Origin of the sequence: Streptomyces sp. NPDC005574, from assembly GCF_040605435.1 — a bacterium.
GTDB lineage: Bacteria > Actinomycetota > Actinomycetes > Streptomycetales > Streptomycetaceae > Streptomyces.
In genome coordinates this window covers 1-50,947 of the sequence record NZ_JBEXCW010000062.1, presented here as the reverse complement: position 1 = coordinate 50,947, position 50,947 = coordinate 1, and the positions used below count along the sequence as shown (strand labels likewise).

The following is a 50,947-nucleotide window of genomic DNA, read 5'->3' as shown; positions in this document are numbered from 1 at the left end:
AGCAACTCCCGCGACGCCGACGCGCTCACGTACTCACGCAGCGGATACCGCGCCAGCACCGCGTCCACCTCCGGCGTCAACGCCGCCGCCAGCCGGGAGGCGGTGGGACGGTCCTCGTCCCGCAGGGCGTCGGCGGCGGTGCGGAGCACCGACCGCTCGGTCCCCTTCTCGGGGACGCCGGAGGCCGCCCGCTCGTACAGTCGCGCGCCCTCCTCCAGGACCAGGTCCGTGTCCTGGCCCGCCGGGATCTTGATCTGCGCGTGGTGGCGCCAGGTGGCCACCGGGTCGCCCCAGGCCTCCACGTGGTAGGTCCAGCGGCCCGGACCGTCGACGGTGACGGTGGCACCCCAGCGGTCGCTGCCGGGGGCCAGTTCGCGCATGGGGGTCCAGGGGCCGGTCCGCCCCCTGGGGTCGGTCAGGACGACGTTGGCGGCGACGGCGTCGTGTCCCTCGCGGAACACGGTCGCCGAGACCTCGAACGTCTCGCCGGCCACGGCCTTGGCCGGCCGGTGGCCGTGCTGGACGACGGGGTGGACGTCCAGGACGGGAATGCGCCCGATGCCGGCGGTGTCGCCCGCGGAGGGTTTCTCCGGGGCCGGCTCTCCGGCGGCGACCGGGCGGGTGGGGGTTTCTTCGGTGCTCGGTGTCGTGGGTGGTGACGAGTGGTGCGTGGCGGGCATGACCGCTCCTGTCCGCGTCAACGTGGGTGGGCGGATGGCTGTGGGGAGGTGGGTCCTGCGGAGTGTTCCCTGTGGTGCGTCCGGGGGGACACACCGGGGGGAGCCTTCCCACCCTATTCGGGTGAGCAATCCGGCACGTAACTAACTACTCACGTGCATGTGTACACCCGTGACCGGCCCCGTTCCGGACGAAAGGGCCGGTTCCCGTCCTCTGTCCCTAGAAGCCCGACACCTGGAGGAGTTTGTCCGGTGAACCGGGTCCCCGGCCGGATATCCTCCTGGATTCGGCCGCTCCGACAAGCGCTCTGGACACCTGTGCGGGCGTTGCCGCGGGATGGCCGGACAGGTAGAGCGCGGCCGCGCCCGCGGCGTGCGGCGCCGCCATCGACGTGCCGGAATAGGTCGCCCGGCCGGTGTCGCTCGCGGCGGACGCCGAGGTGATCGACACGCCCGGGGCGAACAGGTCGAGGGCGGAGCCCTGGTTGGAGAAGGGTGCTCTGGCGTCCCTCCGGTCGGTCGCGCCGACGGTGACCGCCTCCCGCACGTCCGCGGGCGAGTGGAGCGCGGCGGCGGTCCCGTCGTTGCCCGCCGCCACCGTGTAGGTCACGCCGGACGCGATGGAGGCGCGGACCGCGGCGTCCAGCTGGGTGTTGTGCGGGCCGCCGAGGCTGAGGTTGGCGACCGCCGGCTTGCGGGCGTGCGCGGTGACCCAGTCGACACCCGCGATGACCTGCGCGGTCGTCCCCGCGCCCGCGTCGTCCAGGACGCGCACGGCGACCACCTTCGCCTTCTTCGCGACGCCGTAGCGGGTGCCCGCGACGGTGCCGGCGACATGCGTGCCGTGGCCGTTGCCGTCCCCGGCCGCCCTGTCCCCGTCGACGAAGTCCCAGCCGTAGGACGCGCGCCCCCCTAAGTCCCGGTGGGTGGTCCGGATGCCGGTGTCGATCACGTACACCGTCACCCCCGCGCCCGCCGCCCCCGGCGGGCCGTAGCTCCTGTCCAGCGGCAGGCGCGGCTGGTCGATGCGGTCCAGGCCCCACGACGGCGGGTCGCGCTGGATGCGGTCGAGGGCGACGCGGGTGTCCTGGGCGACCGAGGCGACCCGGGGGTCCGCCGCGAGCCGGCGCGCCTGACGGGCGCTCGCCCGCACCGCGTAGCCGTTGAGCACACTGTCGTAGGTATGGCTGATTCTCGCCCCGTACTTTTCGGCGAGGCGTTTTCCGGCCGCCGACCGGGCCTGTGTTCCCCCCTGGAGTGTCACCAGGTAACTTCCGCCGACGGAACCGGGCTGTCCGGCGCCGGATATGCGCCCCTCCGGCGCGCCGTGCGCGGGCAGGGTGATGGCCGAAAGCGCCGCGGCACAGGCCAGCGCGATCAGGCCCCCCGCCCGGCGCAGACGCCGTGTTCGCGTCCGTGCCATGGTGTGTCTTCCCCTCCTCGACTCGGCGTACGACGGCCGCGGGCCGCCGAGTCCCCCCGGCCCGGCCGGTACGCCACCCGGAAGCCTCTCGCGGGGGTGTGAAGCGCCACAAGACGGCCTGAGGGGAAGGAACCGGCCAAATCGGCTCAGGAGCCCTCGGTGCGTCCTTGGTCGCCGCCGGACGCCGCCCGGGGCCTCGCCCGTCGCCCCGCCGGCGCCGCGGTAATGGGCCGGCGCGGACGTCCGCGGACCGCTCGATCGGAGGCCGCCGGGCGATGCGCCGTAGTTGCGAAGCCCTCCGCACCTATACCGTCGAGGTTGACGACGAGACGCACAGTGCCGTGCGTCCTCTTCCGCACGTCTGGAGAGGTGGCAAGTGAAGGCGATCCGTCGATTCACCGTCCGACCCGTGCTCCCCGAACCCCTCCGGCCACTCAGCGACCTGGCCCGCAATCTGCGCTGGTCCTGGCACGCGGAGACCCGCGACCTCTTCCAGTCCGTGGACCCGGAACGCTGGGCCGCCTCCGAGGCCGACCCGGTACGGCTGCTGGGCAGCGTGCCCACCCGGCGGCTCGCCGAGCTGGCCGAGGACCGCCGCTTCCTGCGCCGTCTGCACGCCGTCGTGGACGACCTCAACGACTACGTCGGCGGCGACCGCTGGTACCAGTCGCAGACCGCCGGGCTGCCCGCGGCCATCGCCTACTTCTCGCCCGAGTTCGGTGTCACCGCCGCCCTGCCCCAGTACTCCGGCGGCCTCGGCATCCTCGCCGGCGACCATCTGAAGGCGGCCAGCGACCTGGGCGTACCGCTGATCGGCGTCGGCCTGCTGTACCGGCACGGCTACTTCCGCCAGACCCTGTCCCGGGAGGGCTGGCAGCAGGAGCACTATCCGGTCCTCGACCCCAACGAACTGCCCGTCGCCCTGCTCAAGGAGGCCGACGGCAGCCCCGCCCAGGTCTCCCTGGCACTGCCCGGCGGCCGGCAGCTGCGGGCCAGGATCTGGCTGGCCCAGGTCGGCCGGGTCCCGCTGCTCATGCTGGACTCCGACGTCGAGGAGAACGACCTCGGCGAGCGCGGCGTGACCGACCGGCTCTACGGCGGCGGCAGCGAGCACCGGCTGCTCCAGGAGATGCTCCTCGGCATAGGAGGAGTGCGGGCGGTACGCACCTACTGCCGGCTGACCGGCCACCCCGCGCCCGAGGTCTTCCACACCAACGAGGGACACGCCGGATTCCTCGGCCTGGAGCGCATCGCCGAGCTCTGCGACCAGGGCCTCGACTTCGACTCCGGACTGGAGGCGGTACGCGCCGGCACCGTCTTCACCACCCACACCCCCGTGCCGGCCGGCATCGACCGCTTCGACCGCGAGCTCGTCGCCCGCCACTTCGGCGCCGACGCGGAACTCCCGCGCATGGACGTCGGCCGCATCCTGAACCTGGGCATGGAGACCTACCCGGGCGGCGAGCCCAACCTCTTCAACATGGCCGTGATGGGCCTCCGGCTGGCCCAGCGCGCCAACGGCGTGTCCCTGCTGCACGGCCAGGTCAGCCGGGAGATGTTCGCCGGGCTCTGGCCGGGCTTCGACGCCGCCGAGGTGCCGATCACCTCCGTCACCAACGGAGTGCACGCGCCGACCTGGGTCGCGCCGGAGGTCCTGCGGCTGGGCGCCCGGCAGATCGGCGCCCAGCGCACCGAGGACGCCCTGACCGTGGGCGGCTCGGACCGCTGGGACGCGGTCGCGGACATCCCCGACCAGGACGTCTGGGAACTGCGGCGCAACCTGCGGGAGCAGCTGGTCACCGAGGTGCGGGAGCGGCTGCGGGCCTCCTGGCGGCAGCGCGGCGCCGGCACGGCCGAGCTGGGCTGGGTCGACGGCGTGCTCGACCCCGACGTCCTCACCATCGGCTTCGCGCGCCGCGTCCCGTCGTACAAGCGGCTGACACTGATGCTGCGCGACCGCGACCGGCTGATGGACCTGCTGCTGCACCCCGAGCGGCCGGTCCAGATCGTCGTGGCGGGCAAGGCGCACCCGGCCGACGACGGCGGCAAGCGGCTCGTGCAGGAACTGGTCCGGTTCGCCGACGACCCGCGGGTGCGCCACCGGATCGTCTTCCTGCCCGACTACGGCATGGCCATGGCGCAGAAGCTGTACCCGGGCTGCGACATCTGGCTCAACAACCCGCTGCGCCCGCTGGAGGCGTGCGGCACCTCCGGCATGAAGGCGGCCCTCAACGGCTGCCTCAACCTCTCCGTCATGGACGGCTGGTGGGACGAGTGGTTCCAGCCCGACTTCGGCTGGGCGATCCCCACCGCGGACGGCGCCGGCACCGACCCCGACCACCGTGACGACGTCGAGGCCGCCGCGCTCTACGACCTCCTCGAACAGCGGGTGACCCCCCGCTTCTACGAGCGCGGCCAGGGCGGCCTGCCCGACCGCTGGATCGAGATGGTCCGCCAGACCATCACCCTGCTCGGGCCCAAGGTGCTGGCCGGGCGCATGGTCCGCGAGTACGTGGAGCGGCTGTACGCGCCGGCGGCCCTCGCCCACCGCTCGATGGACCCCGACACGGCCGGCGAACTCGCCGTCTGGAAGGCCCGGGTGCGGGCGGCCTGGCCGGCGGTGACCGTCGACCACGTCGAGACGTCCGCCGCCACGGCCACCGCGGAACTCGGCACCACGCTCGGGCTGCGGGTGCGCGTGGGGCTCGGCGACCTCGGTCCCGACGACGTCGAGGTCCAGGCGGTCTCCGGCCGCGTCGACCCCGAGGACCGGATCGCCGACGCGGCGACGGTCCCGCTGAAACCGGCGGGCGGCCCGGACGCGGAGGGCCGCTGGGTGTACGAGGGACCGCTCTCCCTCGACCGCACGGGTCCCTACGGCTACACCGTCCGCATCCTCCCCGCCCACCGCCTCCTCGCCTCGGGCGCGGAACTGGGCCTGCTGGCGGTCCCGTCGGAGGAACCGGGAGAGGCCCCGGGGGTGCTGCTGCGCTGAGAAGGAGCACGCCGCGCGGATCCCCGGTGGTCTTTGCCCGCCCTTGATGCCCGCCATGCCTCTCCCATAAGCGGCTTCACTACGGTCGTCCAGGATGACGTGCACAGGTGAAGTACGGGGGCAGGGCGGCATCTCGGGCGAGAAGCGATGAGTGAACTGAAGGCGGACACCAAACGCATACGGGAGTGTTCGCGCGCACTCCAGCGGATCTACGACGCTTTCACCAGCCGCGCGAATCCCGCTGACGACCATGCGCACACCGAGCTGGGGAACCAGCTCGTGGTCGACGCCTTCAAGGATTTCGCCGACAACGGGAAACTCCACCGCAAGGACCTTGCCGAACAGCTCAGAACGCTCGGCACGATCACCTGGGAGGCCGCCAAGAACTACGATGCCGTCGACGCGGCACTCGCGGCCGCCCTGCGCCGCTGCTTCGCCGCAACGGCGAGCTGAGCCTCAACGAGAAGGACGACCTGTGGCGGCCGCAGCGTCTGGCGCTGGTCAGGCAGCCCTATCGGCGGGAGACCCACACCATGGACTTTGACTGAGTCGGCAGTGCATTTCAGGTTTCACTCCAGCGATTTGCCCGGCCGGGACATCTGGTGCCCCCCTGCCGAGGCCGCCCACGCCTTCGTCGGGACCGCCGAGGTCTTCGCCGGCGTCTTCGGCGTCGACTCGGGCGTCGCCCTGCCCGTCGACGGCGTATGCGTCATCGGCTTCCGGGACTTCGAGGCGCTCTGCGCCGCGGCCGTCGACCGGTTCAGCACGTCGGATCAGGGCATACTACGGTCCCTGTCCCTCGGCTTCATCTCCACTTCCCTGGTGCTCATCGACCGGGCGGGCCGGCCCGCTCCCTCGATGCCGGGACCGGACCAGGAGCGGGCCTGGGCCGTGCTGCGGGACCAGCACGCGCGGGCCATGCCCGTCTGACCGCAGGACCGGGGAGCGGAGAGACGGGCCCGGGACGGTCAGGCGTCGTCCAGTCCGGCGCACAGCTTTCGCAGGACCAGGCCGCAGCGGCGGGCGTACGCCTGTTGCAGGCCGCGGGTCGCCGGGCCGCCCGCCCGGGCGTACCACTTCGCCGCGCGGCTGAAGGCGGAGATCGTCAGCCACACCGTGCCGTCGCCGGTGCGGTCGACGACGAAGGACTCCTCGCCGCTCTCGGGATGGCCGGAAAGCGTCCCGTAGGCCCAGCCCGCGCGGCGGTGTTCCTCCACCGTCCACACCACGCGGCACGGTGCCTTGATCATGCCGGCGAGGGTGACGGTGACGTCGACGTCCCGGGCGGCCCGGTCCGCGCTCGTGTCGATGCCGACGCCCATGGCGCGGTGCATCTCCCAGGTGAGGACGGCCTCGGAGGCGCGGTGGAACACCTCCTGGCCCTCGCCGATGCGGGTGCGCACGTGCAGGCGGTGGAAGCCGGGCGGGCAGAAGCCGGCCTCCCGGGTCGCGCCGACGTCGGCGTACGTGAAGGACATGGGACCCAAGAGTAGGGCGGCCCCCGGAGCAACTGTCGCTCCGGGGGCCGCCCTTGCCAACTGCTCCAGGACTAGCTGACGTTGACCGCCGTCCAGGCGGCGGCGACCGCCTTGTACTCGGCGCTGGTGGACCCGTACAGGGCGGACGCCGCGCTCAGCGTGCCGGTGCGGGCCGACTTGTAGTTGGTCGTCGACGTGAAGTACGTCGTCAGCGCCTTGTACCAGATCTGCAGCGCCTTGGCGCGGCCGATGCCGGTGACCGCGGTGCCGCTGTAGGTCGGGGAGTTGTAGCTCACCCCGTTGATCGTCTTCGCGCCGCTGCCCTCGGACAGCAGGTAGAAGAAGTGGTTCGCGACGCCCGAGGAGTAGTGGACGTCCTTGTTGCCGACGCTGGAGGACCAGTAGTCCGACGAGCCGCCGTCCTTGCTGGGCTTGTCCATGTAGCGCAGCGGGGTGCCGTCCCCGTTGATGTTGATCTTCTCGCCGATGAGGTAGTCACCGACGTCGTTGGAGTTGGCCGCGTAGAACTCCACACCCGTGCCGAAGATGTCCGAGGTGGCCTCGTTGAGGCCGCCGGACTCGCCGGAGTAGTTCAGGCCCGCGGTGTTGGAGGTGACGCCGTGGCTCATCTCGTGGCCCGCGACGTCCAGCGAGGTCAGCGGGTGCGTGTTGCCCGAGCCGTCGCCGTAGGTCATGCAGAAGCAGCTGTCGTCCCAGAACGCGTTGACGTACGCGTTGCCGTAGTGGACGCGGGAGTACGCGGCCGCGCCGTTGTTCTTGATGCCGCTGCGGCCGAAGGTGTTCTTGTAGAAGTCCCACGTCACCTGGGCGCCGTAGGCGGCGTCGACGGCGGCGGTCTGGTCGGTGGTCGAGCTGGAGGCGGCGCCGGTGCCCCACGCGTCGTCCGCGTCGGTGAACAGGGTGCCCGCGGAGGAGGTCGTGGTGTGCGACTTGTTGTACGTCTTGTGGCCGCCGCGGGTGCCGTCGGTCAGCTGGTACGTCGAGCCCGACAGGGTCGTGTTGAGGGTGACCGAGCCCGAGTAGAGGCTCTTGCCGGTGCCGGTCTCGATGCCCTGGTACTCGTAGAGCTTCTTGCCGGTGGCGGCGTCGGTGATGACGTGCAGCTCGTTGGGGGTGCCGTCGTCCTGGAGGCCGCCGACGACCGTCTCGTATGCCAGGGTCGGCTTGCCGTCGCCGGCCCAGATCACCTTGCGCGGGGCCGCGTCGGCGCTGGTCTTCGCGGAACCGGCGGCCTTCGCCGCGGTCAGCGCCTGCTTCTCCGCCTTGGCGGCGGTGACCTGCGGCTTGACCGAGGCGACCTTGACACTGGCCTTGACCGCCTTGGTGACCCCGCGGGTCGCGCCGGACGCCGACTGGTGGACGACCAGGTCGCCGCCGAGCACCGGGAGGCCCGCGTAGGTGCGCTCGTAGCGGGTGTGGACCGCGCCGTCGGCGTCCTTGACGACGTCCTTGACGACCAGCTTCTCCTTGGCGCCGAGACCTATCTCCTGGGCCGTCTCGACGGCGGCGGCCTGCTGCTTCTTGACGAGGGAGGTGCGCGCGGCCGCCGACAGCTGCACCGGGGCGCCGGCGAGCGTGGCGGTCTTGCCGGTGGAGTCCGCGGGGGTCTGGGCGGCTGCGGTGCCGGAGGTCAGTCCGGTGGTGAGCAGTGCTCCGGCCGCGACGGCGGTGGCGATGGCCAGAGTGGTGCGCTTGTGACGCGCGTAGAGGGGGCTCACGCAAGCTCCTTTGTGGGGGAGTCCGGCGGGCGTGGGGTTGCCCGCCGAAGCGGTGTGAAGTTGCTGTGCAGCGGCTGGGGGAAGACTGACATCGAGGGCGCGTACATGTCATGACCCCGAAGTGATGTTGGCGGAAAATCGACTATCGGGTGAACATTGCGGGAATGTAAACCGGCTCGGCCCTGGTAAAGGCGGCGCCAACCGTCAACCACATGTCGGCATGGTCATGGCAAAGGAAAGGGCGCCGCCCCGGGGAGTCGAACCACCGGGACGGCGCCCTGTTCGGGGCCTGTCGGACCGCAGGGCCTACGGGAAGGTGAGCTTCCAGCTGTTGATGTAGCCGGTGTCCTGGGCCGCCTGGTCCTGGACCTTCAACTTCCATACACCGTTGGCTACTTCGGAGGACGCGTTGACCGTGTAGGTCTCGTTCACGTTGTCCGCCGAGTCGGAGGAGCTGAAGTTCTTCAGGCGGTACGTCGACCCGTCGGGTGCCACCAGATCGACGACGAGGTCACCGCGCCAGGTGTGCACGATGTCCACCGCGACCGCGAGGTTCGACGGCGCGTTGCCCGTCCGCCCGGACACCGTGATCGAGGACGTCACGGCCGCCCCGTTGTCCGGAATTGATACGTCGGCGGTGTTCTCGAATGAGGTGCCGCCGCCTCCGCCTCCACCGGGGCGTGACCCGACGGCCACACCCGCCCACGCGTTCTGCACCGCCGTGTACTCGGCGCTCGTCGTGCCGTACAGCTCACCGGCCGCCGCGAGGGTGCCGGTGCGGGCGCCCGCGTAGTTGGTGGTGGACGTGAACTTCGTGGTGAGCGCCCGGAACCAGATCTTCTCCGCCTTCGCCCGGCCGATGCCGGTCACCGGCAGGCCGTCCGAGGTGGGCGAGTTGTAGGTGACACCGTTGATCGTCTTGGTGCCGCTGCCCTCGCTCAGGAGGTAGAAGAAGTGGTTCGCCGGCCCCGACGAGTAGTGCACGTCGACCGAACCGATACCGGAGTACCAGCTGTCCTTGGACGCGCCGTCCTTGCTGGGCTTGTCCATGTAGCGCAGCGGCGTGCCGTCGCCGTTGATGTTGATCTCCTCGCCGATGAGGTAGTCACCGACGTCGGAGGAGTTCGCCGCGTAGAACTCGACCGCCGTGCCGAAGATGTCGGAGGTGGCCTCGTTGAGGCCGCCGGACTCGCCGGAATAGTTCAGGCCCGCGGTGTTGGAGGTGACGCCGTGCGTCATCTCGTGGCCGGCCACGTCGATGGCGGTGAGCGGGTGCGTGTTGCCCGAGCCGTCGCCGTAGGTCATGCAGAAGCAGCTGTCGTCCCAGAACGCGTTGACGTAGTTGTTGCCGTAGTGGACCCGGGAGTAGGCGCCGACGCCGTCCCCGCGGATACCGCTGCGCCCCTGCACGTTCTTGTAGTAGTCCCAGGTCAGCGCGGCACCGTAGTGCGCGTCCGCGCCGGCCGTCTCCAGGTTGGAGGCGCTGCCGTTGCCCCACACGTCGTCGGGGCCGGAGAAGAGGGTGCCGGTGCCCGACGTGCCGTGGTTGAGGTTGTACGTCTTGTGGTTGCCGCGCGTGGTGTCGGTCAGGTTGTACGTCGACCCCGACTGCGCGGTGCCCAGCGTGACCGTGCCGCTGTACATGGTGTTGCCGGTACCGGTCTCGATGCCCTGGTACTCGTAGAGCTTCTTGCCGGTGGCGGCGTCGGTGACGACGTGCAGCGCGTTGGGCGTGCCGTCCTCCTGGAACCCGCCGACGACCGTCTCGTAGGCCAGGGTCGGTGTGCCGCTGCCGGCCCAGATCACCTTGCGCGGTGCGCGGTCGGCGTTCGGTGAGGTGGCGCCCGCCGACCGCGCGGCGGACAGGGCCTGCTGCTCCGCCTTGGCGGCGGGCAGCGCGGCTGAGGTGGTGGCCGGCCTGATCGCGGCCCGGGTGGCCCTGCGGACGGCGCCGGTCGCGCCCGACTTCGCGGTGTCGACGACCAGGTCGCCGCCGAGCACCGGGAGGCCGGCGTAGGTGCGCTCGTAGCGGGTGTGCAGGGTGCCGTCCGCGTCCTTGACGACGTCGCGGACGACGAGCTTCTCCTTGGCGCCGAGGCCGAGGTCCTTGGCGGTGTCCGCCCTGGAGGCGTCGGCCTCGCGTATCAGCGCGGCGCGCTGGGCGGGGGTGAGCCGGACCGACTCGGCGCCCGGCCGGGCCTTGGCGGCCGCCGACGGGGCCCGTTCCGGTGCCGCGGAGGCGGCGCCGGACTGGACGGCCGCCGCGATCAGGGCGGAGACACCGACGAGCGCGACGGCCGCGGCGCGGCGGTGCGTGGTGTGACGGCGGGGGGTGTGGGAGGTGCGTCTGTGAGAGGAACTGCTACTCAACACTGACTCCTTCTGCGTGGCCGCGGGTCTCGCGACCAGGGGAGACCGGCCGGCGGATGGGCCGTCCGGGCAGAACGGGGCGTTGCGCGGAACCAGTTGTGCGTGAGCTGTGGCCACCCGGCGCAGCGGCGAAGCTGTGGGGTTGCTGTGAGGCGGCCGTGGGAAGAGTCGCAGGAGATTGCGCTTCCTGTCAGGAGCGCGTCAGGAGATTGGCCGGAAATACTCCGTTGTCCGGTAGTTCATGTTCGATATGCGGATCCGTCGGGTGCGGGCGGCCCGCCAGGTGAGGGACCGGAAGGTCTCGGCGGGCCGGCAGGCCGGGCGGATCGGCGGCCGGGTGACTCGGGCCCACCGGCTCAGGCCGGGTCCGGCCGGTCTCCGTGCCAGGAGTGCCACAGTGCCGCGTACGCCCCGCCCGCCGCCACCAGTTCGTCGTGCGTGCCGAGCTCCGTCAGCAGGCCGTCCTCCATCACCGCCACCCGGTCCGCGTCGTGCGCGGTGTGCAGCCGGTGCGCGATCGCGATGACCGTACGGCCTTCGAGCACGGCGGCCAGCGCGCGCTCGGTGTGACGCGCGGTCGTCGGATCCAGCAGGGCGGTGGCCTCGTCCAGGATCAGCGTGTGCGGGTCCGCCAGCACCACCCGGGCGAGGGCGAGTTGCTGAGCCTGCGGCCCGTCGGTACGCCAACCACCGTCGCCGAGGCGGGTGTCGAGGCCCTCGGGCAGCTCCCGCACCCAGTCGGCGGCCCCGACCGCGTCCAGGGCGGCCCACAACGCCCCGTCCGCGGCGGTCGGTTCGGCGATCAGCAGGTTGTCACGGACCGAGCCGAGGAAGACGTGGTGCTCCTGGGTGACCAGCACGACCTGCCGGCGCAGCCGCTCCGGGCCGAGGCCGACCACCGGCACCCCGCCCACCGTCACCGTGCCCCCGCTCGGCGCGTCGATGCCCGCCAGCAGCCGGCTCAGCGTGCTCTTCCCGGCACCGGACGGCCCCACCACCGCGAGCCGCTCCCCGGGTCGCACGGTCAGGTCCACGCCGTGCAGCACCTCGCCCCCGCGGTCGTAGGCGTACCGCACGCCGGTCACGTCGATCCGGTCGCCGGCCGGCGCGAGGGCGTCGTCCGCCGTGGCCCGCGGCGCCCGGGCCAGCCCCTCCACGCGGGCGAACGAGGCCCCGCTGCTCTGCAGGTCCTCGATCCGCATGAGGACCTGGTCGAGCGGCTCGCTCAGCTGCCGCAGGTACAGGGCCGCCGCCACGACCGACCCGAGGCTCATCACGCCCCGCGCGTGCAGCGCCCCGCCGATCAGCAGCACCCCCGCCACGGGGATCAGGTAGGACACCTCGACGACCGGGAAGAACACCGTGCGCAGGTACAGGGTGTAGAAGCGGGTGCGCCGGGACGTCTCCAGGGCGTCCCGGCTCGCGGCGACCCGCCGGTCCTGAAGCCGCAGCGCCTCGACGGTACGGGCGCCGGCCGCGGTCGCCGCGAGGATCTCGGCGACGTCCGAGGTGGCCGCGCCCTCGGCAAGATAGCCGTCCCGCGCCCGGCGCAGATACCAGCGCAGGACGCACCAGATCGGCAGCAGACACAGCACGCCGACAGCGCCGAGCAGCGGATCGAGCAGGAACACCACGCCGAGCAGGAACAGGAACTCCGCGCCGTTGATGAGCAGTTCGGGGCCGGCGTCCCGCAAGGTGGTGCCCACCGTCGCCACGTCGGCGGTCCCGCGCGCGGTCAGGTCACCGGTGCCGGCCCGCTCCACGACCGAGGCGGGCAGCGCCAGCGTCCGCTCGACGAACTCCTCACGCACCCGCGCCAGCGTCCGCTCCCCGAACCGGTGGCCCACGTAGCGTGCCGAGCGCGCCAGCAGCAACTGGGCCAGCGCGCACAGCAGGATCCACAGCGCGAGCCGGTCCACGGCCGCCACCCCGCCCCCGGCGCGCACGTCGTCGATGATCCGCCCGAGCAGCCACGGCCCCGCCAGCCCGGCGGCCGCCGCCAGCGCGTTCAGCCCCACCACGGCGGCGAAGGCCCCCCGGTCCTCCCGCAGCAGCCGCGCGGCGGCCCGCCGGACGTCGGCCGGTGCGGCGACGGGGAGTTGGCCGGATGTCGGCTGACTCATCGCAAGGTCTCCTCGGTGGCGGTGGCGGTGGCGGTGGCGGTGGCGGCGGTAGCGATGGCGGCGGCCGAGACCCGGTCCGATGCCGGTGAGGTCACCGCACGGCGTCCTCCGCCGCCGTGTCGCGGGCCACGAGCGCCCGGTATCCCGGCTCGCCGTCGAGCAGTGCACGGTGGCTGCCGGTCGCCGCGACCTTGCCGTCGACCAGGTAGTGCACGGTGTCGGCGCGGGCCAGCACCAGGGGCGAGGTCGAGGTGAGCAGGGTCGTACGGCCTCGGCGGGCGGCCTGGAGCCGTTCGGCCACCCGGGCCTCGGTGTGGGCGTCGAGCGCCGAGGTGGGCTCGATCGCCAGCAGCACCTCCGGGTCGGCCAGCAGCGCCCGCACCAGCCGGACGCGCTGCCGCTGCCCGCCGGACAGGCTGCGGCCCTGCGCGTCCACCGCCGAGTCGAGACCGTCGGGCAGGCCCTGCACGATGTCGTCGGCGACCGCCGTGTGCACGGCCCGCGCCAGGTCGGCCGGTTCCCGGTCCAGCCGGCCGCCGACCAGCTCCCGCAGCGTGCCCGCGAACAGGTCGGCCTCGTGGTCGGCGACCAGGATCCGCTCCCGCAGCTGCGGCAGCGCGATCTCGTCCAGCCGTACGCCGCCCCAGGTCGCCTCGGTCGGGACGTACCGGCCGAGCCGGTCGACCACGGCGGCACAGTCGGCCGGGCGGCCGGCGGCCAGCACGGTCAGCCGCCCCGGCAGCACCCGCACACCGGACTCCGGGTCGTGCAGCGCCGCCGGTTCCGCGGGCGCGTCCCGTGTCCCGCCGTCCGGCATCGGCTCCAGCCGCAGGAACCGCACGACGCGCCGCGCGGCCACCAGGCCGCGGCTGATCTGGTAGCCGCACTCGACCCAGAACGCGACCGGCCCCACCAGCACCGCGACATAGCCGTACACGGAGACCAGTTGGCCCACGCTGATGTCTCCCCGGGCGGCCGTCCGGGCCGCCAGCCAGGTCACCACGGCGAGGAACAGCGTCGGCAGGCCCACGCCGAGGGCCTGGACCCAGCTGGCCACCGCCCCGACCCGGTAGCCCTGCGCCCGCAGCCGCTGCGAGTCCTTGTGGAAGGCGTCGGCGAACAGGCTCTTGCCGCCCAGGCCGTTGAGGACGCGCAGTCCGCCCGCGAGGTCGGCGATCCGCGCGGTCAGCACGCCCTGCCGCTCGCGGTACTCGGTCTCCGTGCCCTGCAGCCGGGTGAGCAGCGGCCCCACCACGACGATGATCAGCGGCATGCCGAGCAGCACCACCGCGGCCAGCTCCGGCGACAGGGCGACCAGCAGTCCGGCGACCACCAGATAGGCGACGACGGCGCCGACACCGGGCCCGACGACGGTCAGGGCCTGGCTGATCGTCTGCACGTCGCCCACCCCGATCGTGACGACCTCACCGGCCCCGACCTGCCGGGGCAGCGCGGCGCCCAGCCGCAGGGCCTGGCCGACGACCACCTTGACCGTGCGGAAGTTGGCGTCCATGCGCACCCGGGTCATCGTGCGGTGCCGCATGATGCTCAGCCAGGCGTTGAAGGCGCCCACCGCGAACAGCGCCCCGCACCAGCCGGCGAGCGCCGCGGAGTCACCGGGCTCCAGCCCCTCGTCGATCGCCCGGGCCATCAGGTACGGCGTCGCCGCCAGCAGCACCATCCAGGTGCTGCCCAGCAGCGCCCCGGCGACGGCGCGGCCGGGCTGGCGGCGCACCAGCCACCACAGATACCGTGCTCCGCCCCGGCTGTCGGGTGTGCCGGGGTCCTCGTACGCGTCGATCAACAGGTCCCCCCGAGTGACTGGTTCACGCCAGACTGTCCTGCCAGGCCCGGTGCAGGTCCGCGAACCTTCCGGTACCCGCGACGAGTTCGTCCGGGGTGCCGTCCTCGACGATCCGGCCGTGTTCCATGACCAGCACCCGGTCGGCGATCTCGACGGTGGACAACCGGTGCGCGATCACCACCGCCGTACGCCCGCGCAGCACCGTCGACATCGCGCGCTGCACCGCCCGTTCGCCCGGGATGTCGAGGGAGCTGGTCGCCTCGTCCAGAATCAGCACCGCCGGATCCGCCAGCAACGCCCTTGCGAAGGCGACGAGTTGGCGCTGCCCGGCGGAGATGCGGCCACCACGCTTGCGGACGTCCGTGTCGTATCCGTCGGGCAGCGCGCTGATGAAGTCGTGCGCGCCGATCGCCTTCGCGGCCTGCTCGATCTCGTCGCGGCCGGCGTCCGGTCGGCCGATGGCGATGTTCTCGGCGACGGTGCCGGAGAACAGGAACGCCTCCTGGGTCACCATGACGACCCCGCGCCGCAGTTCCGGCACGGACAGCTCGCGCAGGTCGACGCCGTCCAGCAGGACCCGGCCGTCGGAGGCGTCGTAGAACCGGGCGAGCAGCTTGGCGAGGGTCGACTTGCCCGCCCCCGTGGAGCCGACCACGGCGACCGTCTGCCCGGCCGGGATCGTCAGGTCGAAGCGGGGCAGGACCTCGCCACCGGTGCGGTAGGCGAACCGGACGCCGTCGAAGACGACCTCGCGGCCGGGGTGCTCGGAGGCGAGCGGCGGCAAATGCCGCGGGGCGGCCGGCTCGGGCACGGACGGCGTCTGCGCCAGCAGCCCCGCGATCTTCTCCAGCGAGGCCGCCGCCGAGTGGTAGGAGTTCAGGAACATGCCGAGCCGGTCGATGGGGTCGTACAGCCGGCGCAGGTACAGCACGGCGGCCGCCAGCACCCCCAGTTCCAGCGTCCCGCCCGCGACCCGCTGGGCGCCCCACAGCACGATCAGCGCGACGGCCGTGTTGGCGACCAGCCGGGAGCCGGTGACATAGCGGGCCATCTCCAGGAGCGCGTCGCCGTTGGTCCGCTCGTGCCGCCGGTTCAGCACCCCGAAGTCGGCCTCGTTGACGGCCTCGCGGCGGAACGCGCGCACCGGCCGGATGCCGTTCATCGTCTCGACGAACTTCACGATGACGGAGGCGATGGCGGTGGACCGCTGCGCGTACACCCGCTCGGCGCGCCGCCGGTAGACCCGCACGAGCAGGTACAGCGGCACGAAGGAGGCCACCGCGACCGCGCCGAGGCCCAGGTCCAGCCAGAGCAGCAGGGCCGAGACGTAGACGAAGGACAGGACGACCGTGACGAGTTCCTGCAGTCCCTCGCTGAGCAGTTCGCGCAGCGACTCCACGTCGGTGGTGGAGCGGGAGATGATCCGGCCCGAGGTGTAGCGCTCGTGGAAGTCCAGGCTGAGGGCCTGGGCGTGCCGGAAGATCCGGCCGCGCAGGTCCAGCAGCACGTCCTGGTTGACGCGGGCGGAGGCGACGACGAACGCGTACTGCAGTGCGCCGGAGACCAGCGCGCACAGCAGATAGCCCACGGCCACCGCGACCAGCGGCCCGTGGTCGGCGCGGCGGAAGGCGGGCACCGCGCTGTCGATGGCGTACGCCACCAGCAGCGGGCCGGCCTGCACCGCCGCCTGCTGGAGCAGCAGCAGCAGGGTCGTGCCGGCCACCCGGGCCTTCATCGGCGAGAGCAGGGAGCGCAGCAGCGCGGCCGTCGCGCCCGGGGGAGTGGGCAGGACGTCCCGGTCGAAGAGGTCGCCGGAGGCGTCCGCTCCGGGCGCCGGGTGCTCCGCGCCGGCCGGCCCGTCACCGGACCGTCCCCCGCCGGGCCGCTCCTGGCCCGGTGCGGTGGTCGTGGGCGCCGTCATCGCTCGTCCTCCTCGGTGCCGGCCATCAGGTGGGCGTACTCGGCGTTGGTCCGCAGCAGTTCGTGATGGGTGCCGACGGCCGCGATCCGGCCGCCGGACAGCAGGGCCACCCGGTCGGCGAGCAGCACGGTCGACGGGCGGTGCGCCACGATGAGCGCGGTGGTGTCCGACAGGACCTCGCGCAGCGCGGCCTCGACGGCGGCCTCGGTGTGCACGTCCAGCGCGGACAGCGGATCGTCCAGGACGAGGAACCGGGGGCGGCCGACGACGGCTCTGGCCAGCGCGAGGCGCTGCCGCTGCCCGCCGGACAGGCTCAGCCCCTGCTCGCCGACCTGGGTGTCCGTGCCGTGGGGGAGGGCGTGCACGAAGTCGGCCTGCGCGACGGCCAGCGCCCGCTCCAGCTCCGGTGCCCCGGCGTCGCCGGCGGCCCCCATCAGGACGTTCTCGCCAACGCCCGCCGAGAAGAGGGTGGGCTCCTCGAAGGCGACGGCCACCTGGGAGCGCAGCTCCTGCCGGGACATCGCCGTGATGTCGGCGCCGTCCAGCGTGATGCGGCCGGAGGTGACCTCGTGCAGCCGGGGGACGAGCGCGGTGAGGGTGGTCTTGCCGCTGCCGGTCGCGCCGACCAGCGCCATGGACTCGCCGGGGCGGATGTGCAGGTCCACCCGGTCCAGGACGGGGACCGTCTCCTCGGGGGCGTCGGGGTAGCGGAACCGTACGCCGTGGAAGCGCAGTCCGCCGTCCCCGGCGGCCGGGCGGTGACCGTCCGCGCTGGTCGCCGGGTTCTCCGGCTCGGCGTCCATCACCTCGAAGTACCGCTCGGTGGCCGTCGCCGCCTCCTGGCTCATCGCCAGCAGGAAGCCGATGGAGTCCACCGGCCAGCGCAGGGCGAGCGCCGTCGACAGGAACGCCACCAGCGTGCCCGCCGACAGCTGCCCGTCGGCCACCTGCACGGCCCCCAGCACCAGTGCCGCGCCGACCGCCACCTCCGGCAGCGTCACGATGACACCCCAGATCGTCGCCAGCAGCCTCGCCTTGTGCAGCTCCGTGCCCCGCAGGGTTTGCGACAGCTCCCGGAACGCCCGCGCCTGGCTGCGGTGGCGCCCGAAGCCCTTGATGATGCGGATGCCGAGCACGCTCTCCTCGACGACCGTCGTCAAATCCCCCACCTGGTCCTGCGCGCGCCGCGCCACGTCGGCGTACCGCCGCTCGAAGACCACGCAGGTGACCAGCACGGGGATCGCCGGGCCGAGGATCACCAGCCCGAGCGTCCAGTCCTGGAGCAGCATGATGATCACGCCGACGAGGATCGTGACGGCGTTGACCAGCAGGAACGTCAGGGGGAAGGCGAGGAACATCCGGACCAGCATGAGGTCGGTGGTGGCCCGGGAGAGCAACTGCCCCGAGGCCCAGCGGTCGTGGAAGGCGATCGGCAGCCGTTGCAGGTGTCCGTACAGCCCGCCCCGCATCTCCGCCTCGACGTGCGACAGCGGCCGCGCCACCAGCCACCGCCGCAGCCCGAACAGCAGCGCCTCCGCGAAGCCGAGCAGCAGCAGGTACAGCGCCCCCAGCCACACGCCCGCGGTGTCGCCGTCGGCGACCGGCCCGTCCACCATCCACTTCAGGACGAGCGGGATGACCAGCCCGGTGCACGAGGCGACTATCGCGACGACGGCCGCGGTGAACAGCCGCGCCCGCACCGGCCGGACGAACGGCCACAGGCGCAGCAGGGTGCGGACGGCGGAGCGGTCCTCGGCGGTTGCACGTGTAGTGGACATCAGTGCCGAGCCTACGGATCGGCACTGACATCGCCCACCGAGTTTTGGCCGGACCCGGGTCCGCCTCCGGTCGTAGGACCTGCGGGTTCGAGGGGGTGGGCCACCCGTCTGTCCGACCGGTCGTACACGCGCATCAACCGATCGGTGGATGCCCCTTCGAGCGCGTCGGCCGATGTGCCGGGCCGCCGCCGGGCGCGACGCTGGGGCCATGCCCGTCATCGAAGTGAGCGACCTGCGCAAGTCCTACGGCGGCCGAGCCGTCGTCGACGGCGTCTCCTTCTCCGTCGAGGAGGGGGAGATCTTCGGCGTCCTCGGCCCGAACGGCGCCGGCAAGACCACCACTGTCGAGTGCGTCGGCGGGCTGCGCGTGCCCGACGCCGGCCGCGTCCGTGTCACCGGCCTCGACCCCGTCGCCGACCACGAGAAGGTGGCCCGTGTCCTCGGCGCGCAGCTCCAGCAGAGCGAACTGCAGGACAAACTGACCGTGCGTGAGGCCCTGGAGCTGTACGCGGCCTTCCACGCCCACCCGGCCGACTGGGGTCCGCTGGCCGAACGCCTGGATCTCACCGCCCGGCTCGGCACCCGCTTCGGCCGGCTGTCCGGGGGGCAGAAGCAGCGGCTGTTCATCGCGCTCGCCCTGGTCGGCAACCCCCGGATCGTCGTCCTCGACGAGCTCACCACCGGCCTCGACCCGCGGGCCCGCCGGGACACCTGGCAACTCATCGAGGACATCCGGGCGAACGGCGTCACCGTCCTGCTGGTCACCCACTTCATGGAGGAGGCGCAGCGGCTGTGCGACCGGATCGCGGTGATCGACCGGGGGCGGGTGGCCGCCCTGGACACCCCGGCCGGTCTGATCCGGCGCGCGGCGGGCTCCACCGTCGTCAGCTTCACCCCGTCCGCGCCGCTGGACGACCGCGACCTGAACACGCTCCCCGGGCTGGCCTCCGTCGAGCACCGGGACGGCCGGGTCACGCTCTCCGGCACCGACGAGACGGTCAACGCCGTCATCACCCTCCTGGCCCGGCACCACGTCACCGCCCATCAGCTCCGGGTCGGTGACGCCACCCTCGACGACGCGTTCCTCGACCTGACGGAGTCCGTGACATGAGCACCCTGGTGAACCCCGCCGTCCTGCGCACCGAGATGCGCCTCTTCCGCCGTGAACCCGCCGGAGTGTTCTGGATCCTGCTGTTCCCCGCCCTCCTGCTGGTGATCCTCGGTTCCATCCCGTCCTTCCGCGACCCCGACCCGTCCTTCGGCGGCCTGCGCCCGGTCGACGCCTACGTCCCGGTGGCCGTCCTGCTCGGCCTGATCGTCGGTGGCCTCCAGTCGATGCCGCAGACCCTCACCAGCTACCGCGAGCGCGGCATCCTGCGCCGGATGTCCGCCACGCCCGTCCGGCCGTCCGCCCTGCTGTCCGCGCAGATGCTGGTGTACGGCGGGTCCGCCCTGGCGTCGGCGCTGCTCGCCCTCGCGGTCGGCCGGCTCGCCTTCGCCGTACGCCTGCCGCGGCAGCCCTTCGGGTACGCCGTCGCCCTGCTCCTCGCCGCCCTGGTGGCCCTCGCGCTGGGCGCTCTGATCTCGGCGCTGTCCCGCACGACGAAGATCGCCGGTGCCGTCGGGTCGGCGGTGTTCTTCCCGTCGATGTTCTGCGCGGGCGTGTGGCTGCCGGTGCAGGCCATGCCGGACACCCTCGCCCGGATCGTCGGGTACACGCCGTTCGGCGCCGCCGCCCAGGCGCTGAACCGGGCCGCGGCGGGACACTGGCCGGGCTGGACGCACCTCGGCGTGCTCGCGATGTGGGTGCTGCTGCTGTCCGGCGCGGCCACGCGCTGGTTCCGCTGGGAGTGAGCCCCGCCGTGCCCGACACTGAGGCCATGACGGACAGGGCGGTGACGGCCGAGGCGGTGACGGCCGAGGCGGTGACGGCCGGGACGGGGAGGGACCGGGCGGAGGGCACGGCGGCCGTCCGGACGTCGATGCCGGGCATCGCGGTCCGCGGCGCCGTCGCGGCGGACGGGACGCGGCGGGCGATGTTCCACCGCTGGGGCCCCTACGGGCTCCTGGCCGTCAGCACCCTCGCCTGCGTCGTCTCGGCCGCCCTCGTCGGCATGACCCGGGCCGAGGAGTACGCGACCACCGTCCTGGTACTCGCGAGCCTCGCCCTTCAGGTCGCCTGGGGCAGGGCGGCCCGCACCCGGCCGGGCCCGTCCGGGGCGGGCGCCGCCTACTACGTCCTGCGCTGGATCCTCGGCTTCCTGCTGTGCTGGCTCAACCCGTTCTTCGGCTTCTACGCCGTCACCGGCTACTACGACGTCACCCGCCTGCTGCGCGGGCGGGCGGTGAAGGTGGGCCTCGTCGCCACCGCCGTTACCATGTCCGGCTCCCAGGTCGGCGGCATGCCGCCGCACGGGCTGGTGCTGTGGCTCGGTTTCGGCCTGGTGCTCGGCGCCAACATCGCCCTGCTCGCCGTCTTCAGCCACCTCGCCGCGCAGGACGACGCGCACGCCCTCGTCCAGACCGCCACCATCGCCGAACTCGAACGCACCAACACGGCGTTGCAGCAGGCCCTCGACGAGAACGCGGCCCTGCACGCCCAACTCCTGCTCCAGGCACGGGAGGCCGGGGTCGCCGACGAGCGCCGCCGTCTCGCCGCCGAGATCCACGACACCCTCGCCCAGGGCCTGATCGGGATCATCGCCCAGCTCCGGATCGTCACCGACACCCCGGACCACGGCGCGGCCCGCGCGCACCTGGACCGTGCCGTCCAACTGGCCCGGCACAGCCTGGGAGAGGCCCGCCGCTCCGTGCAGAGCCTCGCCCCGGTGGCCCTCGCCGACGACCTGCTGCCCGAGGCGCTGCGCAAGACGGTCACCGAGTGGAGCGAACGCACCGGCGTGCGCGCCGAGTTCACCGTCACGGGCACCGCCGAGCAACTCCACGACGAGGTCTCGGCCACCCTCCTGCGCATCGCCCAGGAGGCCCTGTCCAACACCGCCCGGCACGCGGCCGCCACCCGGACCGGCGTCACGCTGTCCTTCATGGTCGACGAGGTCGTCCTCGACATCCGCGACGACGGCCGCGGGTTCGACGCCCGCGCCCGCCCCGCCCGCACCGGCACCGGCGGCTTCGGCGTGGCCGGCATGCGGGCCCGCGCCGAACGCATCGCCGGCACCCTCACCGTCGAGTCCGAACCGGGCCACGGCACGGCGCTGTCGGCTCGCGTACCGTTGGTCCGCCATGACAGCTGACGCGCCCGTCTCCCTGCTGATCGTCGACGACCATCCCGTCGTACGGGACGGTCTGCGCGGCATGTTCGAGTCCGCGCCCGGCTTCGCCGTCCTGGGCGAGGCGTCCGACGGCGCCGAGGCGCTGGAGCGGGCCGCCGCCCTCGACCCGGACGTGATCCTCATGGACCTGCGCATGCCCGGCACCGGCGGTGTGGCGGCGATCGCCGAGCTGACCCGGCGCGGCGCCCGCGCCAAGGTCCTCGTGCTGACCACGTACGACACGGACTCCGACACGCTGCCCGCGATCGAGGCGGGCGCGACGGGCTACCTCCTCAAGGACGCCCCGCGCGACGAACTGTTCACCGCGGTCCGCGCGGCCGCACAGGGCCGTACGGTCCTCTCCCCGGCCGTGGCCTCCCGCCTGGTCTCCGCGGTCCGTACGCCCCGGTCTCCCGGCAACGAGCCCCTCTCCGCCCGGGAGCGCGAGGTGCTGGTCCTGGTCGCCCGGGGCACCTCCAACCGCGAGATCGCCCGTGAACTGTTCATCAGCGAGGCGACGGTGAAGACCCACCTCACCCACCTGTACGCCAAACTCGGCGTCAACGACCGGGCGGCGGCGGTGGCGACGGCGTACGAACGCGGAATCCTGGGCTGAGCCGCCGTTCGCCGCCTCTCGCCCCCGAAGACGGCCCGCTCACCGCACCTTCAGCAGCAGCACCGACCGCGCCGGCACGGTCACCACCGCTCCCGCCCGGTGCGTCACTCCCGGCGCGTCGGCCTGCGCCTCCCGCGAGGTGTCGACGACGACCTCGTACCGCTCCGCCCACGGCGGCCCCGGCAGCTCGAAGCCCGCCGGCCGGTCCCCCGCGTGCAGCACGGCCAGGAAGCTGTCGTCGAGGATCGCCGCGCCCCGCTCGTCGCGGCCCGGGATGTCCCGACCTGACAGGTACATGCCCAGTGTGGCCGCGGGCGCGTACCAGTCCCCTTCCGTCATCTCCGTGCCGTGCGCGGTGAACCAGGCCAGGTCCCGCAGCCCGTCCACCGAGTGCGCCCGCCCGGAGAAGAAGGCCCGGCGGCGCAGGACCGGATGCTCGTGCCGCAGCCGGATCAGCCGGGAGGTCAGGTCGAAGAGCGCCTTCCAGCCCGGGTCCTCCAGCAGCCCCCAGTCCAGCCAGCTGATCTCGTTGTCCTGGCAGTAGGCGTTGTTGTTGCCGCCCTGCGTACGGCCCAGTTCGTCGCCGGCCACCAGCATCGGCACGCCCGTCGACAGCAGCAGCGTGGTCAGCAGGTTGCGCAACTGCCGCCGCCGCAGCGCCCGTACGCGCTCCTCGTCACTCTCGCCCTCCACACCGCCGTTCCACGAGCGGTTGTCGTCCGTCCCGTCCCGGTTGCCCTCGCCGTTCGCCTCGTTGTGCTTGCGCCCGTAGGACACCAGGTCCCGCAGGGTGAAACCGTCGTGCGCGGTCACGAAGTTGACCGAGGCGTACGGCCTGCGGCCGCCCCACGCGTACAGGTCGCTGGACCCCGACAGGCGGTAGCCGAGATCCCGTACGTCCGGCAGCGCGCCCCGCCAGAAGTCCCGCACGGCGTTGCGGTACCGGTCGTTCCACTCCGTCCACAGCGGCGGGAACGCGCCGACCTGGTAGCCGCCCGACCCCACGTCCCACGGTTCGGCGATTAGCTTCACCCGCCGCAGCACCGGGTCCTGGGCGATCACCGCGAGGAAGGGGGACAGCATGTCGACGTCGTGCATGGAACGGGCCAGCGCGGCCGCGAGGTCGAAGCGGAAGCCGTCGACGCCCATCTCCGTCACCCAGTACCGCAGCGAGTCCGTGATCAGCCGCAGCACGTGCGGCTGCACGACGTGCAGGGTGTTGCCGCAGCCGGTGTAGTCCGCGTACCGCCGCGCGTCCGACTGCAACCGGTAGTAGCCCCGGTTGTCGATGCCCTTCAGGGACAGCGTCGGGCCCAGCTCGCCGGCCTCCGCCGTGTGGTTGTAGACGACGTCGAGGATGACCTCGATCCCGGCCGCGTGCAGCGCCCCCACCATGCGCTTGAACTCGCCGACCTGCTGCCCGGTGGTGCCGGAGGCGGCGTAGCCGGCGTGCGGGGCGAAATAGCCGATCGAGTTGTAGCCCCAGTAGTTCTTCAGCCCCCGGCGCAGCAGGTGGTCCTCGTGCGCGAACTGGTGCACCGGCAGCAGCTCGACCGCCGTCACGCCCAGTTTCACCAGGTGCTCGATCGCCGCCGGATGGGCGAGACCGGCGTAGGTGCCCCGCAGCTCCTCGGGGATGCCCGGATGCAGCTTGGTGAAGCCCTTCACGTGCAGCTCGTAGATCACCGAGTCGGCCCACGGCGTCTTCGGGCGCCGGTCGTCGGCCCAGTCGTCGTCGTCATGGACGACGACCCCCTTCGGGACGTACGGCGCCGAGTCCCGGTCGTCGCGCACGGTGTCCGCCACCTGCTGCTGGGGCCAGTCACGGACGTGCCCGTACACCTCGGGCGGGAGGGCGAAGTCGCCGTCGACCGCGCGCGCGTACGGGTCGAGGAGCAGCTTCGCCGGGTTCCAGCGGGCGCCGGTCCACGGGTCCCAGCGGCCCCGCACCCGGTAGCCGTAGCGCTGGCCGGGCATCACCCCCGGCACGAACCCGTGCCAGATCTCGTGCGTCAGCTCGGTCAGCCGCGCCCGCGTCTCCCGGCCCGTCTCGTCGAACAGGCACAGCTCCACCGACTCCGCCCCGCCGGCCCACAGCGCGAAGTTGGTGCCCGCCACCCCGTCCGGGCCGACCCGGAAGCGGGCCCCCAGGGGCGTCGAGGCACCCGGCCACACCGGCACGGGCACCGTGCGGTGCACGCCGTTCGCGGCGGCGGGGCGCCCGTCCTCGGCGGCGCGCCCCTCGGCCACCGCCTCCTGCTCGGCTGCGCTGGACACCTGTTCAGCCTCCCACGGCTCGTGGAACGACCTGAAAGGCGCGTACGGCGTCCCGGCCGCGGCTCCCCGTCGCGTCGTTCTCCCCACTGTTCTGCCCAGAGCTTGGCTCGCACTCACGTTTCCCCGAAGCGCACCCGGTCGTTGGGTATCACGTGAGGCATGGACAAGGGCGCGCGCGGCGCGTGGGGGCCGCACTGGCCGCCGTACTGACATGGGCAGGACTGCTGGCCGGAGCCGCCGGCTGTACTTCGGAGGGCACGAGTGCGATCGGGCAGGCGTTCGGCAAACCCCCGGCACCGAAGGACGTCATCCGGGTCACACCCGACGACGGGAGCCGGGACGTGCGACCCGGGGGGAGGTTCCTGGTGCGGGTGCCCGGCGGGCGCATCGAGTCGGTGCGGGTCGTCAGGTCCCAGGACGCCCAGGAGTCCCCGGTGCCGGGGCACGTCTCCGAGGACGGGCTGCGCTGGGAGCCCGAGGAGGCGAGGCTGGCGCTGGCCGCCCGCTACACGGTCGACGTGGTGGCGCTGGACGGCCGGGGACGGCGCTCCGCCCGGCACACCACCTTCACCACGTACGTCCCCGACAAGCGCTTCATCGGATACGTCACCCCGGAGAACCGCTCCACCGTCGGCACCGGCATGATCGTCTCCCTCGAGTTCAGCCGGGCGATCACGCGCCGGGCCGCCGTCGAGCGGGCGATCCACGTCACCGCGAAGCCGCCGGTCGAGATCCGCCCGCACTGGTTCGGCGACGCCCGCCTCGACTTCCGCCCCGAGCGGTACTGGCAGCCCGGTACCCAGGTCACCGTCTCCCTGCGGCTGCGGGACGTCGAGGGCGCGCGCGGGGTCTACGGACTGCAGTACCGGACGTTCTCCTTCACCGTCGGCCGCAGCCAGGTCTCCCTGGTCGACGCGGCCCGCCACACCATGGAGGTCCGGCGCGACGGCGACCTCCTCGCCACCGTCCCGATCACGGCCGGCGCCCCGAAGACGACCACGTACAACGGGAAGATGGTCGTCACCGAGATGCTCGACGTGACCCGTATGAACAGCCGCACCGTCGGCTTCGGCGGCGAGTACGACATCCCCGACGTCCCGCACGCCATGCGCCTGACGGACTCCGGAACCTTCCTGCACGGCAACTACTGGGCGCCGGACGCCCCCGGGCACGTCAACGTCAGCCACGGCTGCGTGGGCCTGAGGGACGTGAAGGGCGGCAGTTCCGACTCGCCCGCGGGCTGGTTCTTCGACCGCAGCCTGGTGGGCGACGTCGTCGAGGTCGTCCACAGCAACGACAAGGAGGTCGCTCCCGACAACGGCCTCGGCGGCTGGAACATGGGCTGGCGGGCGTGGAAGGCGGGCAGCGCGCTGTCCGGCGCAGTTGGGACGGAACGGTGACCTTGAGCTGACACGATGCTCAAATCCCGCCGGTTACTATGCGCCGATGCGTGCGTGGGGTGCGCCGGGGCGGGCCTGACCAGGCCCGGCGAGGGGAGAAGAGTTGAACGTGCGACCGATATCGGGGGCGTCGGTTGACGCACGCGGGCGGGGCCGCAAGAGGCTGTGGGCACCGGTGGTCGGGGTGCTGCTTCTCGCGGTGACGGCGTGCGGAGGGGGCGGTGGTACGGAGTCCGGGGCCGGGGGCGCGAAGGAGCAGGACTCCTCCGCCGCGCAGAGCAAGCAGTCGGAGGCGGTCGTCTCGATCGCCCCGAAGGACGGCGCCAAGTCCGTCGACACCAGCGGCGCCCTGAAGGTCGGCGCGGTCAAGGGCAAGCTGACGCAGGTCGAGGTCAAGAACCCCAAGGGCACCGCGATACCGGGGAAGATCACCGCCGACGGGGCGAGCTGGACGCCGGACACGCACCTGGCCGCCTCCACCACCTACACCGTGCACGCCGTCGCCAAGGACTCCGCGGGCCGTACGGCCGCCGAGGACTCCCGCTTCACCACCCTGACGCCGCAGAACACCTTCGTCGGCAACTTCACTCCAGAGGACGGCTCGAAGGTCGGCGTAGGCATGCCGTTCTCGATCCGTTTCACCCGTGGCATCACCAGCCCCGAGGACGTCGAGAAGGCCATCACGATCAGGACCGAGCCCGCCGTCGAGGTCGCGGGCCACTGGTTCGGCAACGACCGGCTCGACTTCCGTCCGGAGAAGTACTGGAAGGAAGGCACCAAGGTCACCGTCGGCCTCGCCCTCGACGGTGTCGAGGGCCGCGACGGCGTCTACGGCAAGCAGTCCAAGACCGTCACCTTCACCATCGGCCGCGACCAGGTCTCCGTCGTGGACGCGAAGAGGCACACGATGAAGGTCACGCAGGACGGCAAGGTCGTCAAGACGATCCCGGTCACCACCGGCAAGCCCGGCTACGACACGTGGAACGGCCGCATGGTCATCAGCGAGAAGCTCCGGGTGACCCGCATGAACGGCGAGACGGTCGGCTACGGCGGCGAGTACGACATCAAGGACGTGCCGGACGCGATGCGCCTGACCAACTCGGGCACCTTCATCCACGGCAACTACTGGGGCGGCGACGCCTTCGGCAACTACAACGCCAGCCACGGCTGCGTCGGCCTGCAGGACGTGCGCGGCGGCTCCGACCGGGCCCTTCCCGCGGGCTGGTTCTTCGACCACTCGATGGTGGGCGACGTGGTCGAGGTCAAGCACAGCAACGACCGCACCGTCGAACCGGACAACGGGCTCAACGGCTGGAACATGTCCTGGGACAAGTGGAAGGCGTGACCTTCCGGCACAGGGCGCCCGGCGTGTGACGCCCGTGCCCGACGCCCACGGGTCCCGGTGTGAGCTACCGCACCGGGGCCCGTGGCGTTAGTGCCCGTTAACCTGCCTGCATGACCGTGAATCTCGAAGTCGCCGAAGGCGTCGGCACCCTGCGGCTCGACCGCCCGCCGATGAACGCGCTGGACGTCGCCACGCAGGACCGGCTCAAGGAGCTCGCCGAGGAGGTCACCCGCCGCGAGGACGTACGCGCGGTGGTGATCCACGGCGGGGAGAAGGTGTTCGCGGCCGGCGCGGACATCAAGGAGATGCAGGCCATGGACCACACCGCGATGATCCTGCGGGGGAAGGCCCTGCAGGACGCGTTCACGGCGGTGGCCCGCATCCCCAAGCCGGTGGTGGCCGCCGTCACCGGCTACGCGCTGGGCGGTGGCTGCGAGCTGGCCCTGTGCGCGGACTTCCGGATCGCCGCCGACAACGCCAAGCTCGGCCAGCCCGAGATCCTGCTCGGTCTCATCCCGGGCGCCGGCGGCACCCAGCGCCTGTCCCGGCTCGTCGGCCCGTCGAAGGCGAAGGACCTGATCTTCACCGGCCGGATGGTGAAGGCGGACGAGGCGCTCGCCCTGGGGCTGGTGGACCGCGTGGTCCCCGCCGCGGACGTGTATCCGCAGGCCCACGCCTGGGCGGCGCGGCTGGCGCAGGGCCCGGCGATCGCGCTGCGCGCCGCGAAGGAGGCGATCGACACCGGCCTGGAGACCGACATCGAGACGGGCCTGGCGGTGGAACGCAACTGGTTCGCGGGCCTGTTCGCCACCGAGGACCGGGAGCGCGGGATGCGGAGCTTCGTGGAGGAGGGGCCGGGCAAGGCGAAATTCGCCTGAACTGCTTGCCATTGACACGGTGTCTGATCCGGGTCCCCCGATGGGGCGGTTTATGGCAGCCTTAACGCAGCCTTAAGTCTGTCTTGCCGGGGGAGCCCGCCGACGATCTCCACCATCCCTGCCCCGCAGGTGGGCGGGGCCGCCGAAGGTACCGAAGTGCCACGGGCATATGCCGAACGACCCCTGCGGAACGGGGGATTCCGGGGGGCGTATTCGGCGGGAACGGCCCCGGCGGGCGTTCTGGGCGGCCATGATGGGGGGCATGGCGGGGCTGGAGGGCATCGAACAGCCGCGGGGACACAGCCGTGCGGCCGCGGCACGCTGGTCGCCTGCGGTCGAGGACGAACACGCGCTCAGAGCACTGGAGTTGTTCGGCAATCCCACCGAGGCCGAGGTCCCGCTGCCGTCCCGCCCCGAGTCCGCCGCCACCGCCCGCCGACTGACCCAGGTGGTGGTCCTGCGCCAGTGGGGCCTCACCCCGAAGATGACCGAGGACGCCGTCTTACTGGTCTCGGAGCTGGTCGGCAACGCCGTGCGCCACACCGGCGCCCGCGTATTCGGGCTCCGAATGCGCCGGCGCCGCGGCTGGATCCGCGTCGAGGTCCGCGACCCCTCCCGCGGCCTGCCCTGTCTGATGCCGGTCCAGGAGACGGACATCAGCGGACGGGGCCTGTTCCTCGTCGACACCCTGTCGGACCGCTGGGGCGTCGACCTCCTGCCGCGCGGCAAGACCACCTGGTTCGAGATGCGGGTCGCGGACCGCTGACGGCACCGTAAAGACCCCGGACAGAACCGCCGCCACTCCACCAAATAGCCGGTTTTCACCCACAACACCCCTTAAATGGTGCGGGTGACCACGACCGACCGCCGTGCCGCGCTGCGCACGGGTGCCGCCCTCCTCGCCGGGAGCACGCTCGCCGCCGGGTGCTCCACCGACGGCGAGCGTGCCCCCGGCGAACCCTCCACCACCACCTCCCCCGCGTCCCCGACCGCACATCCCCCCGCGCCCGGCCCCGCACCCCGCCGCTTCCCCGGGCAGCCCGTCCAGCTCACCCACGGCCCGCGCGACCGCCCCCGGGTCGCCCTCACCTTCCACGGACAGGGCGATCCCGCCATCGCCCGCGCCCTCCTCGGCGAGGCCGAAGGCCACGGCGCCCACGTCACCGTCCTCGCTGTCGGCGCCTGGCTGGACGACCACCCCGAACTCGCCCGCCGCATCCTCGACGGCGGCCACGACCTCGGCAACCACACCCAGCGCCACCTGGCCGTCAACACCATGTCCGAGGCCGACGCCCGTGCGGAGATCTCCGGGTGCGCCGACCGGCTGCGCAGGCTCACCGGCTCCATCGGCACCTGGTTCCGCCCCTCCCGGGCCGCCCGCGCCTCACCGCTCGTCGAACGCCTCGCCCGCGACGCGGGCTACCCGCACGTCCTGTCCTACGACGTCGACTCCCTCGACTTCACCTCGCCAGGCGCCCCCGCCGTCACCCGCACCGTCCGCGACGGAATCCGCAACGGGTCCGTGGTGAGCCTGCACTTCGGCTACCCCGGCACGGTCGCCGCGCTGCCCGCCGTACTCGAAGAGCTCGACCGGCGCGGACTGCGCGCCGTCACCACCACGGAGTTGCTGAGCTGATGCGCCCCACCGATGTCACCCGCGCCCTGGTCCTCGCCGCCGCCCTCGCCGTCCTCGCCCCCCTCACCGCCTGCGGCTCGACCGCGCCCCGGCACGCGGACCACGGCCAGGAGACCAAGGCCGCCCACGTGCCGGTCGCCCCGCCCAGGAAGAAGGCCGCGCCGGGCCTGCCCGGCATGCCGCCCCTCCTGGACCCGCGGGACGTGTACGCGGCCGACCGCCCCGGCCGGCTCTCCCCGGTGGTGCGCGACTTCCCCTCCCGGGTCTACGTCCCCAACTCGGAGTCCGACACCGTCTCCGTCATCGACCCGAAGACCTACCAGGTCATCGACACCATCCGGGTCGGCCGCCAGCCCCAGCACGTCGTGCCGTCCTGGGACCTGAAGACGCTGTGGGTCAACAACGACCGCGGCAACACGCTCACCCCCATCGACCCGAGAACCGGGAGGGCCGGCCGGTCCGTCGACGTCCACGACCCCTACAACCTGTACTTCACGCCCAACGGCAGGTACGCCGTCGTCATGGCCTCCCTCGACCGCGAACTGGCCTTCCGCGACCCGCACTCCATGAAGCTGCTGAAAGCGGTCCCGGTCAGCTGCTACGGCGTCAACCACGCCGACTTCTCCCCGGACGGCCGCTACTTCATCGTCTCCTGCGAGTTCAGCGGCGAACTCCTCAAGGTCGACACCGCACAGATGAAGGTCGTCGCACAGCAGAAGCTGCCCTTCCCGGGCGCGATGCCCCAGGACGTCAAGATCTCCCCCGACGGCAAGAAGTTCTACATCGCGGACATGAAGGCCGACGGCATGTGGGTCCTGGACGGCGACACCTTCGGCACTCCGGTGCTCCTGCCCACCGGCAAGGGCACCCACGGCCTCTACGTCAGCCGCGACTCGCGCGAGATGTACGTCTCCAACCGCGGCGAGGGCACCATCTCCGTCTTCGACTTCGCCCGCGGCGAGGTCATCAGGAAGTGGCACCTCCCCGACGGGGGCAGCCCCGACATGGGCGGCGTCTCCGCCGACGGCAGGGTCCTGTGGCTGTCCGGCCGCTACAACTCCGAGGTGTACGCCATCGACACCCGCACCGGCACCCAGCTCGCCCGCATCAAGGTCGGCAACGGCCCCCACGGCCTCGCCGTCTACCCGCAGCCGGGCCGCTACTCGCTGGGGCACACGGGCATCTTCCGCTGACCGTGCCGAGGCACGCCTGCCGTCGCGCGCCCGCTCAGCGCGGGGTGAGCAGTGCCTCCGCGCCCACCGGTGCGTAACCCGCCGCCTGGAACGCCCGCATGCTGCGGGCGTTCCCCGGCGCGATCTGGGCCCACACCGGCTCCCCGCCGCTCAGGTGCCGCGCGGCCACCGCGAGGGCCCGCCCCAGCCCCCGGTGCCGTACGCCCTCGTCCACCTCGACGGCCACCTCCAGCCGGCCCGCTATCCCGCGGCCCAGGACCAGAACCCCGCCCTCGGCGGCCCACACCCGCACCTCGTCGCGGCGCCTGAGGGAGCTCAGCACCCGGGGATGGCCGGGGTCGACGATCTCCGCCAGGGCCGGCGCCGGGTCGCCCGCCAGTGGGGAGCCGACCGTCATCACGTCGATCGTGTCGGTGCGGCGCCCGGTGCGGGCCACGAAGGCGCCGAGGAACCGCGCGTTCATCGAGGCGGCCAGCGCGTCGCAGTCGACGTCCGCCAGGGTCCGCCGCACCCACGCCGGGTCCTCGTCGGTGAAGACGACGGAGTGCGCGGTGAACGACAGGACGCCGGCGTCGCGGTGGGAGTGCTGCGCCACGATGGTCGTACCGCCATCGGCCGGCGGGAAGTCCCCCCTGGCCGCCGCGTCGAGAATGTCCCGCAGGCTCTGCGCCATCGTTGCCCGTCCCCTTCGTGCGCGTCCCCCGGGCCCCCGCCCGTGGCGAGGCCCACCCTCGCAGACGGCCCCGGGTGGTCGCGGCGCGGGAGGCCCGGACGGGCCGATAACCTGACCTGCGTCAGTACGACAGCACGCAACGAGCAGCACGAGCACAAAGGGGCGGACCGGTGGCGGACATCGACGAGGCACGCAAGCACTTCGAGCGGATCGACACGGACGGTGACGGCTTCATCACCGCGGCCGAGTTCAAGACCGCCCTCGCCCAGGGGGGCGACTGGAACGTCACCGAGTCGGTGGCCGAGGCGATCATCAAGAGCCGTGACCTCAACGGCGACAAGGTGCTGGACTTCGACGAGTTCTGGGCGCACCTGAACAAGTGACGCGGTCCGCAGGGGCGCCGGTCCGGTCACGGACGGGCGCCCCTTCGCCGTGCCGGACGCACCCGCTCGGACCCCTTCCGGAATAGGGCGATCCGTCCGGTGGTTGGTGCTGCCCGTCGGCGGAGCCGCCCGGCTCCTCGGATACCCGACCCCCGGAAACGGCGAGGCGAGTCACATGAAGATCGGCATCATCGGCGCGGGCAACATCGGCGGCAACCTGACCCGGCGGCTCACCGCCCTCGGCCACGAGGTCTCCGTCGCCAACTCCCGCGGCCCGCAGACGCTCACCGAACTCGCGAAGGAGACGGGCGCGACCCCCGTCACGGTCGAGGAGGCGGCCCGCGGCGCGGAGATCGTCGTGATCACCGTCCCCCTGAAGGCGGTGCCCGGCCTCCCGTCGGACCTGCTGGACGGCGCGGCCGACGGTGTGGCCGTCATCGACACCGGCAACTACTACCCGAAGCAGCGGGACGGCAGGATCGCGGAGATCGAGGACGGCGTCACCGAGAGCCGCTGGACCGAACGGCAGCTCGGCCACCCCGTCGTCAAGGCGTTCAACGCGACCTTCGCCCAGGACCTCCTCGACCGTCCGCGCCCGGCCGGCGACCCCGACCGCGTGGCGCTCTCGGTGGCCGGCGACGACGAGAGGGCCAAGCGGAAGGTGCGCGACCTCATCGAGGAGCTCGGCTTCGACACCGTGGACGCGGGCGGACTCGACGACTCCTGGCGCCAGCAGCCCGGCACCCCGGTGTACGGCCTGACCGAGGGCGTGCGGGGCGTGACCGACGCGCTGGCGCAGGCGAGCCCGCAGCGGTCGCCGGACTTCACCGCGTAGGCGGCCCGCTCACACGGTCTCCAGGGGCACGTGCGGCCCGTCCGGCAGCAGCACTTCGACCGGGTCGCCGGGCCGCACGGTCCCGCCGGTGACGACGACGCTCATGATCCCGCAGCGGAGCCGGGTCGTCCCGTCCTCGCCCCGCACCACCATCTGCCTCATCAGCCCCTTGCCGAGGGTGTCGATCTGCGCGCAGGGGTTGCGCAGGCCGGTGACCTCGACGACGGCCTCCCCACCGAGCCGCAGCAGCGTCCCGGCCGGCAGGCCCAGCAGGTCGACGCCCCGGGTGGTGACGTTCTCCCCGAGCGCCCCGGCCGTGACCTCGAAGCCGGCCGCCCGAACCTCCTCGAACAGTTCCTCGTGGATGAGGTGCACCTGCCGCAGGTTCGGCTGCGTGGGGTCCCGGCGCATCCGGAACCGGTGCTTCACCGTCGTCCCGGCGTGCACGTCCCCCTCCACACCGAGCCCGGCGAGCAGCGTGACGCTCTCCCGGTTCGGCTTGGTGAACGAGTACCTCCCGTTGCTGCTGACCGCAGCGACCGCGCCACCCATGACCCGAGGCTCCCCTCTCCCGCGCGGGCCGTCGCACCGCGGTCCGGAGCCTAGTGCGGGGGGCGGCGTCACGCGTCCTGGGCCCACTTCCGCAGCGCGGCCCTGCTCGTGAACGCGGCGACGTCCCTGTCGTGCGGGCTCTCGCTGTACTGGTGGAACCGCCACTTCGCCTGGATGCGCGGCTCGCCCGCGGTGACGTAGTCGGCGATCCACAGTCCGTCGCCGGCGTACGAGGTGGTGTCGATGTTCAGCCAGAAGTTCCGGTTGGCGTAGAGGATGACCCGGTGGTGGGGCCGCAGCTCCTTCACCTTGCGGATGAAGCGGTCCTTCTCGGCGTTGCTCGCGTGCGTGCCCTCGCCGGTCGTCTCCCAGTCGACGGCGAGGATGTCGCCCGCCTTCTCCGGGGCGTGCTTGACGAAGTACTCGGCCTGGGCGGTGAGATCGCCGGGCCACAGGAAGTGGTAGAACCCGACGACGAGCCCGGCGTCCCGGGCCCGCTTCGTCTGGGCGGCGAGCCTCGGATTGACGTACGAACGCCCCTCCGTCGCCTTGATGAAGACGAAGGAGATGTTGTCCGTCTCGTAGGACGACGACTGATACGCACTCACGTCTATGCCACGCAACATGGGGTCTCCCTGAAGTGCCGTAGAGGGGACAGGCGTTGGCCTGTCCGACTCTGCTGCCCACCCTGACACGGGAGATCCGTCCCCACAGGGGACTTGTCGCGGAAACGTGACGACCGACGCGGCGTCACAAGCCCCGACCGGAGGTCACCGGCCGGGGACGCTCACAGCGAGGCCGCCTCGGATCAGCACTCGATGATGTTCACCGCCAGCCCGCCGCGGGCCGTCTCCTTGTACTTGACGCTCATGTCGGCTGCTTTTGATCATGGCGTTGGCCTGCGGATTGTTCTGGACAGGCTCGCCTTGAGTCCCGTCGGGGACTCTTCGGGGACTTCTTGCCGGGGGCTGCCTACGAAGTGTCCGATGGTGCGTGACGTGCCTGCGAGAGTTGGGTCGTTGGATTCGTGCAGGAATCCGATCGCTTTGTTTGGCCCCGCACTCGGAATGCGTAGGTCTCGGTTTCGAATCCCGAACGCGGCTCCATGATGAAGCCCAGGTCATGCCTCTGACCTGGGGTGTCTTGTTCTGGGTGACCTTGGAATGCGGGCTAATCGGGCACCTGTGGTCTACGCATCGCAATGCGTAGGTCGGAGATCGACTGGTAGTGGGCGTTTCGGTTTACAGGGCTGTGACCTGGCTTTTTGTTCGGTGCTGGCGGTCAGCTCGGGTCTGTCGGGTTCGGTGTGGTGGCCATGTGGTGGCCAAGCGTGCAGAGATCGTGCAACGGCTTCCCCAGCCACCGTGAGGTTGCAGGCGTGCTTGCGGCCGCACGGTTGTGCTATCCGGACAATCCCACGATCAACGCGCTGCACCTGGGGCACGATCGACAACCTGGTCGTGGAGCGACTTCTGAGTCTGCAACAGTTGGCACTCAACGGCCCCAGCCAGGTTCGGGTTGTCGACGAGGACGCAGCCGGAACCTGGTAGAGCCGCAGCCGTGAACCGAAGCTACCGCCGTATGACCGATGAGTCCCGGCCGGGTGGCTGCTGTGGATCTCGCCAGCGCCGCCAGCCGTGCGCACGATCTCACCGCGGCTGGCGCTCACCGGATCATCCGAATCTGTGAGCGCCAAGGCGTCCCCGTCCTTGCCGACTGGCCTACACAGAGCTGGCCCGTGGGTGACGACAGTCCTTGGACGCCCACCGGGACGCGACTCCACACCCACCCAACAGACCGCCAAACGTGCGCCGTCTGCAGCGCGGACACCGGTCGGCGTGGCTGGGCGTCGCCCAACTGAAGTCCGGGCGCCCCTACCGCAGATCCAAGTGCAGCCCGAATCGAATGACGTGAATCGCTGTCGCCGTCCTCGCCAAGGACAGGCAACGCTGAACACGCAAAGTGACCGACATTTTTGGTTACCCGAACCTGCGGCAGACCCCTCGTCCTCTCAGCCGAGCTGGGTCAGGGTCGGGTTGCCGCCGGGCGCTGCCGCGTCTGCCGGGGGTAGGGGTGCGGCGAACAGGCGGACGTCGCTGAGGCGGCCGTTCGCGTATTCGCCGTAGGCGCCCTGGAAGAGGCGGCGGCCGAACTGTACGGGGCCCGCCGCGTTCCAGGTCGTACCGGCGTAGGCCTTCGTGGCGGACAGATGGCCGTTCACGTAGAGGAGGAGCTGGTCGGCGTCGGGGTCGTAGACGCCGACCAGGTGGGTCCACTTGCCCGCCACGGCCTTGGCGCCGTAGGCCGCTGTGAAGGCCGTGCTGGTGGTGTCGTCGTTGTGGCGGCCGAAGGCCCAGACACCGCCTCCGGAGGAGTAGTAGAGCTGGAAGCCGTTGGCCGCGCCGACGGAGGGGGCGTCCGACTGGGACACGAACGTCGAGTTGGTGCCCGCGACGGAGTTGAGCTTCACCCACGCCGAGACCGTGAAGCCGGCTGCGGTGTTCACGCCGGGGCCGCTCGTGGCGGCGTACGCGGAGCTGCCGTTGAGGTTCAGGGCCGAGCCGCGGTCGGTGTCGGTGGCGAAGGCGGCGCCGCCGGTGAGGGTCGCGGGGGCGTTGCCCGTCGGGTCGGTCGCGGTGCTGCCGGAGGTCTCGGCGAGGTTCCAGCGGTGGGTGGCCGTGTCGGTCACCGTGCCGAGCGAGACCGGGTCGGCGAAGGCGGCCGTGGTGCCGGACGGGTTGGCGCCCGGGAACTCGGTCAGCTGGCCCGCGTTGTCGGTGGCGTACAGGTCGGGCTTGCCGTCGGGGCCGCCGGTGGCGCTGTTGACGTCGCCGGGGGAGGCGACCGTGGGGTAGTCGCGCTTGCGCAGGACCACGGACAGGCCCGTGGCGGGGTGGGCGCTCCAGCCCGCGGTGGCGCTGCTCGTCCAGTTCTGGGCGGCGGAGTTGTTGCAGGTGTAGAGGCGGACCTGGGTGCTGTTCGTGGTGCTGGCGCCGGGGTTGTCCACGCACTTGCCGGACTGCGGGTTGACCAGGCTGCCGGAGGTGCCGGTTGTCCACTTCTGGGAGCCGGCGCCGTTGCAGTGGTAGAGCTGGAGCAGGGTGCCGTTGTCCGTACCGCCGTCCGTGGCGTCGAGGCACTTGCCAAGCACGCGCACGGAGCCGTCGTCGTGCAGGGTCCACTGCTGGGACGCGCCGTTGTTGCAGGTGTAGATCTGGATCTTGGAGTGGTCGGCGGTGTGGGCGCCCGCGTCGTCCAGGCAGATCGAGCCGCCCGAGGACGTCTTCACCGCGGAGACGAGCGGCGAGTGGACCGGGGCGTGCAGCAGCTTGGGCAGCAGGCTGCCGCTGTCGACGTCGATCGGGAAGGTGTAGACGGCGCCCGAGGAGTCGTCGCGGGCCCAGAGGGTGGGCGTGCCGCCGGTGACCTTGCCGTTTCCGTCGCCGTCGACCGAGAAGGTGCCGCCGACCCGGCCGGGCGCGATCAGGGTCAGGCCCGACCAGTCGCCGTCGCCCAGCAGCAGCGGGTGGCCGAGGTGGTTGACGCCGTACGACTGGTACAGCCAGAGCTTGCCGCCCTCCACCGTGAGCACGGCGGGGTGGTCGGCGTTGCCGTACACGTCTCCGTCGACCACCAGCTGGGAGATGTCCCAGGGCTTCGACGGGTCGTAGCCGGCGCCGGCGCAGCGGGCGGCGGGGACGGTGTCGGTGGCCTCGCAGTCGTCCTTGGTGACGACGTCGTAGCGGCGGCCGACGAAGCCGGGGAAGGTCGAGTACGGCGTGCGTGGGAAGTCGGCGTCGTTCTTCGGGTCGAGGTCGTTCTTCACCACGTACAGCTGGTCGGTCCTGCTGTTGTACGCCAGCAGGTCGTCGTGGGTGTCGCCGTGCAGGTTGCCGCGGTGGGCGATCAGGTAGTCCTTCCAGGTCCCGGTGGGCGCGCCGGCGGCGGTAGAGACGATGACCGGGCCGGTGATCGCGGGCGGGGCGGAGTCGATGGGGCCGTCCTGGGCCGGTGCGGGGGCCTGGGCCGGGTCGCTGTCGCCGGGGACGAGTTCCAGGTCGCCGGTGCTGGTGGTGGCGAGCAGGTCGGGGCTGCCGTCGCCGGTCACGTCACCCGGGGCGATCTTCGTCTTTGGGTCCCAGGGGGCGGTGAAGGTGTAACTCGCCGGATTCTGCGAGATGTTGCCCGCCCGGTCGACCGCGGCGACGTAGAGAGTGTGCACGCCCCAGTCGGTGACCGGGATCGTGACGGTACCGGAGGCGCTGGTGCCGCTGGTGGACGTCACCTTGGCGGGGGTGCCGGTGGTGGCGGTGGGCTGGCTGTCGAGCTGCCAGAGGAAGCTGTCGATGCCGCTGGACTTGCAGCCCGCCGGGTCGCAGGTGTCGGCGGGGGTGTTGTCGGCCGCGGAGACCGGGAAGTCGGCGGTGACCTTGGGGCCCGCGTAGGTGTCGCCCGCGCCGCTGCCGACCGGCGGGAAGTGCTTGTTGTCCGCGACCGTCGGCGTCTGCGGCGGGGTGAAGTCGGTGTCGAACCAGCAGTGGTCGCTTACCGCCGACTTCATCTTGATGGAGGAGTTGTCCTGGGCATAGACGTCCCAGCCGTACTCGTGGCCGTCCTTGAGGGTGAAGCCGATTTGCGCGTCTGCGTCTTGGCCGGAGGCGACCATGCCGCTGTCCGGAGTGCTCTTGTCCACGGGGTTGCCGTCGGCGTCGAGGTCGGTGCGGTCCCAGACGTGGTAGTGCGCCTCGGCGTGCTCGCCGGAGATGTGGGTGGTGACGGTGGAGTGCAGCTGGATGTTGCTGCCCGCGTTGCTGTAGGTCGTGGCGCCGATCCAGCCGACCGCCGTGCTGCTGCTGACGCAGTCGCCGTCCGCGCCGAGCGGCTTGGGCGTGGTGCGTCCCTTGGTGGGGACATCCGGCGGGATGTCGAAGTTCGTGGTCAGCGTGAGGACCTGCGACATGCGCAGGTAGTCGAGGTTGGAGCTCGTCTTCGACTCGTTGCCGTACAGGCCGATGGTCCAGGTGCCTTTGTTGCCGTCGGCGATCTTCTGGATCTGGTCGTCGACGCGGAAGGAGGCCGTGCTGTTGGAGCAGTTGCTGTTGCCGTTCGCTCCGCTCGGGACGGTGGTCTTCACGGCCGGGTAGCCGTTGTCGTCGAGGGTGTCGGGCTGGTGCTTCCAGTCGGTGTTCTCGTTGATGCCACCGGTGGTGTGCAGGGTGATCGGCTGGTCGTGGGAACAGTCCACGCTGGCCGCGTAGGTCGTGCTGACCTTCACCTCGGCCTTGATGACGGTCATGGACGGGTCCAGACCGGAGGTGTTGACCGCGTAGTACGACCGCTCCAGGCCGACCCCGCAGGCGCCGCCCCACTGCTGGTAGCCGACGCCCTCGCCGTTGCTCTGGGGCTTGTTGTACTGAGGGGCGTCGGAGCAGGCCGAGCTGGAGTACACCTCGTCGAAGGCGCCGGACTTGCTGGTCACCGGGTTCTCGAAGGGGTCTATGTAGACGGGGTAGTGCGTGTCCGGGCCGTCGAGTACCGAGGCGTCGGGGGCGAGCGTGATGCCGTCGGCGGTGGTGGTCATCGGGACCTGGCCGATCTGGGCGCCGGGGCCGGGGCCTGCCGGGGAGGAGGCCTGGGCGGACGGCGCGGGGTCGGCGGCGGCCGTCCGGGCGAACGAGGCTGGCTTCAGCGACGCCGTGGTGTCCGTGCCCGTCGTACTCGAATCCCACATCAATGGCGGTGGGCTCGTGTACGACACCGAGCCGTCGGGTCCCTTGGCCGTCATGCCGCCCGCCGAAGTGGCCGCCAGATCAAGCCCGTCGGTGTCCGTCGTCACCGCCAGCTTTCGCACCCGCGGGTCGGCCGCGGCCTTGGCGTCATGCACGATCAACACGTCGCTGAATCCGCCCTGGTCGGTCACCGTCACCGACAGGTCGACGCCGGGCAGTACGGCGGCGTAGAGGGCCGTGTCGCCGCTGACCTGTGGTGCGGGCAGCGCGAACGGCATGGTCAGGCTCATGCTGTGTCCGGTCGGGTCCGTGAGCGTGGCAAGCGGCCCGCTGCCGCCGCCGGACAGGCGTACGCCGCTGGGTGTGGCCCTGGGGGAGGACGTGCCGTCGGCGCCCGCCACGAGCGTGGCGTCCACCGGTACCCAGTCACCGCCCTGCCGTACCCGCACCGGCAGCACCGACGACGTCGTGGTGAAGGAACCGTCCGCCTCGGCGGTCACGGTGTCGGTCTCACTGGTCAGCGCGTCGACCGGCACGGACGTACCGTCGGCGACCGCCTTCGCCTGGGCGGCGAGCAACGGGTCCGAGGTGTCGACGGGTTCGTCGTCCACGACCGCACCGGCCGGCACGGCGAGCGCGGTCAGCAGCAGCGTGGCGAGCGCGGAGAACACCGCTGGTCTGCGGATGGATGACGGCGGCACGGAACAACTCCTTCGCACGACGGACAGGGCAGACACGAGATCTGCGACCATCCGCGCCCGGCCATGCCGGGCGTCGGGTCAGTACGTCGGCTACGGCGTGCGGCGGTGATGTTCGCTCCCCCGGCACAGAACGTACACAGGAAATGCCAAAAGCAATCACGTAATTGTCATGGCATTGGCAAAGAGTCTTGAGGTTCGTTCAACGTCATTCCTAGCCTGCTTTCTTGGATCACGCCGACCACGTGACCTTTCAGTCAACGGACCGTCAAGTCCGTTTCATACGGGGGTACATCTCACGTGGGTGTGCGAAGAACGCTGACGCTTGTCTCCGCCCTGTTCGCGGCGATGGCGCTGCTGGTGACGGGTGCCGTCGCGCAGAGCGGTGTCGGGCCGTACGTCTTCCACGGCGACATCTGGAAGCCGAAGCCGCTGCCCGGGACCCCGGCGGTGGGCGACCACGATCTGAGCCGCCCGAAGACCCTTCGCCCCCATGGCTTCCGTCCGCTGACCCGCTACACGGCGGCCAAACCCACCTGGCCGCACGCCGGTTCCCGCACGGTCGACGTCAACCGCAAGCCGATGAAAGCGGGTTCGCTACCGGTCTGGCTGGCATCGTCGGGCAAGGCGTCGAAGGTGCGCGTCCGACTCGCCTCCCGCACACAGGCGTTGAAGGCGGGCGCCGACACCGGTCTCCTGGTCGGGGTGGCCGGCTCCCGTAGCGGGAAGGTTCAGGTCGTCGTCGACTACTCCTCCGTCGCCAAGGCCTACGGCGGCGGCTACGGCTCCCGTCTCACCCTCACCCGCCTTCCGGCCTGCGCCCTGACGACGCCCGAGCGCGCCGACTGCCGTACCCGCACGCCCCTGAAGACCGTCAACCGCGCCACCGCCAACCAGCTCACCGCCACCACCACCGCGGGCTCCGCGATCGCCGTGACCTCCGGCAGCCGGGGCTCGCAGGGCGACTACTCCGCCACCTCGCTTACTCCGGAGGGGAGTTGGCAGGCCACCGGCACCGGCTCGTACACGTACTCGTACCCGATCGAGATGCCGGCGGGCGTCGGGGACACCGGCCCCTCGGTGGCGCTGTCGTACGACTCGCAGTCGGTGGACGGCGAGACCTCGGCCCGTAACTCGCAGGCGTCCTGGATCGGTGACGGCTGGAGCTATCAGCCGGGCTTCGTGGAGCGGCAGTACCGCTCCTGCGGTTCGCTGCTCGACTCCGACGGCAAGAAGATCGTCAAGGGCTCGGGCGACCTGTGCTGGGGCGGCGCCAACGCGACCGTCTCCTTCGGCTCGCACTCCGGTGTCCTGGTCCCGACCGCGTCCTCCGGACTCCCGGGAGAGATACGGGAGTTCAGGCTCCAGGGTGACGACGGCACGGTCGTACAGGAGCTGTCCGGAGCCGCCAACGGCCTGCACGACGGTACCTACTTCCGGGTCCTGACCACCGACGGCACCGCCGCCTACTTCGGCGCCGACCACTCGCCGTCCGGCCCCGGCACAAAGGGCTCGGTCTCCGGTGACTCCGACGGCTCCACGCACTCCGCGTGGGGCGTCCCGGTGCTGCACCCGCGCTCCTCCGACCCGTGCCACAGCGACGCCGACGGCAAGAAGTCCCGCTGCGACAAGCCCGAGGGCTGGCGCTGGAACCTCGACTTCGTCGTCTCCCCGAGCGGCTTCGTGCAGCGCCACGACTACACGACCGAGACCGGCTACTACGACCTCGGCGGCGGCACGGCGGCCGCGACCGACGACAAGGACGACACTGGCACCCTCACCTCGTACACCCGGGGCGGCGCGCTCACCTCGATCTCGTACGGCTACACGCTCGACGACGAGCAGGCCGGCCGCACCCCGTCCGCGCAGGTCGCCTTCGCGTCGAAGCAGCGCTGCCAGACGACGTCCTCCTTCACCGACTGCTCGGCGGGCAATCTCGACGACAACACCGCCCCGCACTGGCCGGACGTGCCCTGGGACCTGCACTGCGACTCGACCGACAAGGTCAAGCTGCCGGACGACGCCACCAAGGTGCCGACCGACGTGTGCGTCACCTCCGCGCCGACCTTCTGGTCCACCACCCGGCTGGACACCATCACCACCAAGGTGCACCTCAAGGACGGCGACACCGACAAGCTGGTCCCGGTCGACTCCTACGACCTCAAGCAGGTGTACTCCGACGCGGGCGGCTCGGTCGACCCGGTCACCGGCACCACCGTCGACCCCAAGGACGCCGGCTCGCTCCAGGCCGTGATGTGGCTGCAGGGCATCCGGCACACCGGCCAGGACACCTACGGCAACGGTAACAAGGACATCGCCCTCAACCAGGTCTCCTTCACCGGCACCGAGATCGACAACCGGGTCGACGACGACTCGCCGTCCGCGCCGCCGCTCTACCGGCCGCGCATCTCCAACGTGCAGACGGAGACCGGCGAGTCGATCACCGTCGAGTACGACCAGAACCCGTGCGCGGGCAGGTCGCTCGACATCAAGAAGGCCGACGCCAACACCAACTCCTGCTATCCCGTGTACTGGACGGTGCCCGGCGCCTCCAAGCCGATCGCCGACTGGTTCAACAAGACCACCGTCCACAGCGTCACCGTCGCCGACCTGACCGTCGCCGCGCAGTACAACCCGGACGCCTCCAAGATCCCGGGCGGCTCCGAGAAGCACGTCTTCACCTACGCCTACGCGGGCGCCGCCTGGCACCGTGACGACTCCGACCTGACCGACGACCAGTACCGCACCTGGGACCAGTTCCGCGGCTTCCGCACCGTCACCGTGCGCACCGGCCAGGCGCCCGAGCCGGTCACCCAGCAGACGACCACCTACCTCCAGGGCATGGACGGCGACTATAAGGCCGACGGCAGCCGCCGCTCGGTCAGCCTGGCCGCCACGGTCGGAGGCAAGACCGCCGAGACGGTCGACGACGCCGACCAACTCGCCGGAACCGCACTGCAGTCGGACACCTACACCGCGTCCGGCGGCAAGGTGAACGCCTCGACCGTCAACGGCCCGTTCGACTTCACCACCACCGCGCACAAGGGCCGCAGCTCCTGGACGGCCTGGACGCAGGAGGACAACCCGGGCGAGACCAAGCCGTCCGCGGCCACCCTGCCCGACCTCACCGCCCGCCGGATCAAGTCCGCCCAGACCAACGGCTACTCCCTGCTGGCGGACGGCAGTTGGCGGCACACCCGCAGCGACACCGCCTACGACGACCAGGGCCGCGTCCAGTCCGTGGACTCGCACGGGGACGTCTCGGTGGCCGCGCAGGAGAAGTGCGTCACGACCGGCTACGCCGCCCCGCCGTCCGCGACCGGCAACAGCATGCTGCTCGCCTACCCGGACCGCATCACCACGGTCTCCGGCCCCTGCGGCACCAAGGCCGGCACCGACACCCTGCTCTCCGACAAGAAGATCTACTACGACGGCGACGGCGACGGCTCCGTCACCGACCTCGGCACCTACGGCAGCGTCACCCACCCGCGCGTCACCGGCACCCAGATCGCCACCGGTTTCGCCGCCGACGGCACCGAGAACTGGCGTACCACCAGCGGCATTTCGTACGACACCGCGGGCCGCGTCACCGACGCCGTCGACGCCGGGGGCAACGCCACGCACACCGACTACTCGCCCAAGTGGATGAGTTCGGGCGGCAACACCAACCCGACGAAGATCACCTCCATCCAGCACCAGACCTGGAAGGTGACCTCCACGCTCGACCCGCTGCGCGGGCTCCCGCTGGAGAACGTCGACGTCAACAACCGCGTCACGGACATCACCTACGACGCGCTCGGCCGCCGTACCGCGGTCTGGCTGCCCGGCCGCGACAGGGCGACGCAGAGCGCGGACATGACGTTCGCGTACTCGGTGAACCCCGGCGCGGTCGCGGCCCCCGGCGGCACCGTCACCCAGCCCGGCGACCCGTCCTCCGTCACCACGCGCACCCTGCGCGAGGACGGCACCTACTCGACGTCCGTCAGCATCTACGACGGGATGCTCCAGCCCCGCCAGGTCCAGACGACCGCCGACGGCGACTCGGACTCCGGCCGGATCATCTCCGACACGTTCTACGACTCCCACGGCTGGCCGAGCGCCTCCTACGCCGGCTACTCGGAGCCGGACCACGCCCCGTCGGCCACCCTCTACGCGGCCAACGAGAACGAGATCCCCGCCGAGACCACCACCACGTACGACGGCCAGGGCCGCGCCACCACGAGCACCCTGTGGCACCAGGCCGTCAAGCAGTGGAGCACCTCCATCGCCTACCCGGGCGCCGACGAGACCGACACGACTCCTCCGGCCGGCGGCTCCTCAATGGCCGCTTTCACCAACGCACTTGGCCAGACCGTGAAGTCGGTGGTAAAGAACACCGGCGCCACGGTCACCCTCAAGGGCGGCAGCATCATCCCGTCCGGTACCTCGCTGACCTCGGCGAGCGTGCGCCTGACCATGCAGGCCGACGGCAACCTGGTGCTCACCGGGCTCGCGAGCGGCAAGACCCTCTGGTCCAGCGGCACGAGCGGGAACCCGGGCGCCTACGCCCAGTTCGGCACCGACGGCAACCTGGCCGTCTACACCGCCTCCGGCACCTCCAAGTGGAGCACCGGCCTGACGGCGACCACCGGCGCGACCCTGCGGATCGGCAACGACTCGACGCTCGCCGTCGTCGCGAGCGATGGCAGCACGGCGCTGTGGAAGCAGGGCACCGCGGGCGCGGTCCCGGCCGCCGACGCCACCACCCGCTACACGTACACGCCCGCCGGCCAGATCGACTCGGTCTCCGACAGCGCCGGCAACACCTGGTCATACAAGTACGACCTGCTCGGCGAGAAGACCTCCCAGTCCGACCCCAACACCGGCACCACGACCTTCGACAAGTACGACGTCCTCGGCAACCTCCTCCAGGCCACGGACCCGCGCGGCCAGGTCCTGTCGTATACCTACGACTGGGACAACCGGATCACCGCCGAGTACGCGGCCCCCTGGTCCGCCACGCCCGACCCGGCCAAGCAGCAGACCGCGCGGGTGTACGACACTCTGGCCAAGGGCTACCCGACCTCCTCGACGCGTTACGTCGGCGGGGCGAACGGCAGCGCGTACACCGAGGCTGTCACCGGCTACAACACGGCCTACCAGCCGCTGGGTTCGTCGCTGACGATCCCGGCCGCCGACGGCTTCCCGGGCAAGGCGGGCACCGACAGCGGCACGGTCACATACACCCTGTCGTCGACGTACACCCCCAACACCGGCCTGCTCGCGACGACCGAGTACCAGGCGGACGGCGGCCTCCCCACCGAGCGCATCGGCTACGGCTACACCCTCCAGGGCGTACTGGACGGCTTCGGCGGCTACATCAACGCCGCCAACACGCCCTCCTACCTCGACGGCACGGTCCACGACCCCTTCGGCCGGGTGCTCCAGGCCAACTACGGGCCGACGGGCAAGGAGTTGGCCACCTTCGCGCAGTACGACGTGACGACCGGCCGCACCACGCAGACCAGCAGCATGGCGCAGACGTCGACCACCGCCCTGGACGTCGTCAACTACCGCTACAACCAGGCCGGCGAACTCACTGCCACCGACGACCTCCAGGACAACACCACCCACGACACCCAGTGCTTCGCCTACGACTCCTTCCAGCGGCTGACCGCTGCCTGGACGGACACCGCCGGCATCACCGGCTCCGGCACGGCGCCGGTGGGCGCGGTCGGAGGCTGCACCACGGCGTCCGTACAGACCAGCGCGGACCCGGTGAAGACGAAGACGGTCGGCGGCCCGGCCCCGTACTGGCAGACGTACACCTACGACCTGCTCGGCGACCGCACGGGTCTCGTCGACCACGACCCCAACGGCAACGCGGCGGCCGACACGACGCAGTCGACGTCGTACCCGGGCGCGGACGCCACGGCTTCCGTCGCTCACCCCGACCAGGCGGGCGCGACCACGACCACCAACCCGGGCACGGGTACGGCGACGCAGACCCCGTCGTACACGGACGCGGCCGGCACGAACGCGGGCAACACGGTCAGCCGCGCCACGAAGACGACCGGCCTCATCGCCACCGGCTTCACCCTCTCCGGCGGCGGCAAGCTGTGCGTCGAGGAGACCGGTTCGGGCGCGAAGGTCGACGTCGACACGTGCAGTACGACGGCGGCGGCCCAGAAGTGGGCGATCGGCACCGACGGCACGGTCAAGGCGGGCGGCTTCTGCCTGGACACCGCGGGCAACGCGACCGCGTCCGGCACCGGCGTGGTGGCCGACACCTGCTCCACCGACGCCACCCAGAAGTGGCGCGTGACCTCGACCGGAACGCTGGTCAACGCGACCAAGGCCACCCTGTGCCTGACCGACCCGAGCGCGAGCGCCACCAAGGGCACCCAGCTGACGCTGACCACGTGCGGCGGCAAGGGCCAGACATGGTCGACGATCACGTCGGGCGCGTTGCCGGTGGGCCAGACGCAGACGTTCACGTACGACGCGGAGGGCCGCACGGCCACGGTCTCGACCCCCTCCGGCACCATGGCCCGCACGAGCAAGTACCTGTACGACGCCGACGGCAACCTGCTGGAGCAGACGGCGTCGGTGGGCGGCACCGACAAGACGCGGATCCTGTACCTCTTCGGCGGCGCGGAGCAGCTGACGCTGGACGTGACCGCGAAGACGTGCACGGCGCTGCGCTACTACTCGGGCCCGGACGGCACGCGGGTGACCCGCTCCAGCTCGGGTGACGTCTGGTACCAGGTCGCCAACTCCCAGGGCACGGCGACGACTTCGGTGGCCGCAGACGACCTGGCGGTCACCCGCCGCTACTACGACCCGTACGGGAACCCGCGCGGCTCGAAGCCGTCTGGGTGGGTGTCGGCGGACGAGAACCACGGCTTCCTGGGCAAGCCGGCGGACTCGGTGACGGGGCTGGACCTGCTGGGGGCGCGGAACTACGATCCGGCACTGGGCCGCTTCGTGACCCCGGACCCGCTCTTCCAGGCGGGCGACCCGAACCAGATGGGCGGGTACACGTACGCGGCGGACAATCCGGCGACCAGTTCGGACCCGACCGGGTTCGACGACTGGTACAACTACCCCGGCCAGAACCCGTGCGTCATCGACTGCAACACGCCGACGCCGTCGCCGTCCCCTGCACCTGCGCCCACCGGCACCTCCAGCGGTAGCAGCAGTTCGCCGTCCTCGACCGTCCCGGCGGCCCAGGAACTGCCGCACGCCAACCCGAACGAGAAGATCGACCCGCACGGGTTCACGGCGGTGCTCGACTCGATCCTGATGCTGCCGTACGACTTCGCCAACTGCACGTTCTGGCTGAGCGGCAGCTCCGGTCACCAGGAGTCCTGCGACGCCGCCGGCGGTGCCTATTCCGGCGGCGTCGGGGGTGGCGGAGCCGCCGGAGCCGTGGAAGGCGGTGTCGAGGGCGACGTCGCGGGCTCGTTGGAGGGCGCGGGCGTGCGGGCCGCGGAGGGGGACGCGGCGGCGGCCGCCGGTGCGGGCGCGAAGGCGGTCGACGAGGCGGCGGCCGACATGGCGGACCTCGTGGCCATGAAGCGGGCGAACGCGCAGGCACGGGCGGAGGAGGCGGACGCGGGGGCGGCGAAGCCGAGTGCCCCACAGACGGGAGCCTCGGGAACGAAGCCGTCCGCACGGGACTCCCGTGCACCCGTGCGCAAGGGCAATACCGGCTCGAAAGCGTCGTCGGCGGCGATCGTCAGCAAGAGCCGCCTGCCGCGTGGCACGAGCATTGAGGACGGACTCGCCGGGGCCCGGAACATGCGTGACCGGGTGGCGGAACGCGAACTCTTCCCGAACGGAGACGGCGTGGTGGCGAGCGCCGCACTCGCCAAGAAGACCTGGACCGCGGGCTACAACGCGGAAACCGGTGAGATAGCCGTCGCCTCGTCCGGCTGCGGCTACTGCGCGGAGGGCAATGTCATCAACGCCCTTGGCGGTGACGCGAATCGCGTGATGCTCACCAGGGCTCTCTTCTGGGACAGAGAAGAGGAGATCTGGGACGAGATGCCCATCTGTCAGGTCTGCCAGACGTACCTGACTCCGGAGGACGTCGAACCGGGCGCCTGGTACATGCACCCCGGCGAGTGGGACAACAGATGACGCGTCTGTACGGTGTCCAGGAGCAGCGGGAGAAGGCGCTAGGGGTGCAGGCATGACTGTCAGGCCGTCGTTGATCCAGGCGGAGCGTGTGGACTGGGCCTCCTTGCGCTGCGGATGCAGCAAAACGGGCGCGCACATTCCCGAGACCTTCGCTGGTCTGCTTACGGCGGATACGCCGCAGGAGATGGCGGCCGCTTCCCTGGAGGGGCATGTCTACATTCAGTCGCTCCTTTTCGAGGTCGCGGTACCGGTGACGTCCATGATCGTGGCGGCGCTGAACGAGGAGACGTCCGAGGCGGTGCATGTCCGTCTGCTCGACGAGCTGATCTCGTGCATCGGGGGTGAGTCCCATTGGACGGAGGTCGAGGCGGGTGCGCCCGAGCTAGAGATCGACTGCCAGATCGCGGCTCGCGAGGGTATCTGGACGCTCTACCAGGAATACGCGACAGGTCGTGCGTCGATGGCCCGGATGATCCTCGACGCGGTGGACCCTGATCGCGAACGGTTCGAGTATTTCGACGCCAAGTTGATCGACCGGGTCAGGAAGCGGGCGAAGCGGCGCTGAAGTGCTTGTACAGGCGGCTGAGGACTTCGATGCGTGCTGCCGGCAGATAGCAGATAGGGGATCGGGTGCGGGAAGTTGAATGAGGTTCCCGACGAGGTTCCTGACGACGACCTCGATTTCGACGAGGATCTGACCTACACGTACCGGGGCGAGCTGTTCACGGGGATCGGATACGAGGAGTCGGACGGCCGGCGGATCTCCGAGATCCGCTACGTGAACGGCAGGCAGGAGGGCGTCGCCCGCGACTGGCATGCGGACGGGAGCCTTTCCGAGGAGACCACGTACCGTCAGAACGTCCCGCACGGCAGGCGCGTTTGCCATGACACCGCGGGGCATGTGCTGATCGAGGAGGAGTACGAGTACGGAATCCTGCTGTCCAGGGTCGAGCGCGACGCCGACGGGAAAGTGACGGGCTCCACCGAACTGAAGCCCACGGATCCGTTGTGGAAGACCCTGGCCGGCTTCAGGGAGCGATTCAAATGGTGATGCCGCGGAATGAAATGGTGATCCGTTGGCGACCAGGGGGATCCGTGGCGCTCAGGAGAGTGGGGTTCTGGACGCGATCGTGCGGTGTCTGGCGGAGGGCGAGCCCCTTGTCGCGACCGGCTCCGGGGATGATGATCTGGTCGATCCGGACATCAGGCAGATCTGCCAGTACTGGATCGGCACCGACAGGGTGTTGGTGCCTCCGGGCAGTTCATGCCGGAGGAGTGGGGCGGGGTTCCCAGCCTCTCGGGTCCTTCCCAGCCTGAGACATGAGGTGTCGACTTGGCGGATCATCCGAGCTTCGGCGTGCTGCTGACCCGGCTGGTGTATCACCGCCGCACGGATGTCGCGCGGCTGGCCTCGGCGTCCGGTGTTCCGGAGGCCGAACTCCGCGCGAATCGACTGGCAGTGGGCGTTTCGGTTCACAGGGCCGTGAACTGGCCTTTTGCTCTGTGTTGCCGGTCAGCCAGGGCCCTGCGCGTTCGGTGTGATGGCCATCTGGCGGCCAAGCGGGCAGCGATTGTGCAAATGGGCCCCGGCCTGCCGTGCGTCACAGACGCGCTTGGGGCCGCAGGGCTGTGCCATCCGGACAATCCCACGATCAACGCGCCTTTACGGCCCGGTGGTCTGTGCCCGCTATGGAGGAACCCGCCTGGCCTGAACCGCTGCGCATGGGCCTGCATTTCTGCGTCGAAACTGAGGGCTTCGAGCTGTGGAGGCGGCCCGTAGGTGTTCGGACCCAACAGCTGGCGTTTGGGTGACTTCCAGGGGCGGCGGGCACCTTCGGGATGGCCATGGCGTGGCCGGATGATGCCGCGGTGTGAGGCGGTGGCGGTCAGTGCGGTGGTGAGTTCCTGGCCGTCGAGGTCGTTGAGGTTGAGCAGGCGGCAGAGGTCGCCGTAGTCGCGGTCGCGGGTGTTGAGGTCGCCGAGTGAGACTGCGGTGGAGAGTTTTTCGGCGATGACGGTGGCGAGTGGGTAGCCGAGAATCTGGAAGCTGTCCGCCATGAGCTGCTGCGGGAAGTCGATGGTCCGGGGGTGACGGGGTCGTCGAAGCTGACGTTCAGTTGGAGCTTTAGTCGTGCTTTTGATACATCCTGACGGCGGTCGGCGCTCAGGGCGGATCGGAACAGTGATCGAGGAAGTCTCGAACCCCCAGGTCAGGCTTCCGTCCCGTGAGATTTCCTGGGGACTTTTCGGGGACTTTCAAGCCTGTCCCAGGGACTTCTCGGGGACTTTCCGCCGCGTAAGCAGGGAAGGCCCTGACAGCGCTGAAAGAGACGAACGCGCTGGTCAGGGCCTAACCTCAATACCGGTAACTTAGGGGCAATCCGGTCGTTGTTGTTGGCGTGGCAAGAGCGGGTCAGTTGAAGTCATCTGGTGAGCGGTTGTCGGACCGGGTCGCGGTCGGGGTGCTGACACAGGCGTTTCCTCAGTCGCTTGTGGATGAGGTGTTGGCGGAGACGGGTCGGGTGCAGCAGCGGAGCCGGCTGTTGCCGGCCCGGCTGGTGGTCTACTTCGTGTTGGCGATGTGCCTGTTCTCCGGGGAGAGCTATGAGGAGGTCGCCCGGCTGCTGACCGCGGGTTTGCAGGGTGCGCGGCGTTGGCGTACGTCGTGGGTGGTGCCGAGTACGGCGGCGATCTGGAAGGCCAGGTCCCGGCTGGGGGTGGCGCCGTTGCGGCAGTTGTTCGCGCGGGTGTGCCGTCCGGTTGCGACACCGGACACTCGGGGCGCCTTCTACCGCGACTGGCGGCTGACCGCGATCGACGGCACCACATTTGACCTGCCCGACACGAAGGCGAACGTGGAGGCGTTCGGCCGTCCGCCCCGCTCCGGGCGTGGTGAACGGGACGTCGGTTACCCGCAGTTGCGGATGGTCGGGCTGGTGGAGTGCGGTACCCACGCCGTCTTCGATGCTGCGATGGGAGGCTTGCGCACCGGAGAGCAGGCTCTGGCCCGGGCGGTCCTGGTGTCCCT

Annotated in this window: 34 protein-coding genes and 1 pseudogene; 20 read left to right on the top strand and 15 right to left on the bottom strand. The window is 71.3% G+C overall.

What is annotated here, in order from left to right; all coding sequences use genetic code 11:
- A partial coding sequence (locus ABZT03_RS30245; RefSeq protein WP_356045191.1) for a maltotransferase domain-containing protein occupies positions 1 to 680 on the bottom strand: 680 nt, incomplete at its 3' end.
- 217 nt (positions 681 to 897) lie between these two features.
- A complete protein-coding gene (locus ABZT03_RS30240) occupies positions 898 to 2,100 on the bottom strand; it encodes a S8 family peptidase (protein ID WP_356045190.1) in 1,203 nt (400 codons plus the stop codon).
- Between the two features lie 376 nt (positions 2,101 to 2,476).
- Here ABZT03_RS30240 and ABZT03_RS30235 point away from each other — a divergent pair, with 376 nt between their 5' ends.
- From ABZT03_RS30235 to ABZT03_RS30225, 3 genes are all read left to right on the top strand, one after another.
- On the top strand, positions 2,477 to 5,095 hold the full coding sequence (locus ABZT03_RS30235) for a glycosyltransferase family 1 protein (RefSeq protein ID WP_356045188.1): 2,619 nt from the start codon (positions 2,477 to 2,479) through the stop codon (positions 5,093 to 5,095).
- 147 nt (positions 5,096 to 5,242) lie between these two features.
- Positions 5,243 to 5,548: a hypothetical protein gene (locus ABZT03_RS30230; protein WP_356045185.1), complete on the top strand. Its 306-nt coding sequence runs from the start codon at positions 5,243 to 5,245 to the stop codon at positions 5,546 to 5,548.
- A 102-nt stretch (positions 5,549 to 5,650) separates the two neighbouring features.
- Positions 5,651 to 6,025, top strand: coding sequence for a DUF6086 family protein (locus ABZT03_RS30225; protein ID WP_356045182.1), 375 nt, complete (start codon positions 5,651 to 5,653; stop codon positions 6,023 to 6,025).
- A 38-nt stretch (positions 6,026 to 6,063) separates the two neighbouring features.
- On the opposite strand, the gene ABZT03_RS30220 is transcribed toward ABZT03_RS30225, so the two are convergent.
- The 7 genes from ABZT03_RS30220 to ABZT03_RS30190 all read right to left on the bottom strand — a co-directional run bounded on the left by ABZT03_RS30220 (position 6,064) and on the right by ABZT03_RS30190 (position 18,308).
- Positions 6,064 to 6,573 (bottom strand): DUF1990 domain-containing protein, encoded by a 510-nt coding sequence (locus tag ABZT03_RS30220; protein WP_356045179.1) that lies wholly within the window; start codon positions 6,571 to 6,573, stop codon positions 6,064 to 6,066.
- A gap of 71 nt (positions 6,574 to 6,644) precedes the next feature.
- Positions 6,645 to 8,312, bottom strand: coding sequence for a M4 family metallopeptidase (locus ABZT03_RS30215; RefSeq protein ID WP_356045176.1), 1,668 nt, complete (start codon positions 8,310 to 8,312; stop codon positions 6,645 to 6,647).
- A 306-nt stretch (positions 8,313 to 8,618) separates the two neighbouring features.
- The gene (locus ABZT03_RS30210; RefSeq protein WP_356045173.1) at positions 8,619 to 10,682 is read right to left on the bottom strand and encodes a M4 family metallopeptidase; all 2,064 of its coding nucleotides are present in this window, start codon (positions 10,680 to 10,682) and stop codon (positions 8,619 to 8,621) included.
- Positions 10,683 to 11,038: 356 nt separating this feature from the next.
- Positions 11,039 to 12,805 (bottom strand): ABC transporter ATP-binding protein, encoded by a 1,767-nt coding sequence (locus ABZT03_RS30205; RefSeq protein ID WP_356045171.1) that lies wholly within the window; start codon positions 12,803 to 12,805, stop codon positions 11,039 to 11,041.
- 91 nt (positions 12,806 to 12,896) lie between these two features.
- Complete coding sequence (locus ABZT03_RS30200; RefSeq protein WP_356045168.1) at positions 12,897 to 14,609, bottom strand: ABC transporter ATP-binding protein; 1,713 nt, start codon at positions 14,607 to 14,609, stop codon at positions 12,897 to 12,899.
- A gap of 22 nt (positions 14,610 to 14,631) precedes the next feature.
- A complete protein-coding gene (locus ABZT03_RS30195; protein WP_356045165.1) occupies positions 14,632 to 16,530 on the bottom strand; it encodes an ABC transporter ATP-binding protein in 1,899 nt (632 codons plus the stop codon).
- Positions 16,527 to 18,308, bottom strand: a complete 1,782-nt coding sequence (locus ABZT03_RS30190; RefSeq protein ID WP_356045162.1) for an ABC transporter ATP-binding protein — start codon at positions 18,306 to 18,308, stop codon at positions 16,527 to 16,529. Before ABZT03_RS30190 ends, ABZT03_RS30195 begins: the two co-directional genes overlap by 4 nt.
- Before the next feature lie 208 nt (positions 18,309 to 18,516).
- Between ABZT03_RS30190 and ABZT03_RS30185 the strand changes: the two genes are divergently transcribed.
- From ABZT03_RS30185 to ABZT03_RS30170, 4 genes are all read left to right on the top strand, one after another.
- Positions 18,517 to 19,419, top strand: a complete 903-nt coding sequence (locus ABZT03_RS30185; RefSeq protein WP_356045160.1) for an ABC transporter ATP-binding protein — start codon at positions 18,517 to 18,519, stop codon at positions 19,417 to 19,419.
- On the top strand, positions 19,416 to 20,162 hold the full coding sequence (locus tag ABZT03_RS30180; RefSeq protein ID WP_356045158.1) for an ABC transporter permease: 747 nt from the start codon (positions 19,416 to 19,418) through the stop codon (positions 20,160 to 20,162). Before ABZT03_RS30185 ends, ABZT03_RS30180 begins: the two co-directional genes overlap by 4 nt.
- 128 nt (positions 20,163 to 20,290) lie before the next feature.
- Positions 20,291 to 21,562, top strand: coding sequence for a sensor histidine kinase (locus tag ABZT03_RS30175; RefSeq protein ID WP_356045194.1), 1,272 nt, complete (start codon positions 20,291 to 20,293; stop codon positions 21,560 to 21,562).
- Entirely contained in the window at positions 21,552 to 22,196 is a 645-nt protein-coding gene (locus ABZT03_RS30170) for a response regulator transcription factor (protein WP_356045156.1), read from the top strand. Before ABZT03_RS30175 ends, ABZT03_RS30170 begins: the two co-directional genes overlap by 11 nt.
- A gap of 39 nt (positions 22,197 to 22,235) precedes the next feature.
- Here ABZT03_RS30170 and glgX read toward each other — a convergent pair whose 3' ends face one another.
- On the bottom strand, positions 22,236 to 24,473 hold the full coding sequence (glgX, locus tag ABZT03_RS30165; RefSeq protein WP_356045153.1) for a glycogen debranching protein GlgX: 2,238 nt from the start codon (positions 24,471 to 24,473) through the stop codon (positions 22,236 to 22,238).
- 152 nt (positions 24,474 to 24,625) lie between these two features.
- Here glgX and ABZT03_RS30160 point away from each other — a divergent pair, with 152 nt between their 5' ends.
- The 6 genes from ABZT03_RS30160 (at position 24,626) to ABZT03_RS30135 (ending at position 30,925) form a co-directional block, all read left to right on the top strand.
- Positions 24,626 to 25,873: an Ig-like domain-containing protein gene (locus ABZT03_RS30160; protein WP_356045150.1), complete on the top strand. Its 1,248-nt coding sequence runs from the start codon at positions 24,626 to 24,628 to the stop codon at positions 25,871 to 25,873.
- A 103-nt stretch (positions 25,874 to 25,976) separates the two neighbouring features.
- The gene (locus tag ABZT03_RS30155) at positions 25,977 to 27,218 is read left to right on the top strand and encodes an Ig-like domain-containing protein (protein WP_356045147.1); all 1,242 of its coding nucleotides are present in this window, start codon (positions 25,977 to 25,979) and stop codon (positions 27,216 to 27,218) included.
- Positions 27,219 to 27,328: 110 nt separating this feature from the next.
- Positions 27,329 to 28,096 carry an enoyl-CoA hydratase-related protein gene (locus tag ABZT03_RS30150; RefSeq protein ID WP_356045144.1) on the top strand — a complete coding sequence of 256 codons (768 nt, stop codon included), beginning with the start codon at positions 27,329 to 27,331 and terminating at the stop codon, positions 28,094 to 28,096.
- Positions 28,097 to 28,358: 262 nt separating this feature from the next.
- Positions 28,359 to 28,862, top strand: coding sequence for an ATP-binding protein (locus ABZT03_RS30145; RefSeq protein WP_356045139.1), 504 nt, complete (start codon positions 28,359 to 28,361; stop codon positions 28,860 to 28,862).
- A gap of 75 nt (positions 28,863 to 28,937) precedes the next feature.
- Positions 28,938 to 29,732: a polysaccharide deacetylase family protein gene (locus ABZT03_RS30140; RefSeq protein ID WP_356045136.1), complete on the top strand. Its 795-nt coding sequence runs from the start codon at positions 28,938 to 28,940 to the stop codon at positions 29,730 to 29,732.
- On the top strand, positions 29,732 to 30,925 hold the full coding sequence (locus ABZT03_RS30135; RefSeq protein ID WP_356045133.1) for a hypothetical protein: 1,194 nt from the start codon (positions 29,732 to 29,734) through the stop codon (positions 30,923 to 30,925). Before ABZT03_RS30140 ends, ABZT03_RS30135 begins: the two co-directional genes overlap by 1 nt.
- Before the next feature lie 34 nt (positions 30,926 to 30,959).
- Here ABZT03_RS30135 and ABZT03_RS30130 read toward each other — a convergent pair whose 3' ends face one another.
- Complete coding sequence (locus ABZT03_RS30130; RefSeq protein ID WP_356045130.1) at positions 30,960 to 31,598, bottom strand: GNAT family N-acetyltransferase; 639 nt, start codon at positions 31,596 to 31,598, stop codon at positions 30,960 to 30,962.
- Between the two features lie 170 nt (positions 31,599 to 31,768).
- Here ABZT03_RS30130 and ABZT03_RS30125 point away from each other — a divergent pair, with 170 nt between their 5' ends.
- A complete protein-coding gene (locus tag ABZT03_RS30125) occupies positions 31,769 to 31,981 on the top strand; it encodes an EF-hand domain-containing protein (RefSeq protein ID WP_356045128.1) in 213 nt (70 codons plus the stop codon).
- Positions 31,982 to 32,156: 175 nt separating this feature from the next.
- Positions 32,157 to 32,816, top strand: coding sequence for an NAD(P)-binding domain-containing protein (locus ABZT03_RS30120; RefSeq protein WP_356045126.1), 660 nt, complete (start codon positions 32,157 to 32,159; stop codon positions 32,814 to 32,816).
- Positions 32,817 to 32,825: 9 nt separating this feature from the next.
- Here ABZT03_RS30120 and ABZT03_RS30115 read toward each other — a convergent pair whose 3' ends face one another.
- Together ABZT03_RS30115 and ABZT03_RS30110 are read right to left on the bottom strand one after the other, a co-directional pair.
- Positions 32,826 to 33,368, bottom strand: coding sequence for an MOSC domain-containing protein (locus ABZT03_RS30115; RefSeq protein ID WP_356045123.1), 543 nt, complete (start codon positions 33,366 to 33,368; stop codon positions 32,826 to 32,828).
- 68 nt (positions 33,369 to 33,436) lie between these two features.
- Positions 33,437 to 33,994, bottom strand: coding sequence for a glycoside hydrolase family 25 protein (locus tag ABZT03_RS30110; RefSeq protein ID WP_356045120.1), 558 nt, complete (start codon positions 33,992 to 33,994; stop codon positions 33,437 to 33,439).
- 969 nt (positions 33,995 to 34,963) lie between these two features.
- Between ABZT03_RS30110 and ABZT03_RS30105 the strand changes: the two are divergent.
- A pseudogene (locus tag ABZT03_RS30105) lies at positions 34,964 to 35,282 on the top strand (IS5/IS1182 family transposase); the annotation flags it as partial.
- A gap of 97 nt (positions 35,283 to 35,379) precedes the next feature.
- Here the strand turns inward: ABZT03_RS30105 and ABZT03_RS30100 are convergent.
- Positions 35,380 to 39,798: a ricin-type beta-trefoil lectin domain protein gene (locus ABZT03_RS30100; RefSeq protein ID WP_356045117.1), complete on the bottom strand. Its 4,419-nt coding sequence runs from the start codon at positions 39,796 to 39,798 to the stop codon at positions 35,380 to 35,382.
- A 297-nt stretch (positions 39,799 to 40,095) separates the two neighbouring features.
- On the opposite strand from ABZT03_RS30100, the gene ABZT03_RS30095 reads away from it, so the two are divergent.
- The 3 genes from ABZT03_RS30095 (at position 40,096) to ABZT03_RS30085 (ending at position 48,970) form a co-directional block, all read left to right on the top strand.
- A complete protein-coding gene (locus ABZT03_RS30095; protein ID WP_356045114.1) occupies positions 40,096 to 47,919 on the top strand; it encodes an RHS repeat-associated core domain-containing protein in 7,824 nt (2,607 codons plus the stop codon).
- Positions 47,920 to 47,971: 52 nt separating this feature from the next.
- Positions 47,972 to 48,484, top strand: a complete 513-nt coding sequence (locus tag ABZT03_RS30090) for a hypothetical protein (RefSeq protein WP_356045111.1) — start codon at positions 47,972 to 47,974, stop codon at positions 48,482 to 48,484.
- A 75-nt stretch (positions 48,485 to 48,559) separates the two neighbouring features.
- Positions 48,560 to 48,970, top strand: coding sequence for a hypothetical protein (locus ABZT03_RS30085; RefSeq protein ID WP_356045109.1), 411 nt, complete (start codon positions 48,560 to 48,562; stop codon positions 48,968 to 48,970).
- Positions 48,971 to 49,392: 422 nt separating this feature from the next.
- Here the strand turns inward: ABZT03_RS30085 and ABZT03_RS30080 are convergent, their stop codons facing one another.
- The gene (locus ABZT03_RS30080) at positions 49,393 to 49,977 is read right to left on the bottom strand and encodes a nucleotidyl transferase AbiEii/AbiGii toxin family protein (protein ID WP_356045106.1); all 585 of its coding nucleotides are present in this window, start codon (positions 49,975 to 49,977) and stop codon (positions 49,393 to 49,395) included.
- Between the two features lie 380 nt (positions 49,978 to 50,357).
- Between ABZT03_RS30080 and ABZT03_RS30075 the strand changes: the two genes are divergently transcribed.
- The coding region (locus ABZT03_RS30075) for a transposase domain-containing protein (RefSeq protein ID WP_356045104.1) at positions 50,358 to 50,947 on the top strand (590 nt) is incomplete at its 3' end.

What these genes read in the sequence shown, in the direction of transcription:
- ABZT03_RS30195 (WP_356045165.1), bottom strand. Translation starts at nt 16,530, where the DNA reads ATGACGGCGCCCACGACCACCGCACCGGGCCAGGAGCGGCCCGGCGGG.
- ABZT03_RS30205 (WP_356045171.1), bottom strand. Translation starts at nt 12,805, where the DNA reads ATGAGTCAGCCGACATCCGGCCAACTCCCCGTCGCCGCACCGGCCGAC.
- ABZT03_RS30130 (WP_356045130.1), bottom strand. Translation starts at nt 31,598, where the DNA reads ATGGCGCAGAGCCTGCGGGACATTCTCGACGCGGCGGCCAGGGGGGAC.
- ABZT03_RS30145 (WP_356045139.1), top strand. Translation starts at nt 28,359, where the DNA reads ATGGCGGGGCTGGAGGGCATCGAACAGCCGCGGGGACACAGCCGTGCG.
- ABZT03_RS30180 (WP_356045158.1), top strand. Translation starts at nt 19,416, where the DNA reads ATGAGCACCCTGGTGAACCCCGCCGTCCTGCGCACCGAGATGCGCCTC.
- ABZT03_RS30080 (WP_356045106.1), bottom strand. Translation starts at nt 49,977, where the DNA reads ATGGCGGACAGCTTCCAGATTCTCGGCTACCCACTCGCCACCGTCATC.
- ABZT03_RS30170 (WP_356045156.1), top strand. Translation starts at nt 21,552, where the DNA reads ATGACAGCTGACGCGCCCGTCTCCCTGCTGATCGTCGACGACCATCCC.
- ABZT03_RS30090 (WP_356045111.1), top strand. Translation starts at nt 47,972, where the DNA reads ATGACTGTCAGGCCGTCGTTGATCCAGGCGGAGCGTGTGGACTGGGCC.
- ABZT03_RS30230 (WP_356045185.1), top strand. Translation starts at nt 5,243, where the DNA reads ATGAGTGAACTGAAGGCGGACACCAAACGCATACGGGAGTGTTCGCGC.
- ABZT03_RS30110 (WP_356045120.1), bottom strand. Translation starts at nt 33,994, where the DNA reads ATGTTGCGTGGCATAGACGTGAGTGCGTATCAGTCGTCGTCCTACGAG.
- ABZT03_RS30185 (WP_356045160.1), top strand. Translation starts at nt 18,517, where the DNA reads ATGCCCGTCATCGAAGTGAGCGACCTGCGCAAGTCCTACGGCGGCCGA.
- ABZT03_RS30115 (WP_356045123.1), bottom strand. Translation starts at nt 33,368, where the DNA reads ATGGGTGGCGCGGTCGCTGCGGTCAGCAGCAACGGGAGGTACTCGTTC.
- ABZT03_RS30135 (WP_356045133.1), top strand. Translation starts at nt 29,732, where the DNA reads ATGCGCCCCACCGATGTCACCCGCGCCCTGGTCCTCGCCGCCGCCCTC.
- ABZT03_RS30240 (WP_356045190.1), bottom strand. Translation starts at nt 2,100, where the DNA reads ATGGCACGGACGCGAACACGGCGTCTGCGCCGGGCGGGGGGCCTGATC.
- ABZT03_RS30150 (WP_356045144.1), top strand. Translation starts at nt 27,329, where the DNA reads ATGACCGTGAATCTCGAAGTCGCCGAAGGCGTCGGCACCCTGCGGCTC.
- ABZT03_RS30120 (WP_356045126.1), top strand. Translation starts at nt 32,157, where the DNA reads ATGAAGATCGGCATCATCGGCGCGGGCAACATCGGCGGCAACCTGACC.
- ABZT03_RS30175 (WP_356045194.1), top strand. Translation starts at nt 20,291, where the DNA reads ATGCCGGGCATCGCGGTCCGCGGCGCCGTCGCGGCGGACGGGACGCGG.
- ABZT03_RS30140 (WP_356045136.1), top strand. Translation starts at nt 28,938, where the DNA reads ATGGTGCGGGTGACCACGACCGACCGCCGTGCCGCGCTGCGCACGGGT.
- ABZT03_RS30220 (WP_356045179.1), bottom strand. Translation starts at nt 6,573, where the DNA reads ATGTCCTTCACGTACGCCGACGTCGGCGCGACCCGGGAGGCCGGCTTC.
- ABZT03_RS30190 (WP_356045162.1), bottom strand. Translation starts at nt 18,308, where the DNA reads ATGTCCACTACACGTGCAACCGCCGAGGACCGCTCCGCCGTCCGCACC.